Annotated in this window: 57 protein-coding genes; 31 read left to right on the top strand and 26 right to left on the bottom strand. The window is 57.4% G+C overall.

Annotated elements, in window-relative coordinates:
• Window positions 1-43 precede the first annotated feature (43 nt).
• Both KYE_RS08625 and KYE_RS08620 read right to left on the bottom strand, forming a co-directional pair.
• Window positions 44-1,261 carry a polyhydroxyalkanoate depolymerase gene (locus KYE_RS08625; protein ID WP_039881948.1) on the bottom strand — a complete coding sequence of 406 codons (1,218 nt, stop codon included), beginning with the start codon at window positions 1,259-1,261 and terminating at the stop codon, window positions 44-46.
• Complete coding sequence (locus KYE_RS08620; RefSeq protein ID WP_008172419.1) at window positions 1,258-1,587, bottom strand: 2OG-Fe(II) oxygenase; 330 nt, start codon at window positions 1,585-1,587, stop codon at window positions 1,258-1,260. Before KYE_RS08620 ends, KYE_RS08625 begins: the two co-directional genes overlap by 4 nt.
• Before the next feature lie 110 nt (window positions 1,588-1,697).
• On the opposite strand from KYE_RS08620, the gene mtgA reads away from it, so the two are divergent.
• Together mtgA and KYE_RS08610 are read left to right on the top strand one after the other, a co-directional pair.
• Complete coding sequence (gene mtgA / locus KYE_RS08615) at window positions 1,698-2,390, top strand: monofunctional biosynthetic peptidoglycan transglycosylase (protein WP_008172418.1); 693 nt, start codon at window positions 1,698-1,700, stop codon at window positions 2,388-2,390.
• A 96-nt stretch (window positions 2,391-2,486) separates the two neighbouring features.
• The gene (locus tag KYE_RS08610; RefSeq protein WP_008172417.1) at window positions 2,487-2,966 is read left to right on the top strand and encodes an NADAR family protein; all 480 of its coding nucleotides are present in this window, start codon (window positions 2,487-2,489) and stop codon (window positions 2,964-2,966) included.
• Between the two features lie 40 nt (window positions 2,967-3,006).
• Here the strand turns inward: KYE_RS08610 and tenA are convergent, their stop codons facing one another.
• The 3 genes from tenA to KYE_RS08595 all read right to left on the bottom strand — a co-directional run bounded on the left by tenA (window position 3,007) and on the right by KYE_RS08595 (window position 4,925).
• Entirely contained in the window at window positions 3,007-3,675 is a 669-nt protein-coding gene (gene tenA, locus KYE_RS08605) for a thiaminase II (protein ID WP_008172416.1), read from the bottom strand.
• 24 nt (window positions 3,676-3,699) lie between these two features.
• Window positions 3,700-3,912 carry a hypothetical protein gene (locus tag KYE_RS08600; RefSeq protein ID WP_008172415.1) on the bottom strand — a complete coding sequence of 71 codons (213 nt, stop codon included), beginning with the start codon at window positions 3,910-3,912 and terminating at the stop codon, window positions 3,700-3,702.
• A 110-nt stretch (window positions 3,913-4,022) separates the two neighbouring features.
• A complete protein-coding gene (locus tag KYE_RS08595) occupies window positions 4,023-4,925 on the bottom strand; it encodes a DMT family transporter (protein ID WP_008172414.1) in 903 nt (300 codons plus the stop codon).
• 112 nt (window positions 4,926-5,037) lie between these two features.
• Between KYE_RS08595 and KYE_RS08590 the strand changes: the two genes are divergently transcribed.
• The 6 genes from KYE_RS08590 to KYE_RS08565 all read left to right on the top strand — a co-directional run bounded on the left by KYE_RS08590 (window position 5,038) and on the right by KYE_RS08565 (window position 11,274).
• The gene (locus tag KYE_RS08590; protein ID WP_008172413.1) at window positions 5,038-5,901 is read left to right on the top strand and encodes a LysR substrate-binding domain-containing protein; all 864 of its coding nucleotides are present in this window, start codon (window positions 5,038-5,040) and stop codon (window positions 5,899-5,901) included.
• Between the two features lie 57 nt (window positions 5,902-5,958).
• Window positions 5,959-6,606, top strand: a complete 648-nt coding sequence (locus KYE_RS08585; RefSeq protein ID WP_008172412.1) for a DsbA family oxidoreductase — start codon at window positions 5,959-5,961, stop codon at window positions 6,604-6,606.
• A gap of 20 nt (window positions 6,607-6,626) precedes the next feature.
• Window positions 6,627-7,082: a DUF4112 domain-containing protein gene (locus KYE_RS08580; protein ID WP_008172410.1), complete on the top strand. Its 456-nt coding sequence runs from the start codon at window positions 6,627-6,629 to the stop codon at window positions 7,080-7,082.
• A gap of 116 nt (window positions 7,083-7,198) precedes the next feature.
• Window positions 7,199-8,560 carry a glycine cleavage T C-terminal barrel domain-containing protein gene (locus tag KYE_RS08575; RefSeq protein WP_008172408.1) on the top strand — a complete coding sequence of 454 codons (1,362 nt, stop codon included), beginning with the start codon at window positions 7,199-7,201 and terminating at the stop codon, window positions 8,558-8,560.
• A 66-nt stretch (window positions 8,561-8,626) separates the two neighbouring features.
• Entirely contained in the window at window positions 8,627-9,541 is a 915-nt protein-coding gene (locus KYE_RS08570) for a methylenetetrahydrofolate reductase (RefSeq protein WP_008172406.1), read from the top strand.
• Window positions 9,538-11,274: a formate--tetrahydrofolate ligase gene (locus KYE_RS08565; RefSeq protein ID WP_008172404.1), complete on the top strand. Its 1,737-nt coding sequence runs from the start codon at window positions 9,538-9,540 to the stop codon at window positions 11,272-11,274. The genes KYE_RS08570 and KYE_RS08565 overlap by 4 nt, the downstream gene beginning before the upstream one ends.
• 8 nt (window positions 11,275-11,282) lie before the next feature.
• Here the strand turns inward: KYE_RS08565 and KYE_RS08560 are convergent, their stop codons facing one another.
• Window positions 11,283-12,407 carry a GlxA family transcriptional regulator gene (locus tag KYE_RS08560; RefSeq protein WP_008172402.1) on the bottom strand — a complete coding sequence of 375 codons (1,125 nt, stop codon included), beginning with the start codon at window positions 12,405-12,407 and terminating at the stop codon, window positions 11,283-11,285.
• A gap of 310 nt (window positions 12,408-12,717) precedes the next feature.
• Between KYE_RS08560 and KYE_RS08555 the strand changes: the two genes are divergently transcribed.
• On the top strand, window positions 12,718-14,100 hold the full coding sequence (locus tag KYE_RS08555; RefSeq protein ID WP_008172400.1) for an L-serine ammonia-lyase: 1,383 nt from the start codon (window positions 12,718-12,720) through the stop codon (window positions 14,098-14,100).
• A gap of 26 nt (window positions 14,101-14,126) precedes the next feature.
• Here KYE_RS08555 and KYE_RS08550 read toward each other — a convergent pair whose 3' ends face one another.
• From KYE_RS08550 to KYE_RS08545, 3 genes are all read right to left on the bottom strand, one after another.
• Entirely contained in the window at window positions 14,127-16,697 is a 2,571-nt protein-coding gene (locus KYE_RS08550) for a GcvT family protein (RefSeq protein WP_008172398.1), read from the bottom strand.
• 233 nt (window positions 16,698-16,930) lie between these two features.
• Window positions 16,931-17,146 carry a hypothetical protein gene (locus KYE_RS22345; RefSeq protein ID WP_227497799.1) on the bottom strand — a complete coding sequence of 72 codons (216 nt, stop codon included), beginning with the start codon at window positions 17,144-17,146 and terminating at the stop codon, window positions 16,931-16,933.
• A gap of 232 nt (window positions 17,147-17,378) precedes the next feature.
• Window positions 17,379-17,897: a DsrE family protein gene (locus KYE_RS08545; protein WP_008172396.1), complete on the bottom strand. Its 519-nt coding sequence runs from the start codon at window positions 17,895-17,897 to the stop codon at window positions 17,379-17,381.
• A 350-nt stretch (window positions 17,898-18,247) separates the two neighbouring features.
• Between KYE_RS08545 and KYE_RS21110 the strand changes: the two genes are divergently transcribed.
• Window positions 18,248-18,454, top strand: a complete 207-nt coding sequence (locus KYE_RS21110; RefSeq protein ID WP_081467523.1) for a diguanylate cyclase domain-containing protein — start codon at window positions 18,248-18,250, stop codon at window positions 18,452-18,454.
• Here KYE_RS21110 and KYE_RS08540 read toward each other — a convergent pair.
• Window positions 18,451-19,194, bottom strand: coding sequence for a hypothetical protein (locus KYE_RS08540; protein ID WP_008172391.1), 744 nt, complete (start codon window positions 19,192-19,194; stop codon window positions 18,451-18,453). The genes KYE_RS21110 and KYE_RS08540 overlap by 4 nt on opposite strands.
• Before the next feature lie 121 nt (window positions 19,195-19,315).
• Here KYE_RS08540 and KYE_RS08535 point away from each other — a divergent pair, with 121 nt between their 5' ends.
• Window positions 19,316-19,708, top strand: a complete 393-nt coding sequence (locus KYE_RS08535; RefSeq protein WP_008172389.1) for a DUF2784 domain-containing protein — start codon at window positions 19,316-19,318, stop codon at window positions 19,706-19,708.
• Window positions 19,709-19,723: 15 nt separating this feature from the next.
• On the opposite strand, the gene KYE_RS08530 is transcribed toward KYE_RS08535, so the two are convergent.
• Both KYE_RS08530 and KYE_RS08525 read right to left on the bottom strand, forming a co-directional pair.
• Window positions 19,724-19,927: a DUF3185 family protein gene (locus KYE_RS08530; RefSeq protein WP_008172387.1), complete on the bottom strand. Its 204-nt coding sequence runs from the start codon at window positions 19,925-19,927 to the stop codon at window positions 19,724-19,726.
• Between the two features lie 55 nt (window positions 19,928-19,982).
• Window positions 19,983-21,434: a PLP-dependent aminotransferase family protein gene (locus KYE_RS08525; RefSeq protein WP_008172385.1), complete on the bottom strand. Its 1,452-nt coding sequence runs from the start codon at window positions 21,432-21,434 to the stop codon at window positions 19,983-19,985.
• Window positions 21,435-21,541: 107 nt separating this feature from the next.
• Between KYE_RS08525 and KYE_RS08520 the strand changes: the two genes are divergently transcribed.
• Window positions 21,542-22,144, top strand: a complete 603-nt coding sequence (locus tag KYE_RS08520; protein ID WP_008172383.1) for a pyridoxamine 5'-phosphate oxidase family protein — start codon at window positions 21,542-21,544, stop codon at window positions 22,142-22,144.
• A gap of 20 nt (window positions 22,145-22,164) precedes the next feature.
• On the opposite strand, the gene KYE_RS08515 is transcribed toward KYE_RS08520, so the two are convergent.
• Window positions 22,165-22,629 (bottom strand): hypothetical protein, encoded by a 465-nt coding sequence (locus tag KYE_RS08515; RefSeq protein WP_008172381.1) that lies wholly within the window; start codon window positions 22,627-22,629, stop codon window positions 22,165-22,167.
• A gap of 133 nt (window positions 22,630-22,762) precedes the next feature.
• Between KYE_RS08515 and KYE_RS08510 the strand changes: the two genes are divergently transcribed.
• The 3 genes from KYE_RS08510 (at window position 22,763) to KYE_RS08500 (ending at window position 26,107) form a co-directional block, all read left to right on the top strand.
• Window positions 22,763-23,086, top strand: a complete 324-nt coding sequence (locus KYE_RS08510; protein ID WP_008172380.1) for a hypothetical protein — start codon at window positions 22,763-22,765, stop codon at window positions 23,084-23,086.
• A 74-nt stretch (window positions 23,087-23,160) separates the two neighbouring features.
• Window positions 23,161-25,191 (top strand): alkyl/aryl-sulfatase, encoded by a 2,031-nt coding sequence (locus tag KYE_RS08505; protein ID WP_008172378.1) that lies wholly within the window; start codon window positions 23,161-23,163, stop codon window positions 25,189-25,191.
• A 10-nt stretch (window positions 25,192-25,201) separates the two neighbouring features.
• Window positions 25,202-26,107 carry a homocysteine S-methyltransferase family protein gene (locus tag KYE_RS08500; protein ID WP_008172376.1) on the top strand — a complete coding sequence of 302 codons (906 nt, stop codon included), beginning with the start codon at window positions 25,202-25,204 and terminating at the stop codon, window positions 26,105-26,107.
• On the opposite strand, the gene KYE_RS08495 is transcribed toward KYE_RS08500, so the two are convergent.
• Window positions 26,104-26,379 carry a hypothetical protein gene (locus KYE_RS08495; RefSeq protein ID WP_227497794.1) on the bottom strand — a complete coding sequence of 92 codons (276 nt, stop codon included), beginning with the start codon at window positions 26,377-26,379 and terminating at the stop codon, window positions 26,104-26,106. The genes KYE_RS08500 and KYE_RS08495 overlap by 4 nt on opposite strands.
• Before the next feature lie 191 nt (window positions 26,380-26,570).
• Between KYE_RS08495 and KYE_RS08490 the strand changes: the two genes are divergently transcribed.
• From KYE_RS08490 to KYE_RS08480, 3 genes are all read left to right on the top strand, one after another.
• Window positions 26,571-27,431 carry a LysR family transcriptional regulator gene (locus KYE_RS08490; protein ID WP_008172373.1) on the top strand — a complete coding sequence of 287 codons (861 nt, stop codon included), beginning with the start codon at window positions 26,571-26,573 and terminating at the stop codon, window positions 27,429-27,431.
• 68 nt (window positions 27,432-27,499) lie between these two features.
• Complete coding sequence (locus KYE_RS08485; RefSeq protein WP_008172371.1) at window positions 27,500-29,383, top strand: monovalent cation:proton antiporter-2 (CPA2) family protein; 1,884 nt, start codon at window positions 27,500-27,502, stop codon at window positions 29,381-29,383.
• A gap of 52 nt (window positions 29,384-29,435) precedes the next feature.
• Window positions 29,436-31,136: a BamA/TamA family outer membrane protein gene (locus tag KYE_RS08480; protein WP_039881947.1), complete on the top strand. Its 1,701-nt coding sequence runs from the start codon at window positions 29,436-29,438 to the stop codon at window positions 31,134-31,136.
• Window positions 31,137-31,145: 9 nt separating this feature from the next.
• On the opposite strand, the gene KYE_RS08475 is transcribed toward KYE_RS08480, so the two are convergent.
• On the bottom strand, window positions 31,146-34,421 hold the full coding sequence (locus KYE_RS08475) for a carboxyl transferase domain-containing protein (protein ID WP_008172366.1): 3,276 nt from the start codon (window positions 34,419-34,421) through the stop codon (window positions 31,146-31,148).
• 121 nt (window positions 34,422-34,542) lie between these two features.
• The gene (locus KYE_RS08470) at window positions 34,543-35,460 is read right to left on the bottom strand and encodes a DMT family transporter (RefSeq protein ID WP_227497797.1); all 918 of its coding nucleotides are present in this window, start codon (window positions 35,458-35,460) and stop codon (window positions 34,543-34,545) included.
• 122 nt (window positions 35,461-35,582) lie between these two features.
• On the opposite strand from KYE_RS08470, the gene KYE_RS08465 reads away from it, so the two are divergent.
• From KYE_RS08465 to KYE_RS08455, 3 genes are all read left to right on the top strand, one after another.
• On the top strand, window positions 35,583-36,479 hold the full coding sequence (locus KYE_RS08465; RefSeq protein ID WP_008172363.1) for a LysR family transcriptional regulator: 897 nt from the start codon (window positions 35,583-35,585) through the stop codon (window positions 36,477-36,479).
• A gap of 124 nt (window positions 36,480-36,603) precedes the next feature.
• Window positions 36,604-37,230, top strand: a complete 627-nt coding sequence (locus tag KYE_RS08460; protein WP_008172361.1) for an NAD(P)H-dependent oxidoreductase — start codon at window positions 36,604-36,606, stop codon at window positions 37,228-37,230.
• A 115-nt stretch (window positions 37,231-37,345) separates the two neighbouring features.
• Window positions 37,346-38,311 carry a putative zinc-binding metallopeptidase gene (locus KYE_RS08455; RefSeq protein ID WP_008172360.1) on the top strand — a complete coding sequence of 322 codons (966 nt, stop codon included), beginning with the start codon at window positions 37,346-37,348 and terminating at the stop codon, window positions 38,309-38,311.
• A 20-nt stretch (window positions 38,312-38,331) separates the two neighbouring features.
• Here the strand turns inward: KYE_RS08455 and KYE_RS08450 are convergent, their stop codons facing one another.
• Window positions 38,332-38,901 (bottom strand): NnrU family protein, encoded by a 570-nt coding sequence (locus KYE_RS08450; protein ID WP_008172359.1) that lies wholly within the window; start codon window positions 38,899-38,901, stop codon window positions 38,332-38,334.
• Between the two features lie 125 nt (window positions 38,902-39,026).
• Between KYE_RS08450 and KYE_RS08445 the strand changes: the two genes are divergently transcribed.
• On the top strand, window positions 39,027-39,440 hold the full coding sequence (locus KYE_RS08445) for a hypothetical protein (RefSeq protein WP_008172358.1): 414 nt from the start codon (window positions 39,027-39,029) through the stop codon (window positions 39,438-39,440).
• 34 nt (window positions 39,441-39,474) lie between these two features.
• Here KYE_RS08445 and KYE_RS22240 read toward each other — a convergent pair whose 3' ends face one another.
• Window positions 39,475-40,008, bottom strand: coding sequence for a Tfp pilus assembly protein FimT/FimU (locus KYE_RS22240; protein ID WP_008172356.1), 534 nt, complete (start codon window positions 40,006-40,008; stop codon window positions 39,475-39,477).
• A 114-nt stretch (window positions 40,009-40,122) separates the two neighbouring features.
• Window positions 40,123-40,782 carry a hypothetical protein gene (locus KYE_RS08435; RefSeq protein ID WP_008172354.1) on the bottom strand — a complete coding sequence of 220 codons (660 nt, stop codon included), beginning with the start codon at window positions 40,780-40,782 and terminating at the stop codon, window positions 40,123-40,125.
• Between the two features lie 201 nt (window positions 40,783-40,983).
• Here KYE_RS08435 and KYE_RS08430 point away from each other — a divergent pair, with 201 nt between their 5' ends.
• On the top strand, window positions 40,984-41,850 hold the full coding sequence (locus KYE_RS08430) for a DMT family transporter (RefSeq protein ID WP_008172352.1): 867 nt from the start codon (window positions 40,984-40,986) through the stop codon (window positions 41,848-41,850).
• A 72-nt stretch (window positions 41,851-41,922) separates the two neighbouring features.
• On the opposite strand, the gene KYE_RS08425 is transcribed toward KYE_RS08430, so the two are convergent.
• A complete protein-coding gene (locus KYE_RS08425) occupies window positions 41,923-42,639 on the bottom strand; it encodes a DNA-3-methyladenine glycosylase family protein (RefSeq protein WP_008172349.1) in 717 nt (238 codons plus the stop codon).
• Window positions 42,640-42,900: 261 nt separating this feature from the next.
• On the opposite strand from KYE_RS08425, the gene KYE_RS08420 reads away from it, so the two are divergent.
• Both KYE_RS08420 and KYE_RS08415 read left to right on the top strand, forming a co-directional pair.
• The gene (locus KYE_RS08420; RefSeq protein ID WP_008172348.1) at window positions 42,901-43,158 is read left to right on the top strand and encodes a hypothetical protein; all 258 of its coding nucleotides are present in this window, start codon (window positions 42,901-42,903) and stop codon (window positions 43,156-43,158) included.
• A 112-nt stretch (window positions 43,159-43,270) separates the two neighbouring features.
• Window positions 43,271-43,921 (top strand): dimethylsulfonioproprionate lyase family protein, encoded by a 651-nt coding sequence (locus KYE_RS08415; protein ID WP_008172346.1) that lies wholly within the window; start codon window positions 43,271-43,273, stop codon window positions 43,919-43,921.
• A 43-nt stretch (window positions 43,922-43,964) separates the two neighbouring features.
• Here the strand turns inward: KYE_RS08415 and KYE_RS21705 are convergent, their stop codons facing one another.
• From KYE_RS21705 to KYE_RS08405, 3 genes are all read right to left on the bottom strand, one after another.
• On the bottom strand, window positions 43,965-44,720 hold the full coding sequence (locus KYE_RS21705; protein WP_202945858.1) for a putative 4-mercaptohistidine N1-methyltransferase: 756 nt from the start codon (window positions 44,718-44,720) through the stop codon (window positions 43,965-43,967).
• Window positions 44,681-45,745 carry a 5-histidylcysteine sulfoxide synthase gene (gene ovoA, locus KYE_RS21700; RefSeq protein ID WP_199185495.1) on the bottom strand — a complete coding sequence of 355 codons (1,065 nt, stop codon included), beginning with the start codon at window positions 45,743-45,745 and terminating at the stop codon, window positions 44,681-44,683. The genes KYE_RS21705 and ovoA overlap by 40 nt, the downstream gene beginning before the upstream one ends.
• 67 nt (window positions 45,746-45,812) lie before the next feature.
• A complete protein-coding gene (locus KYE_RS08405; protein ID WP_008172345.1) occupies window positions 45,813-46,328 on the bottom strand; it encodes an MFS transporter in 516 nt (171 codons plus the stop codon).
• Window positions 46,329-46,415: 87 nt separating this feature from the next.
• On the opposite strand from KYE_RS08405, the gene KYE_RS08400 reads away from it, so the two are divergent.
• Window positions 46,416-47,972 (top strand): BCCT family transporter, encoded by a 1,557-nt coding sequence (locus KYE_RS08400; RefSeq protein WP_008172343.1) that lies wholly within the window; start codon window positions 46,416-46,418, stop codon window positions 47,970-47,972.
• Between the two features lie 76 nt (window positions 47,973-48,048).
• A complete protein-coding gene (locus KYE_RS08395; protein WP_008172341.1) occupies window positions 48,049-49,098 on the top strand; it encodes a mechanosensitive ion channel family protein in 1,050 nt (349 codons plus the stop codon).
• 32 nt (window positions 49,099-49,130) lie between these two features.
• Here KYE_RS08395 and KYE_RS22340 read toward each other — a convergent pair whose 3' ends face one another.
• Window positions 49,131-49,250: a DUF2860 family protein gene (locus KYE_RS22340; RefSeq protein WP_008172339.1), complete on the bottom strand. Its 120-nt coding sequence runs from the start codon at window positions 49,248-49,250 to the stop codon at window positions 49,131-49,133.
• A 529-nt stretch (window positions 49,251-49,779) separates the two neighbouring features.
• On the opposite strand from KYE_RS22340, the gene KYE_RS08380 reads away from it, so the two are divergent.
• The 4 genes from KYE_RS08380 (at window position 49,780) to KYE_RS08365 (ending at window position 52,753) form a co-directional block, all read left to right on the top strand.
• Complete coding sequence (locus KYE_RS08380) at window positions 49,780-50,163, top strand: DUF2750 domain-containing protein (RefSeq protein ID WP_008172335.1); 384 nt, start codon at window positions 49,780-49,782, stop codon at window positions 50,161-50,163.
• Window positions 50,164-50,277: 114 nt separating this feature from the next.
• Window positions 50,278-50,718 (top strand): thioredoxin TrxC, encoded by a 441-nt coding sequence (trxC, locus tag KYE_RS08375; protein WP_008172333.1) that lies wholly within the window; start codon window positions 50,278-50,280, stop codon window positions 50,716-50,718.
• Between the two features lie 257 nt (window positions 50,719-50,975).
• A complete protein-coding gene (locus tag KYE_RS08370; protein ID WP_008172330.1) occupies window positions 50,976-51,692 on the top strand; it encodes a substrate-binding periplasmic protein in 717 nt (238 codons plus the stop codon).
• Window positions 51,693-52,009: 317 nt separating this feature from the next.
• On the top strand, window positions 52,010-52,753 hold the full coding sequence (locus tag KYE_RS08365) for a GntR family transcriptional regulator (protein WP_008172329.1): 744 nt from the start codon (window positions 52,010-52,012) through the stop codon (window positions 52,751-52,753).
• A gap of 67 nt (window positions 52,754-52,820) precedes the next feature.
• On the opposite strand, the gene KYE_RS08360 is transcribed toward KYE_RS08365, so the two are convergent.
• Together KYE_RS08360 and KYE_RS08355 are read right to left on the bottom strand one after the other, a co-directional pair.
• Window positions 52,821-54,281: an NCS1 family nucleobase:cation symporter-1 gene (locus tag KYE_RS08360; protein WP_008172327.1), complete on the bottom strand. Its 1,461-nt coding sequence runs from the start codon at window positions 54,279-54,281 to the stop codon at window positions 52,821-52,823.
• Between the two features lie 29 nt (window positions 54,282-54,310).
• The coding region (locus KYE_RS08355) for an NCS1 family transporter (protein ID WP_008172325.1) at window positions 54,311-55,608 on the bottom strand (1,298 nt) is incomplete at its 5' end.

Below are 55,608 nucleotides of genomic sequence, written 5' to 3'. Positions count from 1 at the left end.
GCTAGCAGAGCACCCGAGTCGCGACAAGAAAATGTGATACCCGTCACGCTTCGCGGATGAATGTCTTGAGCCGCGGCGCAATGGATTCGCGCCATTGGCTGCCATTGAAGACACCGTAATGGCCAACCCCCTCTTGCAGATGGTGCAGACGCCTGGCGTCCGGGATATTCACGCATAGTTTATGGGCGGCCCGGGTCTGCCCGGGGCTGGAAATGTCGTCTTTCTCGCCTTCAATCGTCATCAGTGCTGTTTTTTCGATAGCCGCCGGATTCACTTTTCGGCCCCGGTGCATGAAGCAGCCCCGGGCAAGGTGAAACTCCTGGAAGACACGCTGGATGGTGTCCAGGTAATAGGTGGCCGGCAGATCCATGACCGCGAGGTATTCGTCATAGAATTCACGATGACGTCTGATCTTTTCGACCTCCTTGTCACGCATGGACTTGAACAGGCCCCGGTAGGCATCAATGTGGCGGTCGAAGTTCATGTTCACGAATCCGGTCAGTTGCAGAAAGCCGGGATAAACCTTCCGCATGGCTCCCGGATAAGGCGCGGGCACAGGGTGAACCAGATTGCGCCGGAACCACGCCAGATTGTGTTTAGTGGCCAGTTCGCAGGGTGCCGTGGGATCAATACGTCCGTCGATGGGGCCGCTCATGAGAGCCAGCGAGCGCGGTGTTGCCGGGTTTTTATCTTCGGCCATGAGAGCGGTGGCTGCGAGCACCGGCACGACGGGCTGGCAAACCGCCAATACATGGGTGTCTGGCCCAAGCTGTTCAATAAAATCGATAACGTAGTCGATATAGTCGTCCAGCCCAAAGTCGCCAGCCGACAAGGGGACACGACAGGCATCACGCCAGTCGGTGATGTAGACGTCGTGGTCTGGCAGCATTTCCTTGACGGTACCCCGCAGCAGAGAGGCAAAGTGTCCGGAAAGCGGCGCAACGATCAGGAGTTTCGGGTCATCAGGCCGCGATACGCTGCGCTGGAAATGCTTGAGCTGGGCAAAGGGTTTGCGCTGGAGGATGACTTCACTGACGTCCACCTTTTCGCCATCGCACACTGTTGAGTGCAGATTGAAGGCCGGTTTCGGGTAGCGCCGGGTCAAATCGCCAAACACGCCATAGGCGGAGGCAATGCTGCGAGCGCCCGGTAAGCGGGATAAGGGGCTCAGGGGATGTCTGAGCAGTTTACTCTGTGCGTCTGTCGCGATACGCAAGGGCATCAGCGCTGCGCGGCTCATTTCATGGGCAAAATACATCATGATACTGTCCTGCTTGAGTTATGGAGTCCGGAAGTCAACGCAAAACTCAACAGCCATCGATTTCCGCGCTCGATCTTTGATACCCGATGCTGATAGAGATCCGGGCGAAACAGATACAATCTTCCAAAAAGGTTGAAAATGTTCTTGTCGCAAATGAATTCGCCACCGGCCTTGGGTTTGGCCAGAACCCAATTGAGTTTGTAGAGCCGGCCCTCGGAGACCATGTCCACGTGCGGGCCTACCTTGTGGCCTTCTGGATATCGGACCAGGTATATATTCAGGCGTCTGGAATGAAAGAGAATCCGGGTTTTTACTTTTGCAGGCATGGTAGTGGCATACGCTCTTGCAGAATCGCTATCAGCAGTTTGCGCGCTGTGCGGCCCGTTGGTCAATTATGGCCGGGAACTCGATCGTACAAAGATGAGGATTTGAACTGATGGCCAGAGCATCAGGTGGTCGCAAGCTTTTGCGATGGTTTTTGCTGCTATGCGCTGGCGCTATCGTGCTGGTCCTGTTGGTGGTTCTGATGTTCCGTTTCGTAAATCCACCCACCTCGGCCTTCATGGTGGGTTATCAGCTTCAGGGCACGAACAAATCCATCGCCCACGAATGGGTGCCCATGCGCGAGATCTCTCACTGGATGCCGCTGGCGGTAGTTGCCAGCGAGGATCAGCGATTCCCGCATCATGTGGGCGTGGATTTTGAGGCGGTTCGTCAGGCGCTCTCGGAGTATCGGGCCGGCGACGGGCTTCGAGGGGCCAGTACCATCACCCAGCAAACGGCCAAGAACCTCTTTCTATGGAGCGGGCGTAGTTTCATTCGCAAGGCCATCGAGGCGGGATTGGCGCTTATTATAGACGGCCTGTGGTCAAAACAGCGGGTACTGGAAGTTTATCTGAACATTGCCGAGTTTGGCCCAGGTATTTACGGGGTTGAAGCCGCAAGCTGGACATACTTCGGGAAGCCGGCGCGCCACCTCACTGAATATCAGGCTGCGCTGCTTGCCGCTGTACTCCCGAATCCGAAGGTTTTGAGTGTAAACGCCCCATCCTCTTATGTGCTGGAACGAGTGGCCTGGATTCGGGGCCAGATTGCACAGCTTGGTGCTGGATATCTGCGAGATCTCTAGTCTTGCAGATGAGCCGGTTTATTGGCGTGACCCCTGGCGCGTACTCGTTGATACTAGGGGTATTGCAGGACCACTTATTTCTAAAGGATCGCAAGAATGTCTCTCTTCCCCGACGACAACGGTGAGAACGACCTGTTCATGTCCCGAACAGATCCGGACAATCCGCTGGGCACCCATGCCCCTTACAGTTTCGAGCTGGAAGGCAAGGTCTGGCCAACCGTGGAACACTATTTCCAGGGCATGAAGTTCACCGACGACAACCGCCAGGAAAAGGTGCGCAACGCCGACACGCCCGGCAAGGCCGGAAAGCTAGGGCGCAAGCGCCACAAGAGCCTGCGGCGGGACTGGAAGCAGGTGCGCGAAACCGTTATGACACGGGGGATCTACGTGCGCTGCCGAACCCATCCCGAGCTGGCGGAGGCTCTGCTGGATACCGGCGACACGAAAATCGTTGAAAACAGCAATTTCGATTATTTCTGGGGCTGCGGCCGGGATCGTCGGGGCGATAACCGTTACGGAAAAGTGTTGATGAATGTGCGGGCCAGGTTGCGGGAGGAGCGGGCAGCGCAGGATTGAACTTCAACCTGCCCGCCACCTGCCGCACCAGTAGTGCAGGTCAATCGCTCTGCTTCAGGCCCATTTCCCAGAAATCGATTTCAAGCCGGGTGGCGTCGCTGAAAATCCGGGTTAGTTCCTTGAAGCGGGCAGGGGAGACATCGGCCAGTCGCTCATTGAGCCAGCTGATCTCAGCTCGCATCGCCTCCTGGAACTCGTCGCTCTCGTACATGGCGATCCAGGCATCGTAGGGGTTGTTCTCACCCCGAATCGTTTCCGCCCGGCTATTTAGCCAGTTGGCGATTTCACCGTAACCCACCATGCACGGTGACAGGGCCACGTGCAGGTCCAGCAGGTCGCCCCGGTTGCCGGTGTCCAGAACGTAGCGGGTGTAGGCCAGCGTGGCCCGGGCTTCCGGCAGGTCGGCCAGCTCTTGTTCGGAAATGCCCCATTCCTTGCAGTAGCTGACGTGCAGATCCAGTTCCACATCCACGATGGCCTGCAAACCCTCCTTGGCCTGGCGCAGGTCCGACAGGGTCCGGCTTTTATAGGCGGCCAGGGCAAAGGCACGGGCAAACTGGATCAGGAACAGGTAGTCCTGCTTGAGGTAATGCTGGAACGCTTCCGGCGCTAATGTCGCATTACCGAGTTGCTGCACAAAGCTGTGCTCGATGTAGGCTTGCCATTCGTTTTGGCAGCTCTTTTTCAGGTCTTCGAACTGATAAGGCATGCTTTCTCCTGGAGGACGATCGACTCAGTAACAGGAATTCGGTGACGAGTCCGGGTTGATTTCGCCGGCGACTTCTTCCGGATCAATGCCGTGACTGACCAGTACTTCCCGCACAAAATTCACCTGCGCGAGAATTCTGTCAGCATCGTCGCCGTATTCGAACCGATTGATTTCGACCGGTTGGGGCATGAAGGTAAAGGCGGTTTTCAGGGCGGTGAGCGTGTCTTCGTCGGCCATTGGCATACTCCTCTGCGGTTTGAGTTACACATGAGGAGTATACGCATGTCTTCCGGCAAAGGCCGATAGGCAGCCTTGGACTGGTCGTCTTGCTCGACGATGTGTCAGGTTCAGGCTCGCCGACGGCTGGCTGCCACCAGCGAACCAAGAACTACGAGCATCGCAGCCAGCGGAAGCCGCCAGTCTGGCGCGGCAATCCCGGCCAGTACCAGGAAAAGAGCGGCCAGCACAGGTACCGCATAGGCCAGGCTGCCCACCAGTGCGGTAGGGCCTTTCCTTAATGCCAGATCCCAGGCCACCATGGCCAGGCCATATGGACCCAGACCCAGGGCGACACCAGCGGCGAGCGCGGTTCCTGAAGGCAGCACATGGGCGGAGCCGGAAACGGTATCTGCGGCTGCGGCTCCGGCGCCAGCCAGAAGGAACAGGCCTGGCATGACAGGAGCGATCGCTACGGGTGTTGCCTGGCAGATCCAGGAGTAAAGAGCCCAGCAACCCCCAGCCAGAAGAGCCAGCCCGTAACCCGTCAGATTGCCCGAGAAACCATTATTCAGGGCCTCCGGGCCCAGCAGCAAAGCCGCGCCGGAAAAGGCAATCAGTGCCCCCGCAATAACCGGGAGGGCGATCCGCCGATGGAAGGCCCACTGGCTGATCAGGATGAACATGACCGGCCAGGTATAGGTGATCAATGACGCCTCTGCGGTGGGTGCCATGCCAAGCCCGGCCAGGTAGGCGCCGACCGCCCCCAGAACCAGCAAAGGCACAAGGCCGAAAATCACCAGTTTCCATTGCCAGGACACTTTCACAGATTTACGCGCTTCGCGGCTCCGGAAACTCATGGGCAGCACGGCCAGTGCGCCACTGATAAGGGCGATGGTCGTAAGCTGGAAGGGCGGGATGGAACGCGCTGCATCGACCAGCAAAGGGGCAACAGCCCAAAGAACGACGGCAACCAGAGCCGCGATGATGCTCAGGATGTTGGGCAGACGTATGGGCGCGTTGACAATCCTCATGGGCAGTCCTCCTTTAGCTGGTGTGTTGTGATCTGACAGCGGGAGGATATACTTGCTTGAGATATCACAAAAACAACGTTTAGTGATTAAAAGCATCACAGGAGTTGATGAATTGCGTCCCCGTATTCTGGATCTGAACGTGCTGCAAACACTGGTGGCCATTGCCGACACCGGAACGGTAACCGCGGCGGCTGACCGGCTTGCCTATACCCAGTCAACTGTCAGCATGCAGTTGCATCGCCTGGAAGCCCTGTTGGAAGTGTCTCTTCACGAGCGAGAGGGCCGGCGTATTCGGTTTACCGCTGAGGGCGAGCAACTGATCGGTTACGCCCGGAAGATGCTGGCCCTTAACAACGAGGCACTGGATTCGCTCAGGCAGCGGCAGGTATCGGGGCAACTGAGCCTGGGTATCCCGGAAGACTATGCGTTTTTGCTGACCTCCGTTCTCTCCCATTTCAGCCAGCTGTTCCAGTCGGTTCAGCTGCAGGTTATCTGCGGATCAAGCGTCAGGCTGCTGGAGCAGGTGCAGGCTGGTGAGCTGGACCTGGCGGTTGTGACCCGTCAGACCCGCTCTCCCGGGGGCGAAGTGATTCGCCGGGAGCCATTGGTGTGGGCGGTTGGCGCCGAGAAACAGCCGTCCCTGACAGATCCCATTCCTCTCGCGCTTTACTCACCGGGCGCTGATGTGTTCAGAGAGGTGGCAGAACAGGCGCTGTTTTCTGCGGGTCGGCAATGGCGCCTGGCTTACTCAAGCCAGTCGATGACAGGATTGATGCCCGTTGTCGTGGCCGGATTGGCGGTGGTGCCCGTAACCCGCGATATGCTCACACCCCAGCTGCGGGTTCTGGACGAACGAAGCGGTATGCCGGCCCTGCAATCCATCGAGATGGCCCTGCATCGGCCGTCGGGCCGTCCGACTGAACCGGCCCGGCAGATGGCAGAGCTGATCCGGGAACATCTGGCGGGAGATGGCTGATCTGTCTCCGTGTTAGGCTGGCAGTATCGTGTCTAAACGCAATTAACGGGATACCCCATGAAAACGATCAACATCGACATTGTTTCCGACATCGCCTGCCCATGGTGCGCGATTGGTTATGCCCGCCTGGAACAGGCTATGAAACAGTTGGCGTCGGAGTATGAATTCGGCCTGCAATGGCACGCGTTTGAGCTGAACCCGGACCACTCTGGCACGGGCGAGCCCATCCTGCCGGCCCTGGCCCGCAAGTACGGTCGAAGTGAGCAGGAAATGCGCGCGACCCAGGATCAGATGATGACGATTGCGAAAGATCTGGGCCTCAACTTTGAGAAAATGCAGGAGCGCTTCACCTGCAATACCTTCGACGCCCATCGGCTGGTGAAGTGGGCGGCTGAGCGGGGCAAGCAGACGGAGATGAAGCAGGCGCTCTTCGAGGCTTACTTTGGAAAGGCGGAAGACGTTTCAGACCAGGACGTGTTGCTGGCCTGTGTCGAGAGCCTGGGGCTGGACCGCGGGAGGGCAAAGCAGATTCTGGATTCCGATGAATTCGCCAACGTGGTACGCGAGGATGAAGCAACCTATCAACAGGCCGGTGTTTCTGCGGTGCCGGCCTTCATCGTGAACGGTAAATACCTGATCTCCGGCGCCCAGGAACCGGATACCCTGGTACAGGCATTCGAGGAAATCGGCGCAAAGCCTGAGTGAGCGCCTGAACTGGAGAGGAAATGCCGAAACCTTCCGAAGCCCGCCAGAAGGCCATTCTGGAGCGGCTGGATAAATTCAGCCGGTTCACCGACAGCAACATTGCTATCCCGTTTACCAATATAAAGATAGGTGCGGAGGCAGTGATTGGCCTGTTGCCCGTGGTGGGGGACGCCGTGGGCCTGGTACTGGGCGGGTACGTATTGGTGGAAGCGCAGAGGGCGGGCGCCAGCAAGGACGTCAAGCTTCGCATGCTGCGCAACATGGGCATTGATTTCCTCGGTGGCCTGCTGCCTGTGATAGGTGATGGCTTTGACGCGGTATACAAAGCCAACACCCGCAACACCCGCTTGCTGAGAAACTACCTGGAAAAAGAGTTGGCGATTGAGCCACCCCCGCCGCCTTTCCCCTGGATGACCGTGATCTGGTTGTCCGTGCTGTTCGCTGTCGTTACGGGCGGTCTGACATTGATTCTCTAGGCCTGCTGCCGTCCCTCTGACGCTTTTAGTCGACTGAGTGTCGTATTGGTTCCTCCCGGTAACCTCAAAGAGGGCCACATTAGGGCTATCGACAACCCGGGAAGGGGGAGATAGCAATGGCTGTTAAATTCGAGCAAGCACTTTTGGATTATCCACAACAACGGGCCGGTGCGGCACGCCAGCCCGACAGCGTCGACCAGTCTGATCGACGCGTTCCCATCAACCTGCGCCAATCTGGCCCCACGCCGGTGGAGATGCTGATTTCCACACGGGTCCGCAAGTCACCGTATTGGCATCTGGCCTATGAGGCGGGCTGCTGGCGGGCGACGGTTTACAATCGCATGTATCACCCCCGGGGTTATGTTCGCCCGGAAGACGGCGGTGCCATGCTGGAGTACGAGTCGCTGATCCACGACGTCACCATGTGGAACGTGGCGGTTGAGCGCCAGATTCAGGTCAAAGGCCCGGATGCCGAGCGGTTCGTGAATTACGTGATCACCCGGGATGCGACCAAGATCAAGCCCATGCGTGGCAAGTACGTCATCCTCTGCAACGAGGAGGGTGGCATCATCAATGATCCTGTTCTGCTGCGGGTCGCCGAAGATGAGTTCTGGTTCTCGCTCTCCGACAGTGATCTTGAGCTCTGGATGCGGGGCGTAAACGTTGGCATGGGATTCAATGTCACCATTGCGGAAATCGATGTGGCACCGGTGCAGATTCAGGGCCCCAAGTCCGAAGCGCTCATGGCGGACCTGTTTGGCGACGCCGTTCGGGACATTCCCTACTATGGCTTGATGGAAGGCCAGGTGGCCGGCCATGACGTGATCGTGTCCCAGACCGGCTTCACCGGAGAGAAGGGGTACGAGATTTACCTCAAGGAAGCGACGAAATACGCCGAGGACCTCTGGTACACCGTGCTTGCCGCGGGCGAGCCCCACAACCTTCGGGTCATCGCGCCCGCCCACCATCGCCGGATTGCCGCGGGTATTCTGTCCTGGGGGCAGGATGTGGATCAGGAAACCCTGCCGTTCCAGTGCAACCTGGCGTACCAGGTGCCGCGCAACAAGGAGGCGGATTACATCGGCAAGCAAAAGCTTGAGCAGGTCCGTGAGCAATTGGACGCCGGTCGCCCGCCTTTCAGCCACATCATGGTGGGCATCCGTTTTGGCGGCGGCAAGGTGACTGACTACTCCAACGATTTCTGGCTGATCAGCGGCCCGGACGGCGGCGAAGCGGAGGGCTATGTTACCTCCCCCTGGTACTCCCCGGAGCTTGAGACCAACATCGCGCTGGCGTATGTGCCGTTTGACCTTCGGGCTGTCGGCACGCGGCTTACTGTGCATCTTCCTGTGGAATATGCCGCCGCGGATGGCTCAACCGCTGTGGAGGCGGAAGTGGTGGAAGTGCCCTTCCGGCCTTCGGTGAATCCCAACGCCCGGGAAAGAGCCCGGGCCAAGGGGATCGACTTCGCCGATTAACCGAACGGGAAGAACCGGCGATAGCAGCTGTCGGGTAAACACCGTTGGCAATGGGGTGCGCGGTTTATGACACTGGTTAGCGAAAGACAGGCGTTCAATCGGCCCGATGAGGAGGCAGCAGCACGGTTTCGTGATCTGGTGCGCTCGGCATCCATCGAGGCCACACCCCGCCAGATCCTGACGACAGAACATTTGCCGGATCTTCTGCCGGCGGGCACCTGCGTTTACGTGCCCTTCCTGCCAAAGGGGCAGTTCAGTGACACGCTGGAAGCCTCCCGCCGTCTGCTGGATCTGGGTATGCAGCCAGTGCCGCATGTGCCCGCCCGAATGGCCCAGAGCCGGGGGCAGTTGCGGGACTGGTTGGCCCAATTAGATGAAAGCGGGGTAGACCGTCTGCTGCTGATCGCGGGTGACAGCGATGCGGTGGCCGGCCCGTTTCCCGACACTTTGGCCGTGCTCGAATCGGGATTGTTGGCGCAGTTCCGGTTCCAAGGTATCGGTGTTGCGGCTCATCCGGACGGCCATCCTATGGCGGATCGGGCAACCCTGGCTAAGGCATTGAGCGTCAAGCGTGAATACGCCCGTACTACCGCTACCAGGCTCTGGGTGGTCACCCAGTTCACCTTCGACGCTGATGTGGTGATCGACTGGCTGCAAGGGCTGGGCAATATTCTGGAAGAAGTGCCTGTCTATATCGGCATGGCGGGCCCCACCCGGGTTAAAACGCTTATCGCTTATGCAGCTATGTGTGGGGTAGGCGCATCCGCACGTATGCTGCTTCGTCGCCCTGGCAGTGCCCGGATGCTGGGTGCCTGGAAACCCGACGATATGGTCCGGGCGCTGGTGCAGTACTGCCTGGAAAATCCGGAGACGTTGCTGCGGGGCATTCATCTGTTTCCGTTCGGGGGGCTGCGCCAGTCAGCGCAATGGATTCTGGATCACAGTGGGTCCTGCGAGAACAACAGGGAGGCAGTGCCATGAGTCTTCAGTACAGTAAACTGACGCCCGACACGCCAGCGCCGTCCGAGTTTCCACCGCCGGGCACTCCGGATATCGAGATTGCCCGTTCGGTTCAGCCCCAGTCTATCCTGCTGTTGGCGCAGCAGCGTTTCGGTTTGCCGGCGGAGAGCCTGGTGCCCTTTGGCCATTACAAGGCAAAGCTGGACATGGCCTACGTGGATACGTCCGACTCGGCACCCAGAGGCAAGCTGGTACTGGTGACGGCCATTACGCCAACCCCTGCGGGGGAAGGTAAGACCACCACCAGTGTAGGGCTGAATGATGGCTTCAACCGGCTGGGTGTGCGTTCCTCCGTGTGTCTGCGGGAACCGTCCCTGGGGCCCTGCTTTGGCATGAAGGGTGGTGCTGCCGGCGGAGGCCGGGCTCAGGTGATCCCGATGGAAGACATCAACCTGCATTTCAACGGCGACTTCCACGCCATTACCAGTGCTCATAACCTGCTGGCGTCACTGATCGATAATCACATTCACTGGGGCAATGAAGCCGGGCTGGATCCGCGTTACATAAGCTGGCGCAGAGTCATGGATATAACCGACCGGTCGCTGCGAAACATGGTCTGTGGCCTGGGCGGAGCGGCACATGGCGTGCCCCGTGAGACCGGGTTCGATATCACGGTGTCATCGGAAATCATGGCCATCCTTTGCCTGGCGGATGGCCGGGCGGATCTGAAGCAGCGCCTGGGAAATATCATCGTTGGACGGCGCTCGGACATGTCGCCGGTAACCGTTCGTGATCTGGGTGTCGAGGGTTCACTCACCGTACTGCTGAAAGAAGCCCTGCAGCCAAACCTGGTGCAGAGCCTGGAGCACAATCCGGTGTTTATTCATGGTGGGCCCTTTGCCAATATCGCCCACGGGTGCAATTCCGTCACCGCAACCCGGGCTGCGCTGGCCCTGAACGACGTGGTGGTTACCGAGGCGGGCTTTGGTGCCGATCTGGGCGCGGAAAAGTTCATTGATATCAAGTGCCGGCACACGGGATTGCGCCCGGATGCCGCCGTAGTGGTCTGCACCATTCGGGCTCTCAAAATGCAGGGCGGTATTCCCCGCAGCCAACTGGGGATTCCCGACCTGGCGGCGCTGCGAAAAGGGGCGGCCAACCTTGAGCGGCATATCCGCAATCTGCAGCAGTTTGGCCTGACCCCGGTGGTGTGCATCAACCGTTTCCCGGATGACACTGAGGAGGAGATGGCGCTGGTCCAGTCCATCAGCGAGGAGCTGGGCGTGCGGGCAGTGCCCGCGGATCACTGGGCAACCGGTGGTGAAGGCGCCACTGAGCTGGCCCAGGCGGTGCTGGACCAGATGGATGAGGGCAAACCGGAGGTGAAATTCCTCTATGAAGACAGCCTGCCCCTGGCGGAAAAGATTCGCACCATTGCTACCCGTATCTACCATGCCGGAAGCGTGGAGTTCACAACGATCGCCAAACGACAGCTGGAGGAATACGAGAGCCTGGGGTTTGGCCACCTGCCGGTGTGCATTGCCAAGACCCAGTACAGCTTCTCGGTGGACTCGTCGGTGAAGGGCGCGCCGTCCGGGCATATGTTGCCGGTGAGGGAAGTGCGCCTGGCGGCCGGAGCCGGGTTCGTGGTGGCGGTCTGTGGTGACATTATGACCATGCCGGGGCTGCCACGGCGCCCCGCTGCCCTGGACATTGCGCTGGATGAAAATGGCCTGGTGGTGGGGTTAACCTGAGACTGGGTTTAACTTGGGACAGTGTGCCCCGGGGAATCCTCAAAGGTTCCGTAAGTGGGCTCGGTCCTGGCCCGCTTCAGGGCCTGCAGGGATGAAGACGGTAAACTGGCCATGGTGTCGGTCAGGAGGCCGTCCGCCCTGGCCGGAGTAAAGACTTCCATCCGTTCATACTTGGGCGCGCGCCCCATGGTCTTGCGATAACAACGGCTGAAGTGGGTGGCGGAAACGAAACCGCACATGGAGGCAATTTCCACGATCGAACAGGAAGTCTGCTTGAGCAGACGGCGCGCCCGGTTCAGCCGCACTCTCAGGTAATAGCGCGACGGCGTGCACCCCATGTGCTTCAGGAACAGCCGCTCCAGTTGCCGGCGTGAAATGCCTGCCAGAGTCGCCAGTTCCTGCAGTTCGATCGGCTCTTCGATATTGGATTCCATCAGCTGGGCAGCTTCCGCCAGCTTGGGTTGCGCCCGGGCCAGGCCCGGATGCATGGGCATGGGCTGTTGCTCACTCTCCTCCCGGACCCGGTCGCAGACAAACATGTGGGATATGGCATTGCTGAGCTCCTGGCCATGCCGCCGTGCCAGGAAGCTGAGCATCATGTGCATTGGCACCGTGCCTCCGGTGCAGGTCATGCGTTCACGCTCGACCGTAAACAGGCGGTTGTTGGTCTGAACCCGGGGAAAGTCTTCCTGCATGGCTTCCAGGCATTCCCAGTGGGCACTGCAGGCGTAGCCGTCGAGCAGACCGGCACTGGCCAGCACATAGGGGCCGGTACAGACCGCTCCCAGCAGGACATGCTGCCGGGCCATCTGTTTCAGCCAGTGCGCTTCCTTGCGTGAGAAACTGCGGGTGACATCAATCCCGGCGACCACGATGACCAGATCAAAGCTGTGCGCTTCCTGAATGGAGGCATCCGGGACCATGGTGATGCCGTCACTGGCGCGGGCGTAATCGCCCTCGGCCGTAAGCAGTTGCCAGGAATAGAGTTCGGTGCCTGCCAGCTGGTTGGCCATTCGCAGAGGTTCAACCGCCGTGGCAAGGGCAATCAGGGTAAAGTTGTCGATCAGCAGGAAGCCGACCCGATAGGGCTGCTGGACGGGCTTGTCTGTTTGCGAACCGGTATCAGTGGTCATAAACAACCCCCTTTGCCCTGCCTGGGCCAGTTGCGCCGGCCAATACCCGGAATGTCCGTACCGACCACCCCAACCTGAACACTAGCTGTTGCATCCGAGTCGTGCAATAAGTGATCAATTCCATACTCCTTTTATTCTATGACGGGGGCAATAATGCGGATGGTCCACATGCGACACGGTGCATGCCAGGATGGACTCAACGCGACGTGTCCTGCTGTCGGAAATCATCGTTTCCATGTCGCCAAAAAGCATGCGATTGGCCTCGATTGGCGCTAGTGTTGAATTACGTTCCTCAACAGGAGGCCACACATTGGCAGTCAGTCTGTTTGAGCTGTTCAAGGTTGGTATTGGCCCCTCCAGTTCCCACACAGTGGGACCCATGGAGGCGGCCAGAAGATTTGCCGGGTCTCTTGTGAGTGAGGGTCTGCTTTCTTCTGTCGGTCGGCTCAAGGTGTCCCTTTACGGGTCTCTCGGTGCCACCGGCAAGGGGCATGGCACCGGCCCTGCGGTAATGATGGGACTGGAAGGTGAACGACCAGACAAGATCGACCCGGCGGTAATGCCGGCTCGTCTTGAGCAGATCCGCGACCGTGGAAACCTCTTGCTTGCAGGGCAGCAGGCCATTGAATTCCGTGAGAATACCGACCTGGTCTATTACCGCCGCAAATCCCTTCCCGAGCACCCCAACGGCATGACCTGTCAGGCTTTCGACCGCGACGGGCAGTGCCTGTTCGAGAAAAGCTATTATTCGGTCGGCGGTGGGTTCGTGGTGGATGCAACCGTTGAGGGCACCCTGAAGGTGCGCGAGGATGACACCCCACAGCCATACCCATTCAGCAGTGCCAGGGTGTTGCTGGAGCTGTGTCGGGAACACAACCTGGCCATTGCCGACATTATGTCTGCCAACGAACAGGCGTGGCGCACGCAAGAGGAGGTTCGTAGCAGCATTCTGGCGCTATGGCAGGTGATGCGGGAGTGCGTACAGAGCGGCATTCAGCACGAGGGCGAGTTGCCCGGTGGCCTCAAGGTCCGGCGCAGGGCCGCGTCGCTGTATCGGTCGCTGATGGACAAGCAGCGGGTGGACCTGATTTCACCTTCCCTGAGTGCACTGGACTGGGTAAACCTCTATGCCCTGGCCGTCAATGAGGAAAATGCCGCCGGCGGGCGGATTGTGACGGCGCCCACCAACGGCGCAGCAGGGATTATCCCCGCCGTGCTTCACTATTACTGGGAATTCTGTCCCCGGGCGGACGAGGACGGCATTGTGCGTTTCATGCTCACCGCCGGTGCCATTGGTGTGCTGTTCAAGGAAAATGCGTCCATTTCCGGGGCCGAGGTGGGCTGCCAGGGCGAAGTGGGTTCGGCCTGTGCCATGGCCGCGGCCGGGCTTGCTGCGGCAACGGGCGGTTCACCGGAACAGGTAGAAAATGCCGCGGAAATCGGTATGGAGCATCATCTGGGCATGACCTGCGACCCCATCGGTGGGCTGGTGCAGATTCCCTGCATCGAGCGCAACGCCATGGCCTCGGTTAAGGCTATCGATGCCGCCATCATGGCCCTGAGGGGTGACGGCAAGCATTACGTTTCGCTCGACAAGGTTCTACACACCATGCGGGAAACCGGTCGCGATATGCTGGATAAATACAAGGAAACCGCCAGGGGAGGGCTGGCGGTCAACATCATTGAGTGTTGACCACCGCGCCTCTTCTCTGAACCCGGTCAGGATTTGACTCGCTCGTTGTCCGGATCAAACAGTGCCCGGTAACCCACCGCTTCGATTCGGATAGGGTAGTGCTCCTGGAAGTATTCCAGGGTGAGCTCACGCCCTTCCTGGGCGTACTCGACGGGGATGTAACCCAGCAGAATGATCTTCCTCACCGAAGGCCCCCACGCCACACTGGTGTTGTAAGAGCGGCGGCCGTGGCTATCCACCAGCACTTCACCGGTTTGTGGGTCCAGAATCGGCCATTGGCCAACCGGGTAGCGCAGAATGCCGTTGGCATCCCGGTGCTCGGTCATGGTCATCGTGCACAGGTAGGCCGATTGCCGTGGCCACTCCCGTTGCTCCAGATACGCGGCCTTGCCGTGAAAATCGGCTTCTTTGACCTTGGGTCGTTGCAAACCGGCTTCGTAGAGATTGTATTCCGTTTCCAGGTCCACGTTCTGCAGTCGCAGGCTCTTCTCCAGGCGACGGGTATTGGCGTAGGTTTCAATGCCCACCGGCGTAACGCCCGCATCGTAGAGCAGGTCCCAGATTCTCAGGCCATAGCTGAAGGGGAAATAGAGCTCCCAGCCCTGCTCGCCCACGTAGGATATTCGGAAGGCCCAGACCGGGACCCCTCGAATGTTCAGTTCCCGGACGGTGGCAAACGGGAAATTGTCCGCGGACAACTGGTTCGGGTCGGTAACGAACTGGGCCAATGTCTCCCGGGCCTTTGGTCCCCAGAGGCCAAGGGTCGCCAGTTCGTCCGTGCGGTCATGCACCTGGATGTTGTCCAGCCCCTTCTCCCGGGCCATACGGGTGATCCAGCAATAGTCCCGATGGCCGGTGTCGCCGCCGCAGACGACCCGATAGTCTTGCGCGCCCCGCCGAATGATGGTCAGGTCGGAACGCACGCCCCCGCGCTCGTCGAGGAAATGGGTGTAGACACCTTTGCCGTTGGGCGTGGTACCGCCGACTTTGGCAACCGACAGATATTCCAGCAGCGCTTCGGCGTTATCACCGGAAATGTCGAAGATGGCGAAGTGCGAGAGATTGATCATGCCCACGGATTCGCTCATCTCAAGCTGTTCGGCGTTGGATACCTCCCAGAAGTGCCGGGCGTCCCATTCGTGTTCCCGCACCGGGATCCGGTCGCGGTATTTCGCCAGCAGGGTGGACTCGTTGGCTGCATAACCGTGAGCACGCTCCCAGCCTGCGGCCTCCATGAAGTAAGCACCCAGACCCACTTCCCTCAGGTAGAAAGGGCTGGTTCGCATCTTGCGACCGGTAAGGTACGGCTCACGGGGGTGAACCGCCGGGGTGTAGATCTTTTTGGCCGTCTCGTAGCAGCGGTTGTACACGTAGTCCGGGGTTTTCTGCAGCGGGTAATGACGCGCAATATCGATACTGTGGGGATCCATCTGCGGGGAGCCGTGGGTCATCCAGTCGGCCAGGACCTTGCCCGCTCCCGGGCCGTCCTTGACCCAGACCGCCTCGCAGAACCACAGGTTACGGACTTCCGGGGATTCGCCCATGAGTGAACCGCCATCCGGTGTGACCGACAGCAGGCCGTTGAAAGAGTGTTTCTCTTCCCAGCCCAGTTCGCCGAGGATCGGCGTCATCTCAATGGCTTTTTCGTAGGCGTCCATGACCTGGTCCAGTGAAAGATCCCGCATTGAGGGGGACATCCGCGCATCACCGGGCTCCGCAATGGCGCCGGGGTAGACCAGCCGCGGGTTTTCCGCTTCGTAATAGCCCCACTCGATACGGCCGCCTTCGGTGGTGGTCGGGTCGCCGGTGTCCCGCACATAGGCGGAATTACCCTGGTCGCGGAACAGGGGATAGACAATCTGCTTGCCGGTGCCATTGAGCTCTTCGTAGGGCCCGAAAAACAGCAACGGATGCTCCAGTGGCATCAGTGGCAGGGGCGCGTTCGCGGTGTTGGCCATCAGGGGCCCCCATATGCCCATGGAGAGAACGACGTATTCGGTCTCAATGTAGCCCTTGTGGGTTTCCACGCCACGTACCTGGCCGTCCTGGACATCAATGCGGATGGCCGGCGTGTAGGCAAAGGCCTGCAGTTTGCCGGTGGCCACGGCTTCTTCCACCAGGTCGCCGGCAACACTCTGGGAGCGGGGCACTACCAGCCCGGCATCCGGATCCCACATCGCGCCCTGGATCTGACTTTCGTCCAGCAATGGAAACAGCTCCTTTACCTGTTTGGGCGAGATCATGCTGACATTGGTGCCGAACGCTTTTCCGGAACCCACCTTGCGACGAAGCTCGTCCATCCGCTCGTCGTCGTCAGACCGGGCCACTTCCATGCCGCCGCATTTCACGTAATTGCCGCGTTTTTCGTAAAACGCCTGGCTGTACTTGGTGGTGTAAATGTTCAGCTTGTCGTGGGAAGTGGTGAAGCAGAAATCCGAGGCGTGGGAGGTGGAGCCGATGTCGGAGGGAATGGCGGATTTTTCCAGCCCTACGATGTCATCCCAGCCCTGTTCGATCAGGTGGTGTGCTACCGAGGAGCCAACGATACCGCCCTGGCCAATGATTACGACTCTTGCACGTTTCGGTAGTTGTGCCATTTTGGTTCCCCTTTGCCTGCAATGAACGCCCTCGCGCTGCCGCATATCGGCCAGGGCCCTGATTCAATGTGGCTCTAATTGCTCAGTGCAGGTGAATCCAATACGACACCGAGTTGTCCAAAAACGGCAGAGGCAGCCCCGAAGAATCCGGGCCACCGGCTGGCCCAATGTGTCAGTTTTTGTTGGAACGACCGGTATTGTGGAGAGATTCTTCGTGGTAATGCAGGGCTGCTTCAGCGCGGGCGACGGCACCAATTAATCAACCCGGAGATGACTAACAGTAAAATAGCAAGTGCTGATAAGTCAGATATCCAAGGTCCAATGCGCATAATGCGCCCAGAATGGAGATCCAGTAACAACTGCTGCAAAGAGATGCCTTCGCCATGATAAGTATCGAGAAGCTGCTTCCTGACTGCCGCAGGTGTGGCGCGTGGACTTGACCACGCCACCTGCTTATTTGCGGGTGGGACCGAAGTCCAGATCAATAATACTGATTCCGCCGCTCATGGGATGAGTGGAAACGGCTTAGCGACCGTCCGACCTCACCAGAACGTGGTGCACTGGCCCCGGAACCTCCAGTTTGCGAGCAATCGCATTCGTGTTCCACCTTTTATGTGATCAATCTTGACCAGCGGACCTCAAGGTGAACTTCAGCTCGCAGAGCAACAACCGATTTTTTGCTTAGGGGATTCGGACAACCGCGTACCCCTGCATCTGATAGCCGATGACCGAGACGAAACCATTATCTACCGGGTCGACCTCCGGAATGATCGTCGCCTCATCTACACCCATCCCTTTCAACGCGTAACGGCAAACTTCCAGTGTCACCCCGTCCTTCTTCATTTGTTTAAGAGTCGTCTGGAATTTCTGTACCTCGGCCAGCTCTGCCTCATTAAATGATGCGCTGTCAGTCGAAAGCAGTTTCACCACCGGCCCGTGAAAAACGATGGCGATGTTGGGATCTTTCGCAAGTGCCTTCACTTCAGGTGCTTTGTAGGAGTTCTTTATTACCAAGAAAACGGGGTTAACGACCTTGGGATCTCCTTGGCTCACCTCGTAGACAGCGTCATAGTTTTTAACGCCCTTCAGAGCATTGTCGTACCCGGCTGCACCTGCAGGTAAAGACATCAGGACCATATAGATGGCCGCAAAGAAGATGGGGGGAATTCGGCGAAGTATGCTTTTATAATTCACGCTCATGACAAATCTCCTTGAGGGATAGGAACTTGTTTTTTTGTCAGCCAACCCATAAAAATGCTCCAGAATCTAAAATATTCTCCCTAAGCTAATACAGGTACGATATATCATAAATGTACCAATTTGGAGCAAGTTGGGGTTCTAGCAGTCGAACACACGAAGCTGAAATAGACCTGAAAACAGTTGCCAGGCATGCAGTTGAAACCGGACAGTTGAAACCGGGACTGAAACCGGGGACTGAAACCGGGACAGATCTATTTAGTTGAAACCGGGACAGATCTATTTGGGGTGAAAATAGGTCTGTGGGATGAAAATAGGTCTGTCCTGAGGGCGAGCATGCCGACCGGTTTGAGCTGCTGGCTGCGGAGGTTCTGAAACAATGGCAGGAGAGTGCGGTGCCAAACGAGCACAGCCCCGATAGCAAGGTGCTCAGCTGCTCCATCGGGATTTGTCAGGGCCTGGCCAACGAGTTTGATTCAATCGACGACATGATCCGAAGGGCCGACGAAGCCCTGTATTGCGCGAAAAAACAGGGCCGCGCCAGATACGTAGTGGCCTAATCCTCGGGCATGTGTTCGAACAGACTGCCCAGCCCCGACTGGGGACTGAGCTTGCCGCACAGTCGCAAAGCCTCCCAGAAACTGACCTGATTAGCGGTCAGTATCGGCTGCCCGATTGCCTGCTCCAGATCGGTGAGCCAAGCTGAAGAGTGGAGAGCTGTGTCTGGCATCAGCAGGGCGTCGGCCTCTTCCCTGACGTTGGCCAGAGCGAATTCGATAACCGCGTCTTTCTCAAGCAGACCGACTTCCGCGGCTGTGATGATGCCTCGGCTGGCCAGGTGCACGACCTCGATATCGAAATGATTCAGGAATGCCCGGAATCGCTGCGCGACCTCCTCCGGGTAGGTGGCAGCGATGGCCACCCGTTTGGCGTCAATGGCTTTTACCGCTCTGGCGAATGCCATTGCTGTCGTCGAAGCCGGTACACCGAGCAGTTTCTCGAGCGTATCGATCTGCTGGCGAATGCCATCTAGGCCGAGCACAAAACTGGCGCTGGTGGAGGTCCACATCACCGACTCAATCCCTGAGCCAGCCAGCGCTTCTGCACCCTTGGAAAGCCGGCTGACGCTGCCCATCTCACTGAGGGCTTCAACGGTGTGGGCGTCCTCCAGGAATTCAGTGTGGATGAGGGTTATTTGCGCCGGGGGCTCTATCATGGAACCCATCAGGGGATAATCATCTTCGGCCGCATGGCCCGGGTAGAGGAACCCGAGTCTGGCTGGAGGCGGGGTGTGGCTCATAGAACGCTCCCTCACTGGCAGAGATTGACGTGCCTGTACAATAGACCAAAACTGGCAACTCAGCAGTCTTTGGAGAGTAGCGATGGAGAATAGCTATGGAGAGTAGCTATGGAGAGTAGCGATGGACAGCCAATGGTTACTGATCTTTGCTGATGCGCTCCTGATCCTGCACACGATACTGGTGGCCTTCGTCATCCTGGGACTGGTGGCCACATTCGCTGGCTATTTCCTGAATTGGCGGTGGGTGCGCAATTTCTGGTTCCGTCTGAGCCACCTGGCGGTTATTGCTATTGTGGTTCTGCAATCATGGCTGGGTGTGTTATGCCCGCTTACGAGCTGGGAAATGGCGCTTAGGGCTAAGGCCGGGGAGGCGGGCTATGAGGGATCGTTTATCCAGCACTGGCTGCAGTCCATTCTGTATTACAGTGCTCCGGACTGGGTGTTTATTCTGGCTTACACGGTGTTCGGCGCGCTGGTCCTGGCCAGTTGGTTTGTGGTCAGGCCCAGGCGGTGAAAAAAACGGGCTGGCTTATTTCCTGAAAAATAGAAGGAAAGCGCCCGCTGCGGCCGAGGCTGCCCCGCCAATCAGATACCACATGGTGTCGTCGGTAAATCGGCCTGTGACCGTTTCGGTCAGCTGGTTTCCCAGGGACTGAGTTGATTGGTAGCCGAAGTAGAGCAGCCCAATGCCAACCACGAGTAAAACAATACCGACCAGCTTTGAACTTCCCATTGAATTCTCCTTTTGAATGCCTCTGATTTGCAGCTTGCCACGGGATCAGGAACGCTTAAAGGTAATTTGAGAGAGTCTGGTTCGTCAGTTTGTCCCGAAGCTCGGTGACGCACCTGGCAATTTCGAGCTCGTTGGCGCTGGCAAACCCCATAACCAGGCCGGTTCTGGCCGCATCTCCCAGAAAGTGCGCGCTCAGCGGTGTACTGCCAAATCCCCTGGTTTTCAGCCATTGGCTGAGCGCCAAGTCGTCAAAATCTCCTTCAAGTACCAGATGCATCCCGGCGCTTTCCGCCACCGGTTGAGCAAGACCGCCGAGCTTTTCCGTAACCTCGCTCTGGAAGAGTTGCCACTTGTCCCGATATAGCTGGCGCATGCGCCGCAGATGGCGTGTGAACTGACCACTCTCAATGAATTCGGCGATGGTTGCCTGGACAAGAAGAGGGGTCTCTCCACCACTGATCTGCTTGGCCCAGAGCAAGGGGTCGACAACCGCTTCCGGGACCACCAGATAGCCGATGCGCAATGCTGGTAGTAACGTTTTGCTGAAACTGCCCATGTAGAGCACGGGCGAATTCTCGTACAGGCCTTGAATGGCAGCGAAAGGCTTTTTGTAGAAGTGGAACTCGCTGTCGTAGTCGTCCTCGATGATCCAGCATCCGTTTTGCTGGGCCCATTGCACCAGAGCCATTCGCTGGGAAAGGTCGAGGATGCCGCCCATGGGGTATTGGTGAGTGGGCGTGCAGAACAGGAGCTTGGCCCCGGCAGGTTCAAGGCCCGGCAACGCTTCCACATCCAGGACGTGGTTCCTGAGGGGGATTGGAATCACGGGATTGCCCAACCGGCCCAGCGCGTTCCGGGCGCCGCGGTATCCCGGATTTTCACACAGGATACTGTCGTCCCGTTGCAGGAAAACGTCGGCAATAAGCGAGAGCGCTTGCTGCGCGCCATTGGTGATTATGACTTGGTGTTCTTCGCAGCGAACCCCTCGGGACGTTCTGACGTAAGCGGCGATGGCGCGTCGCAGGGGCTGGAATCCCTGGATGCTGTCATACCCTCTCAGTGTTCGCCGGCTTTCCTGGTGGTGCAGGATCCGGTTCCAGCTGCGGATGGGGAATGCATCCAGGTCTGGCAAGCCCGGCTGGAATGGCAAACTGGCGTCTTCAACAGGCTTCGGTATTCCCGCTGGAAGTGGCGGCAGCGGTGGCAAGTTCATGGAAACGCCACCGGATTTCTCCAGGCCCGGCCCTGAGGGGGTTATCGCTGATTTGATGTCTTCATGGACAAAGATACCCTTGCCCGCTCTGCTTTGAAGAAAGCCCTCCGCCTTGAGCTGCTCATAAACGGCGTTCACCGTGTTGCGGCTGATGCCGAGGTCCTTTGCCATCTGGCGGCTGGGCGGCAGCTGGCGCCCGGGTGGGTAGCGCTGGTCGAGTATCCGTTCGGACAATCGTTGATACAGCTGATGCTGCAGCGGATGCGCGCTGTCCAGGCGAATATCATCGATCACATCAACTGGTCCTATCAAAAGTCACAATCTGGATCTTTCGATGGTATCAGAAGTGCCTTTCAATAGAAGTACATTTTGTGAAGTGCAAGACCGGAAAGGAGCTTTTGATGACAACGACTGATCTGGCAGGGGCCACAGCGTCCCCTCTGACTGCCTGTCCACGCAGCAGGGTGCAGAGGGCAGTAAAGCGAGCAAGCTATGACAGGGAAACAGCTTACAGGTTGATTGATCGTCTCAAAACGGCGCATGTCGGATTTGTGGAAGATGGCGAGCCTCGCATCATCCCGATCACTGCCTGGCGGCTTGGTGATGATCTTTATCTACACACATTGAACGGCGGACGCTTGTCCCGGCGTCTCGGGTCTGGAGCGTTGCTTTGTATCTCATTCGCAGTGACGAATGAATGGGTGATGACCAAGTCGGCGTTCCATCACAGCGCTAACTACGAGTCACTGGTGTTGTATGGACGGGCTGTGCCGGTCACGGACCACGCCGCCTTTGATGCCGCGTTCCGTGCCATCATCAACCAGATCGAGCCGGGGCGGTGGGAGCAGGTAAGGGCGCCGAATGACAAGGAACGAAAGGCAACGGCGTTATTCCGGATACCGATTGAAGAAGGAGCCTTCAAAAGCCGGACTGGTGGCCCGAATGATGATCCCGAAGATATGAGTCTGCCCGTGTGGCACGGATTGATACCTACCGGTGTTTAACGTGCCGATGTAAAGATACCTCAAGGGCCAGCCTGGTCTTTGGGAGCCATCTTCAAAAACAGGCCCAGGGATGCCAGCAGCAGGGCGGTACTGACGATGATGGCAACGGGATAATAGAGGTTGCCGGCGAGTTCCAACTGACTGTACTTGATGATCATGATCAGCCCTTCAAGCGACATGGCAACGCACACTGTTCCAATAAAACGCGGCAGTGTGCGTCTCATCATGGTTATAACGTCGTGGGATTCCGAGCGCCCGCTGTACTCGGAGCGTATCACCATGGCCAGTTCGTAAACTGCGAGAGCGATAATGCTGCCATTAACGCCCTTGATCAGGGCCTGCATAAGTTGCTGGCCAGACTGGAGGGCGGCGATCACTTCCAAAACGGTGGCACTGACCAGAGTGAAAGCGAGCACGAAGAAAACCAGCGAAAATAATCGGGCGAATAGTGCCCTGACAGGAATTGCGGCCAGCATGTTGACCATAGTGTATAACCCCTAGCGTTGATCAAGTCAGACGCAGGCTACTGACAAGAGCCGTTGATTTCGCTTAAGGATTGCTCATTCTCTGGTAATCTGATTGATCAAACATGACAACACTCGGAGCGACTCGAGCCCAATGTCTGAAGATTCCTTGAAAACCTTGTCCGACCTTGCCAGCGATGCCCATGCCCGCATTCAGGCCACCCACCAGCACATTAACCCGGTGGTGGAGGTTCGCCGGGGTATGCGTGATGCGGGTATACCGGCGGATGTGATGACTATTGACTGTCTGCGGACCCGCCGAAGGATTACGCTCATACTGCATGATGAACAGCCCGGCACTCTTCTTTACCAGTTCGTGACCATTGAGGATGAGGTAGGGAATGACTTTCAGCAGATGGCGCTCGGCGACATGACGGCGACCAAACTGTTTGGGTGGATTCAGGAGTATTTTGGCTAATTTGCACAGATCCAGGCCCACCCTGAAGTAAACTTGGGGTAACCAATAACAATAGACCGAAAAGGTTTCCCCATATGCCACTATCCCGAAAGTTTCTTTTCGCTCCTTTGCTGGGCATTGCCCTGGTCATGACGGGTTGCGATTCCGGTGCTGATTCTTCCGCAGCCAACAGCGCCGGACACACTGCGCCGACCGCCACGACCGAGCAGGCCAATCGGGATGTGTTGGACCAGCGACCCTTCGATAACCGTGACGATTTCGAGAACGCGCGCCGCGGACTGATTGCCCAGGACCCTGAACTGGTCATTGATCATCTGGAAGGCGGTGAAGTCTGGAACATGCCGGCCTACGGATTTATTGACGAGGATGGAGAAAATGCCCCGGCCTCGGTCAATCCAAGCCTCTGGCGCCAGGCTGCCCTCAACAACATTCACGGGTTGTTCAAGGTCACCGACGGGCTCTACCAGATCCGGGGTTACGACTTGGCGAACATGTCGATCATCGAAGGCGAATCCGGATGGATCCTGGTGGATCCTCTGACCGCCCGGGAGACTGCCAGCAAAGCCTTCCTGTTCGCCCGTGAACATCTGGGCGAAAAGCCGGTGCGGGCGATTCTCTTTACCCACAGCCACATTGATCACTTCGGCGGCGTGCAGGGCATTCTCCAGCACCTTTCGGACGAGGAAAAAGCCAACCTGCGGATTATCGCGCCAGAGGGCTTTGAGGAGGAGGCAACCAGCGAGAACATTATCGCTGGCCCCGCCATGACCCGCCGGGCCATGTTCATGTATGGCAAGCGTCTGGATCGGGACGAACGCGGCCATGTTGGCACTGGTCTGGGCAAAGGCCCGGCTTTTGGCACCTTTGGCTTTGCCCCGGCGACGGATCTGATCAGCGAAACCGGTACGGAGCTGGAGGTGGACGGCGTGCCGATGATTTTCCAGATTGTCTCCGGTTCCGAAGCGCCTGCAGAGTTCACCTTCTATCTCCCCGAACAAAAGGCCTTTTGCGGTGCCGAGCTGGTCAGCCGCAATATGCACAACATCTACACCCTGAGGGGCGCGAAGGTTCGGGATGCCCGTCTATGGAGCAGCTTTATCGACGAAGCAAAGACTCTGTTTGCCGACGCCGATATCTACTTCGGCAGCCATCACTGGCCGCTGTGGGGGCAAGAGAATATCCAGGACTTCCTGGCTGTTCAGCGGGATACCTACAAGTTCATTCACGATCAGACGGTGCGTTTGATGAACCAGGGTGCGACGCCCAGGGAGATCGCCGATCAGCTCAAGCTGCCGCCGGAGCTGAATCGGGCGTTCCATAACCAGGGGTACTACGGCACCGTGTCTCACAACGCCAAAGCGGTGTATCAGCACTACCTGGGGTGGTTTACAGCGAACCCGGCTCAGCTAGACCCACTTCCGGAAAGTGACTCGGCCCAGCGTTATGTCCAGATGATGGGTGGCGCTGAAAAGGTTCTGGAAAGAGCCCGCGAGGATTTCGAGGCGGCCTCTGCCATGGGGGCTAGCGAAGGGCGCGACACCTACCGGTGGCTGGCGGAATTGCTCAATCAGGTGGTCTTTGCCGAGCCTGGGAATGACGATGCAAAACAGCTTCTGGCCAACGTCTATGACCAGCTTGGCTATCAGGCGGAATCCGCACCCTGGCGGGACTTCTACCTGACGGGGGCATACGAGCTGCGCCATGGTTCGCCGGAAGAGGGCATCAAACCGGCGATGATGAGAGAAGTGCTGCTGAATACGCCGGTATCCCTGTTCTTCGACAGCATGGCGGTGCGGCTGAAGGCCGAAGACGCAGAAGGGGAGAGCGCCGTCATCAAGATTACCTTCACGGATCTCAAGGAAAGTTATCTGCTGACTCTGAAACATTCCGTGCTCCACAACCGTCTGGTTAATGAGGACACTCCCGCTGACGCCACATTGCATCTGACGCGGTCTTTGTTTGTGGATCTTTTGATCGGCCGTGCGGGGCTGAAGGAACTTCTGTTCAGCGACGAGATCAGCTTTGAGGGAAGCCGGCTCGACCTGATAGGCTTTTTCAGTATGCTGGACAAGCCTCAGGGCCGGTTCAATATCGTTACACCCTGATGAGTACTTTATGAAATCTGTTGCACTTCTCGATGGCGGCCTGGGCCAGGAAATCTACCGCAGGGCCATGAATGTTACGTCACTGCTCTGGTCAGTGGCGGTAATGCGGGAGCAGCCGGACGTGGTTACCGATGTCCATGCTGACTTTATCAGGGCCGGCGCCCGTACCCTGACACTGAACACCTATGCTGCAACGCCCACGCGACTGGCCAGAGAAGGCCTTGGTGACGAGATTGGTGCAATCCATCAACGGGCTTTCGAGGTGTTGGAGCGCGCCATCGCCTTAACGGGTGCCGACGTTGATATCGCCGGCTGCCTGCCGCCCTTGGTCGGAAGCTATCGGAGCCAGCCTGACCGTACGTTCGAGGATCTGAAATCGGAATTCGACATCCTTGTTAAACTGCAGAGTGGGGCGGACGTCTTCCTCATCGAAACCATGACCAACTCGCTGGAGGCGAAAGCCGCCTGTGCTGCCGCCAATGAATCAGGCAAACCCTTCGGAGTGGCATTCAGACTGGAAGCCGATGGCAAGCTCCGGTCAGGGGAGACCCTTGCCGAGGCTGTTGAAGCGGTGAGGGCGTCAGGGCCAACGGCGATTATGCTCAATTGCTGCGACCCGGAAGTGATTTCGCAGGCAATGCCTGAACTGGCCGGTCTTTACCCCTGCACGGGTGGCTACGCAAACGCGTTCAAAACAGTTGAACCAATGGCCGGCGGAGCGTTGGTGGATGAACTGGAAGCCAGGCAGGACGTGTCACCCGGGGTGTATGGGCTTCAGGTGAAACAGTGGTTGGATGACGGCGCAGGTGTTGTTGGCGGCTGCTGTGAAATCACGCCCGAGCACATCAGCCATCTGGCCGATGTGCTGACAGGCGAGTATAACCTGATACGGTTCTCGGAATTGGCGCGCGGTTAGCCGGCGAGCCGAGGAGCTTTGGCTCTGCGCGCTTCCACAGCACGTCTGGAACGACGTGCCTCGATGTATTGCATTGCATCGTTCCGGATGGGAAGGTGCAAGGCGCCTTCCAGATCATGGCGGTCGTAGCCAAGATCTGAAAGCGTATCATCTTTTTCTTTCAGCAATGACTCAGCCATACGGCGGAATTGCTGGCGTCTGGAATATCCCTCAATCCAGGAGGTGATCGGCTGCATTGCGGAGTGTGCCTGATGCTCTGTGCTCTTCAACATGTCTACGGCCCCGACTGTTGGTGAATGACTTGCAGCAGCTCGTTTGGAGACGTCTTGTAACTCGCTTACGGGTGCCTACAGCCGCTATTCTGGTATTCTCTCTGCCTTCAATCAAACGAAAAGAATTTAAGATCTTGTTCAGTTATGCTTAAGGCAGTTGCCGGCCATAAATCGATCCGTAGGGTCCGCCTATGAACATGCCTCTGCTTGATAACGATGTGCTCCGGAGTTTCGTTGCCATTGCGGAACATGGCACGTTTACCAGTGCCGCCAAAGCCGTTCACCGAACACCTTCCGCCCTGAGCATGCAAATCAAACAGCTTGAGCGGAACCTCGGGAAAACCCTGTTTGTTCGCGAACCCAGGCGTGTCACGTTGACCGCAGAAGGGGAGGTTCTTCTTGATTATGGGCGCCGATTGCTGCGCCTGAATGAAGAGGCCGTGCAGTATTTCGTTTCGCCAACCCTTGAGGGGAAAGTGGGTATTGGCACGTCTGACGATGTGGGTACCAGGATTCTGCCGGAAGTTCTGGCAGAATTTGCCAGATCCTATCCCGCCGTGCTGGTGGATGTCGTGGTTGGTTCGAGCAAACAGAATCTCGCTCGCCTGGACGCCGGGGAACTGGATATGACCCTGGTAACTGTGGCCGATGAGGGGCGTATTCCCCGCGGTGAGGTGGTGCACGAGGAACCGCTGGTCTGGGCCGGGCGAGAGGGCTCATCGGCCTATCAGCGCTCCCCGCTGCCGATTGCCATGGCCCATGAGGGATGTGCCTGGCGGCGTATGACCCTTCGGACACTGGACAAAGCGGGTATACCTTACAGGATTGCCTACACCTGTGAGCATTGTTCCGGTCAGGAGGCCGCTATGCTGGCGGATCTCGCCGTGGCCCCGTTTCCGCAAAGCCTGATTCGTCCGCCTCTGAAAGAGGTTGCCGGTGATAGCCTGCCGGAAATCGGCTTCTATCAGCTGGCGTTGGTACGCCGGGGTTCAAATCCCCTTAATGACGCGCTTGCCTCGCATGTCAAAGAGGCGTTCCTCGGTCTACGCTAAACGGTGCTGCAGGTAATAGTATTGCGCATATCCTCTAGCCGCCCGACTTTGAATCAAGGAAATCATTGATGACAGTTTATTTTGTCCAGGGTTTTATCTACCTGGTGGCAGCAGTCATCGCTGTGCCCCTGGCAAAACGCCTGGGGCTGGGCTCTGTTCTCGGGTATCTCGTGGCCGGTGTGGTTATTGGACCGGTCACGGGGCTGGTAGGGCAGGAAGCCAATACCATTCAGCATTTTGCCGAGTTCGGTGTGGTCATGATGCTCTTCCTGGTGGGTATGGAACTCGACCCCAGGGCGCTCTGGGCCATGCGTGTGCGCCTGGTCGGACTGGGTGGGCTTCAGGTGGTGCTGACGGCGGCTGCAGGCATGGCAGTGGCCGCATGGTTGGGACTGCAGTGGCAGACAGCCATTGCAGTCGGTCTGATCTTTGCCCTGTCGTCCACGGCGATTGTTCTTCAAACCCTCAACGAAAAGGGATTGGTCAAAACCGAAGGCGGTCGCAGTGCGTTCTCCGTCCTGCTGTTTCAGGACATCGCTGTTATTCCGATGCTCGCCCTCATCCCCTTGCTGGCACTGCCGGAGCTCATGGACGCCACGGCAGGTTCCGACGCCAAGCAAGGTCACCTCAGCCTGGTGGATAGTCTCTCGGGATGGGCTCATGGGCTGGTTGTGGTGGCGGCCGTTGGTGCCGTGATTGTTGGCGGCCATTATCTGAGCCGGCCCCTGTTTCGTTATGTGGTGCAGTCGGGCTTGCGTGAAGTATTCACCGCCACGGCGCTGATGCTGGTCATCGGGATTGCGGCCCTGATGAGTCTGGTAAATCTGTCCCCGGCTCTTGGGGCCTTCCTGGCTGGTGTCGTTCTGGCTAACAGTGAATTCCGGCATGAGCTGGAAGCGAACATCGAACCGTTCAAGGGACTGTTGCTGGGCCTGTTCTTCATCACCGTTGGCGCGGGCATCAACTTCGATGTGTTGTCCGAGCAATGGAGTACGGTGGTGTCACTTGCGGTTGCGGTGATCGCAGTCAAGGCCGCGATTTTGCTCGGCCTGGCGTTGCTGTTCCGGGTTCATGGCAGTAATGGCTGGCTGTTTACGTTGTCCCTGGCACAGGCCGGTGAGTTTGGCTTTGTGCTTCTGACCTACAGTGTCCAGAACAACGTGATTCCCATGGAAACGTCACAGGTCCTCTCACTGGTGGTGGCGCTGTCGATGTTCCTGACGCCGTTGCTGTTTATCGTGTATGACCGGATTGTGTTGCCCCGTTATCGTCGTTCACAAAACGACGAGCGCGAGGCGGATACCATCGATGAACAGGCGCCGGTTATCGTCGCTGGTGTTGGTCGCTTTGGCCAGATTGTCTGCCGGCTATTGCGGGCCAATAATGTTCCCATCGTTGCATTGGACCATGAGATCGAACAGATCGAGAACCTCCGGCAGATCAATATCAAAAGTTTTTTCGGGGATGCGAGTCGCCCGGATTTGCTGGAAACCGCAGGCATCGAACAGGCCCGGCTGCTGGTCGTGGCGATCGACGACCGTGATCGTTCGGTGCAGATGGTGGAGCATGTGAAGCAGTTCTTCCCCGGTGTCTGGGTGCTGGCCCGCGCTTTCGACAGAGGCCACGGATACCGACTGCGCGAGGCCGGGGCCGATGATGTGGTGAGTGAAACCTATCATTCGGCACTCGAGCTTGGGGGTCATGCCCTGACCGCCATGGGTGTGCACCCGATGCGTGCCCGTCAGATGACCTGGGCCTTCCTCGACAATGAAAAAGCCCACGAGGATGAGCTGTTCGACGCCTGGAAGGAAATCGAGGAGGGCATCCGGTTCAGCCCCCGCTACGGTGAGTTATTCATGAAGCTGGAAGAAGCACTCAGCAGTGCCATGCAGAGTGATTGGGATGAGCCGAAGCAGGAGGATGTCCCTGTCTGGAGACCGCCTGAACGCTGACTTGGAGGCATCGCTGGGCTAAATTATTGTCTGGGCGCCTCGTGAGGTCAGTATGGTTTCCAGGAAAACGCTTGTTGTCTCGGGAATGGTTTTTGCCGGATCCTGCCTGGCCGCCGAATCGGACCAGGGCGATTGTATTGCCAGCAGTATCCAGCCGGAAGCCATTGATCTGGACAAGCCGAGAGATCAGCTCGCCCGCCAGAGCGATCTGGTGATTCCCGAGGATGCACGCATCGCCAGCATCCGCGTTCTTCGCCGTCCCATCTTTGATACCACCGATCCTGAGCAGGACAACGCGCTCTATCGAACTCTTATCGCGCTCAACACGCCTACCTGGGAGTCCGCCCTGCGTGCCCAGTTGGTGTTTGAAGAAGGAGATGTCTACGAGCCCGAGCTTATCTCCGAATCCGAGCGGGTGCTGCGCCAGCGTGAGTATTTGACCGCTGCCTGGGTAGGCGTAACCCGGGTTTGTGGCAACGAGGTTGAGGTAAGCGTGCTTACAAGGGATACCTGGACACTGTTCCCGAGCGTGGGGGTATCCCGATCCGGGGGCGAAAATACCACCAACTTCGGGTTGTCTGACCCCAACTTTGCCGGATCAGGCAAGAGCCTCGGCATTGGCTATGCGAAGGACCCGGACCGCACCGAAACCAGTCTCTATTTTGATGACCCGAACGTACTGGGTTCGCATTGGCAGGCGGGGTTCTCGTTCGACGAGAGAAGCGACGGCCGGGGCCGAGGCGCCTACCTTGAGAGGCCTTTCTTCAGCGAGACCACCAACTGGCGTTTTGGGTTGAGCGGCATCGATGACGTAAGGGAAGAATCCCGCTATGTCGGCGCGGAGGCTATTGCCGATTATCGGCGCAGCCAGGAGTTCTTCAGTATCGATGGAGGCTGGCGCCTGGCCGAGAGGAACGATCGGCAACTGAGGTTGCTCGCCGGCTACCGCTACAATGCACTCATGTTCGACCGTTTGCCCAACGAACCCGATCTCGACATCTTTCCAGACGACAGGACCCTGAGTTACCCCTGGATTGGCTTTGATTACCGCCAGAACCGTTTCCGTGAAATGACCAACCTGACCCGGCTCCAGCGGGTGGAAGATGTGCGGGACGGTTTCGTTTGGCGGGCCGAGCTGGGCTACTCGGGCAGCGGGTTGGGTGCCACGGAAGACCGGGTGGTTCTGAATATGGATTTCCAGGATGCGCTGCATGCCTCGGAGACCAACTACGCCAGCTATTCCCTCAGCCAGAGCGGCACCTACCGTCTCGACGAGGATCGGGTGGAAAACCTGCTGGGCACAGTGAGCGTTCAGTACTTCCATGGCGGCTCGGAGCGCTGGAACAGCTGGTACACCAATCTCGCGTTCACCGCAGCGCACAATCTGACAGCCGATCAGCAACTGCTGATTGGCGGGGAGAACGGCCTGCGTGGCTATCCCAGCGAATACCAGCAGGGTAACCGCAGGCTGCTATGGACCCTGGAGCGGCGCTATTTTCCGGACTGGCATCCGTTCAAGCTGTTTCGGGTTGGTGGTGTAATCTTCACTGACGTCGGCCGGGCCTGGTTCACTGACGAACGGAACAGTGGGCCGGACGAAGGTGTTCTGAAGGATGTTGGCTTCGGCATGCGGCTGGCGTCCAGCCGCATTGAGGTGCAGCGTATGCTGCACCTCGACTTCGCCTTTCCCCTGGATGGCGACGACAGTATTGATGATTTTCAGGTTCTGTTGCGGGGCAGAAGCCAATTCTAGAGCCCCCGCTCACCAGGTATCGACGAATTTCCCGCCTTCCCCAGACTGAATGCCGGAAGTGGAACTGAGCCCGCGTATCAACCACGCCCGCGTTTCCTGCGGGTCGATCACCGCATCAATCTCCAGATAACTGGCCACGTTGAGCGCCTTACCTTGCTCATAGGCTTTGGCGACCAGAGTATCGAACATCTTCTGCCTTGATTCCTCATCAGGCTGGGCGGCCAGTTCTTTGGCAAAGCCCAGGCGCACGGCGCCTTCCCAGCCCATGGGCCCGAACTCACCGCTGGGCCAGGCGGCCGTGAAGAAGGGGGTGAGCATGCTGCCCGCTGCCATGGCCTGGGCGCCAAGACCGTACGCCTTACGCAGAATCACGGTGAAGAAAGGCACACTGAGCTTGGCTGCCGCCACGAACATACGCGAGATGTGGCGAATGGTGGCCTGTTTTTCGGCGTCAGGCCCCACCATGAAGCCCGGTGTGTCACACAGTGACAGGATCGGAAGGCTGTGGGCATTACAGAGCTGCATGAAGCGGGCAGCCTTGTCACCTGCGCTGGCATCGACCGCTCCGCCCAGGTGGGCCGGGTTGTTGGCGATCAGGCCCATGGGACGACCTTCAATACGGACCAGAGCCGTGATCAGGCCTGGCGCAAATTGGCTGCGGAGTTCCAGGACACTGTCCTGATCGGCCAGGGTTTCGATAACCTGACGGATATCGTAGACCCGCATGCGGTTTTCCGGAATCAGGTGGCGTAGCCGTCGTTGATCGTCGCACTGCCAGCCTTCCAACGTGCCCTGAAAGTAAGACAAATATTTCTTCGCCACACTGACCGCTTCAGTTTCGTCCTCGACCAGGACATCAATCACACCGTTGGGCCCCATGACGGACACCGGCCCCACTTGTTCCGGGCTGAACCGCCCAAGCCCGCCGCCTTCGATCATGGCAGGTCCCGCCATCCCCAGATTGGCGTCTCTGGTGGCAATGATGGTGTCGCAGCAGCCAAGCAGTGCCGCGTTGCCCGCATAGCAACGGCCGGACACAATACCGAGCGTGGGCACGACGCCGGAGAGCCGTGCCATGCCGACAAAGGTATGACAGTCCAGAAACGAAACGCCGTTGGCGTCGGTGTCGGATGGGCGACCCCCACCGCCTTCTGCGAATAGAACCAGGGGGATTCGCCATTGCTCGGCCAGAGCGAGAATTCGGTCTGCCTTGCGGTGATTCGTCAGCCCCTGTGTGGCTGCGAACACCGTGTAATCGTAGGCCATGGTGGCGCAACGCCCGGCTTCGGGGCCAAATGCCGGCGCGTTCACGGTGCCAATGGCGGTAATCAGGCCATCCGCCGGGCTCATTTCAGCCAGCTTGTCCGCCGAACGTCGGCGTCGCTGTGCCGCCAGTGCAAGAGCTCCGTATTCATTGAAGCTGTCGGGGTCGAGCAGGTCTTCAACGTTCTCACGAGCGGTTCGCTGAGCAGTTTTACGCCGCTTTGCGACCGCCTCCGGTCGGCGCTGGTCAGTCAGCAGGTCATGACGCTCCAGAACCTCGGCGAGATCGGCCCGGATGTACTCCAAATCAACCGTCTCTTCATTCTGAATGCCGCCGGCCTCGACGTCGGCTGGTTCCAGGTAGACCAGTGCCTGCCCGTCGTTCACCGTTGTCCCTGGTTCTGCGGCAATAGCGTGGATGATGCCGGAGTTGGTTGCCTTGACCACAAACTCCATTTTCATGGCTTCAAGCACCGCCACCGGGTCGCCGATGGCGACGGAATCTCCTGGTGTCACATCGATACTGACAACCGTGCCTGAACTGGGCGCCTCAATGCCGATGGTGCCCGCCGGTGCGGCGATGGCGCCCGGGCTTTCGTCGACCGCCGAGGCAGATGCGTTGCCAAAGTGCAGGTGCGGGTGAGCGGTTTTGGTCGCTTCCGGGATCAGGTGTTTCAGGTTGTCTTCGACAAAGCGGGTGGTAACAGCCCAGGTTTCCACGCCGGAATGGCGGACCAGATTTTGCAGCAGACCAATATTGCTGCTGACACCGGTTAGCCGGAATTCGCACAGGGCGCGATAAAGCCGCCGAAGTGTTGAAGGGTAATCGCCGCCATGGGCAACCAGCTTGGCGAGCAGGGAGTCAAACGAAGGACTGATGGTGTAACCGGCGTAACCGTAGCCATCGACCCGTAAACCCGGGCCAGACGGTGGCTCGTAGGTGCTCAATGTGCCGGTAGCGGCGGTGGCATGACCATCGGCGTAGAGTGTTTCGCTGTTGATTCGCGCCTGAATCGCGAAGCCCCGCTTGGTGGGTGGCGACTCAAGAGCCAGATCAGTGAGGCTTTGGCCGCCAAACAATTGCAGCTGGGTTTGAACGAGATCAACGCCGGTAATCTCCTCGGTGATGGTGTGCTCTACCTGGATGCGGGGATTGGCTTCCATGAAATAGAAACGGCCGGGGTGGTCCTCGTCCACCAGAAACTCAAAGGTGCCGAGACCACGGTAGTTAACGGCGCCGGCCAGTTTCAGGGCGCTGTCGATCATGTCATCCCGGATCGAGGCGTCCAGTAAAGGACTCGGTGCAATCTCGATCAGCTTCTGATTTCGCCGTTGCAGGCTGCAGTCGCGCTCCCAGAGGTGACTGACGGCTCCGGTACCGTCGCCGACTATCTGGATTTCGATGTGCCTTGCCCGAGCGATCAACTGCTCAACGTAAAGTGAGCCGTTGCCGAACGCTGCCTGAGCCTCGGACTGGCAGCGCTGGAAGGCCTGCTCGAGTTCTGTTTCGGCGTGAACCGCCCGCATGCCGCGGCCGCCGCCACCGGCAATCGCTTTGATCATCAGAGGACCGTGCTCGTCCAGGAAGGCGCGGGCCTCGGTGAGGCTCACCGATCTGTTGATTCCCTTTATCAGGGGAACCTCGCAGCGTTCTGCCAGGGCCCTGGCAGCCGACTTGTCACCAAACCCCTCCAACACGTCGGGCGAAGGGCCAATAAAGATCAGCCCGGCCTGTTCGCATGCGCGGGCAAAACCGGCGTTTTCCGCCAGGAATCCGTAGCCAGGATGGATCGCCTCGCAGCCATGGGCCTTTGCGACCTCTATCAGTTGCGCTCCATCCAGGTAAGCCTTTACGCCATGGCCCGTTAAAGCCACCGCCTCATCGGCCATACGGGTATGCAGGCTGGCGTCGTCGTCTTCAGAGAATACGGCCACAGACCGCAATCCCAGTTCGCTGCAGGCTCGGGCAATGCGGATCGCGATTTCGCCGCGATTGGCAATCAGTACGGAGCGAAAAGTCATGGTGCCTTGTTCCCCGGGGTGTGATTTTTATTTTGGGCGACAGAAGCCACCATCCTAGAAACGGCATCCGGATCAGGCAAATGAATTTGTTTGAGGGTTGGTTATGAATGCGCTTGATGACTCAGGTTTCAGGGCTCGTTGGTTTCGTTCTGTTGCTTATCCGGAGCCCCAGGATAACCACGAGGGCGCCAAGCCAGATGCCAACTGAGTAGCGCTCGTTGAACCAGATTACGCCAATCAGTAACCCGAACATGGCGGCGACTGCGCCGAGCTGACTGTAGAAAACCGGATTGGAGCGACGCTGTAGTTCAAAGGCGCAGAGGTAGGTCAGCGCAGTTAAAAGGCCCTGCAGAATGACAATACCAAGAAGGTAAGATCCTGTGCCTACGGGAAAAATGGGCGTCCCAGCCAGACCTGCAAACAGACCAAGTGTCATAGCTGAAGCCAGCAATGTGCCTGCTGCGAGGACCATGGGCTTTACTGCATCAGGCCATGCCACTGAACGGTAGACGTTACCGATAGACAGCATGGCTGGGATGATCAGGCCCATGGCGAACCAGAGAAGGTTCGGGCTGCTGATCTCAGAATGACGTTGCAGCACGATCCAGGCGCAGGCAATGACCGCAATCGATAGCCCGGCCAGTTTGATCCAGCTGCGTTTTTCGAGCCCCATGCCAGTGGCGATCAGAAACGTAAATATTGGTGGCAGGGCATACATGATGCCCGTGAATCCTGCCCCCAGTTTTGTCACCAGATAAAACCCGATGACATTCGGGACCGCGATGCCGGTCAGACCGCTGATAAGAAAATAGCGGCTCAGGCGACGTTCCAACAGAGAGCGGCGTTTCTGGGAGAATACCAGCAGAACGGATCCTGCAATAAGCGTTTGCCAGAAAGCATAAGTGACGGCCGGCATACCCTGGGATGTTGCGGCTTTTGCCAGCGCCAGCATCAAGGCGATCAGGAATCCATTGGCCAGCAGGAGGCCCCAAACTGCGGCCTGGGGCGGGAAAAGCGAACGCTGCATAGAGGCTATCATCACTAAGTGCTCCGGGTTGTGAGGGGCATTACCGTGAGCCAGTTTGCCGTAATTGATTAAGTTGATAACTGGGCGCATTCGAACAATACTTCTTCCAAATCGGAAATAATCAGGAGCGTTCAGTGGCCACCGACAAGCTGGTAGCGATGAACATCTTCAGGCGAGTGGCGGAGCTGGGCAGTTTTACCCGGGCTGCGGATGACCTGGAGATCACTGCGGCGACGGTCAGCAAACACATCGCTTTTCTGGAACGGGACCTCGATACGAGGCTGATCAACCGAACCACTCGCCGAATGAACCTGACCGATGCGGGGTTTGCCTTTCTCAAGCGTACCCAAGCCCTTTTGGATGAACTGGAAGACGCAGAACTGGAGGCAAGAGGGTTTCAGGCGGAGCCAAAGGGGACAATAAGGCTGAATGTGCCAATGTCTTTCGGGCTGACCCACATCTCAGAGGCTATCGACAGTTTTCTGAACCGCTTTCCCGAGATCGATATCGATTTGCAGCTCAGCGATCGGATGGTCGATCTGGTGGAGCAGGGCGTAGACATCGCTATTCGGATTCGAAGCTCCCTGGCCGATTCGAGCCTCATGGCCAGGCCACTGAGAACGTCCAGAAACATTGTTTGCGCATCGCCGAGGTATCTGGAAAGTGCCCCGGAGATTCACGGTCCGGAAGACCTGACACAGCACAACTGCCTGACGTTTTCACTGCATGACAGACCGAGAGTCTGGGAGCTGGGCGATCGGGAGGTAAGGGTCAGCGGCAACTATCGAACGGACAGCAGCCTGGCGATTCGCCAGAGTTTGTTGAGGGGGGCCGGCGTTGGTTTCTTGCCGCGGTTTCTGGTTCAGGGCGATATTGAAAAAGGCGCACTGATTCCCCTGCTGCCTGACTTCCCGCCCAAACCCTACACTGTATTTGCCCTGTTTCCGCCGGGGCGCAAGCAACCCACCAAGGTTCGCCTGCTGCTTGACCATCTGGACCAACATCTGGGCAAGAAACCCTATTGGGAATAGCGCTGATCCCGTGGATCTTCTGCTGGCTATTTCCATTCTGGAAAATATGTAGTTCTATTCTGTCCGTTTTGCAGGGTCTCGTAGTTCCATAGAGTTGCTACCTCAACGCGAAGGAGACAACTTTATGAACATTCACGAAGCCCTGGACTGGCGTTACGCCGTCCGTGAATTTTCGCCCGAAAAGCTTGATGCCCATACGGTGGAAACGCTGGTTGATGCGGCTCGCAAGAGCGCCTCTTCCTATGGACTGCAGCCATATAAGATCCTGATTATAGGAAACAAGTCGGTTCGGAAGGATCTGTTGGCTTACTCCTTTGGCCAGCAAAAGGTCTTGGACTGCTCGCACCTGATTGTTTTTGCGGCGCAGACAGACATTGGTGATCATACCGTCGACAGGTATGTCGCACAGCTTGTGAAAACCCGAGGTGTGCCTGCAGACGATATTTCTAGCTATGTTAAGCACATGAAACAGGCGCTTGCAGCCAAATCCCGAGAAGAAAAACGGGTGTGGGCGCACCAGCAGGCCTATATTGCCCTGGGGACCCTGCTCACTGCTGCAGCTTCAATGCGAGTAGATAGCTGCCCGATGACCGGTTTCGATCACCAAGCCTACGATGACGTACTTGGACTGGCAAAACTGGGCCTTGAGACTACTGCCATCGTTGCTTTGGGTTACCGTAGTGCCCGTGACCGAACCTCCGGCTTACCGAAAGTGCGCTTTGATTACGGCGATATGGTGATCAGCGTGTAAGTGATACCCGGTCGATTTGGTGGTCTGGCTGGTGTTCCTTGTCTATAGGGTATAGGTTCGGAAGAACGGCAACACATTTTCGAGCTTACTGCCGTTCAAGAGGAGCACCAGCTCTATGAAGGTTTTTTCCAACCCGGTTGGTTCCGGAAATCTGTGGTTTGACAATCTCACCACGGCACAGGGCACACCGGTCGCGTACGATCCACAGGCCAGGTCTTTCGTTCCGATGCCGCCCTTTTGCGCGAACCGGGACATCATCGGCTGCAACTGGATTGCGCCTGAACAGGGGGCCTTCTGTCGTTCCTGCGCGATGACTGCTCTGGCGCCCGACCCCAATATTCCTAACGCCATGCCCAATTGGGCCGAGACAGAAGCCTCCAAGCGCTGGGTGCTGGACAACCTCGGCCGTTGGCACTGGTTTCGCCCTGAGGATCCGGGCACGCGCCCGGTTTTCCACATGTTGGCGGAAGGCCTGACCCCGGTTGCCATGGGGCACGCCAATGGTGTGGTAACGATCAGTGTTGCAGAAGCGGATCCAGTGGTTCGTGCCACCCGGAGGCAGGCCCTGGACGAACCCTATCGAACCATGGTCGGCCACATGCGCCATGAAATCGCTCATATGCTCTGGTGGCGCCTGAGTTTGCGTGAGGACTTTCTGGATGCGTTCCGGGAGATGTTTGGTGATGAACGCGCTGATTATCCGACAGCGCTTGAGCATCATTACCATAACGGTCCGCCGGAAGACTGGAGGCTTTTCTACCTGACCAGCTACGCCTCGGCACACCCTCACGAAGACTGGGCCGAGACGGCTGCACACCTGCTGCACCTGACAGACATCACTGACAGTCTTGTATCAGCCGGACTGACATCGCCCGAGGTGCCGAGGCAGGGTTGGGACCCTTACTCAGAGCCAGACACGGCAATGCTGATAAATGTCGCAGCGTCGCTGGCCATTCGGGTTAACCACGTGAACCGTTCCATGGGGCTGTCTGACCTTTATCCGTTTGTGCTCTCGGAAACGGCGCAACGCAAGCTTGCGTTCGTGCATGACTGGTTGCGCCGCGGAGCCCAGGGCCTTTAATCCGTTTGAGCGCCGGTCGTTCAGACCGGCGCTACGCCAAATAGCCACTGGTGGGCCCAGACCACCATGATCACGTACACCGCAAGGCCACCAATGACGGCGATGATGTCATTGGCTTTGGTGGCTGGCAGCGTTGGAATGGCCCGTTGGGTTCTGCGCTTCATGGAGATCCGGTCGGCCACGGCCCAGGCCAGGAAGGCGCCGAACAGCAGAATATCGTGGAGCATCCCGTTTGCGAGAAGGTGCGCAAGAGCCCAGAGTTTGACGGCAGCCAGCATGGGGTGCCCCAGTTTTTCCTTGATTTTCCCCGGGAAGTAAGTGGCGAAGAGCAACGGGAATACAGGTACCAGAAGCAGGAAGGACACATGCTTGAGCCAGCCGGGAGGCACGTAGATCACGGTGGGATCCATCCGGGCGGCGCCGTATCCCCAGACGATCAGAACCAGGCCTACAAGGGACACCACGGAATAGAGTCCTTTGAAGGCTCCCTCGCCCATGGACGCGTTCAGCCGGTTACGCAGCGGCTCGTTAATTATGGAAAGCGAGTGCACGCCGAGAAACAGTACCAGACCGACAATCAGTGTGGTCATTTGCAAAACTCCTTTTGGCTTAAGTGACAGGGTTGCCTGATTGGCAGGGCGCTTTGCGTCGAAAGCCCTTTTGTGTGAAATCCTGATTAGTATAGGAAACCGGGACAGCAGATGCCTGAGCGTTTATGATCGGCGATCTGATTCACCGGATTGAAAAGGCGCCCATGAAGTTTCCCAAGGTTACTGTTGTACTGGTATCTGCTGCCCTGCTGTTTGTTCTCTGGGAGCAGACCCGCGACCAACCCGATCCCATCGATGCAAGCCGCCTGACCAATTTGCGGGCCAATCCGGTTGAATTGAGTGCTGCAGTTGACTGGATTTTTACCCAGATTCCGGACTTCTGCTCAGACGCCACTGGCGAGGGCAGTGAAACCAGAGCCCATGCTGATTGCGTCAAAAAAGCCGAGGCACGAACCTCCACGTGTCGGCGGATGCTTTACGATCGATTCCCGAGCGTTGTTGCCTCAGAGGCGGTATTCCGGGACGTTTCGCTCACGGCCATGGAGTGTCTGGTGCCCCGGTCCGTTTTGGTAAAGTAGGCCATATCACAACGACCTTCCGCCAGGATAGGTGTCAGCATTCCGAAGTTATCTGGGTCACCGTGCATTCCGGGTCGCCGAAGGAATCGTACTCGACATAGCAACCCGGAAGACCTGGGGCCGATCCTGAAGGCACGGAGAATCCTGCGCGGGTGTACTGGTTGTTGACGAAAGTTTCGAGCGAGGAATCGTTGGCGTCCACCGAGATGTAATCCAGCATTGTTAGCGAATCCGCAGCCTCGGCTCGGCTTTCAGGGCAAAGGTTGCGCCAGTCCACCTCTGAACGGCCCGCTTCAGTTTCTATTACGTAGCCAGTCTGCTGATTTCCGCCAGGATTGGTTGCTGCAGGTGACAGACCCTGAGCATAGGCCTTGCTTCTTACAATTCCGATGGTGCTTTGCATCGTGCCTGCCAATGAGTCCAATGCGGCCAGGCGGGCATCGGTGGAGAGGTCCGAGAAGCGGGGGAGCGCAAACGCAGCCAATACCGCAAGTATCAGAATGACGAGAACCAGCTCTATCAGGGTGAATCCGTGTGAATCTGGGATGCTCTTATACGATAGAAACATGAATGACTTCGTTCGGCGGATTTGAAATTGCAGGCATTATCCCATTTGGCAGGGCATGAAGCCATGCCTTCTCTGACGGGGCCATCAGACCTGCATGTAGCTTCCTTCGAATCATTAGCGTTTGAAAAACCTCGGATTTCGTTCAATAAAAGAATCAATCCAGCGCTCCAGAAAGGAGCGTTTGTCAGGGTTCTTAAGATAGCGCCAGCCTAATACGGAAATGACCAGTGCCCCGGTCGCATCGACGATCAGGTCCCACATGGTATCCGTCAGCCCGGAAGGATCACCAAGCATGGGCTTTTGCATGTTCATGCCAAACAGGGAATCCATGGTGAACTCGAAAATTTCCCATAGTGCGCCCACGCCAAGTGCAAACATGAATGCGAAAAATGCAACAAAGCCGGGTTTCATGTGCACGTGAATCTTTTCAGTCTCGTTCATTATGTGCACCAGGAGAAAGCCGAGAATACCCAGCAGGAACCCCGACATGGTATGGAGCGCCATATCCCACCACCAGAACCGCGTGTAGTAATCACGGATCTCTCCGAGAAACAGGGAAGCAAACACAAACCCTATGGCGGCCAGTTGCAACTCCGGCGGAATGTGGATTCTGAAGCGGCGCTCAAACAGCAACGGGAAGAAGGTGATGGCGATAATCATGGCCGTCAGAAATGCGGTGAACCATCGTTGGCCCCATACTGCAAAGAGCGCTTCACCAAGCAGTATCAATTGCAGAGCAATGGTAAACCTTTGGTGCGTTACGCGAATGCGCATAGGTCTCCCAAGTGAGTGGTTAAACGGCACTTTTGCATGAGTTGTACGGCGTTGGTATAGGGATGTAGGATCAGTCTGGACGAGAGGCCGCCTCAAGAATCATCCATGGTTCAGCAGGATCTGACAAGTTTTGGTGCTGTCCTGGTTCTACTCTGACCCCCGATCAACCATTGTTCCCGATAGCTACAGGACCCCACTGGCATGCCCATCTCTGTTCACTATGGTTTGACGGTACTGATCTGGGGTCTCACCTGGACAGCGATTCGTCTGCAGGTTGAAGCGGCGCCGGTCGACATATCCGTGTTTTACCGATTCTTTATGGCTTCTGTCGTGACACTGGTGGTTCTTGCCATGGTGCGCAGGCTGGAGAAGTTGACCCTGAAACAGCACGGTTGGCTGGTGCTGCAGGGGGCAACCCTGTACAGCCTGAACTTTCTGCTGATTTATCGTGCTGCAGAATCGATGACAAGCGGTCTGCTGGCGGTGGTGTTTTCGCTGGCCGCTCTGTTTAACGCTTTGAATGGCTGGCTCTGGTTACGGCTCCGGCCTACCGCCCGGCTTTATCCGGCGATCTCTCTGGGGATCACAGGTGTGGCACTGCTGTTCTGGCACGATCTGCAACTGGGGAATGCCACAGCCACCAGCATTCTTTTCGCCATTGGCGGCACCTTCTGGTTTTCCATGGGTAACCTGGTAAGCATCAAGGTGCGGATGTCTCAGGTGCCGCTGTTACTGGCCAATGCCTGGGCCATGGTTTACGGCGCGGTGATTCTTGGCATCTGGTGCCTGTTGCTTGGTGTTGAGTGGGTAGTCCCGACCTCAGCGACTTTCTGGGGCGCAACCGTCTTTCTGGCCGTTCCCGGCTCAATCATCGCGTTCTATTGCTACATCACGGTGATTCAGACGCTCGGCGCCGACAAAGCAGGCTACGCGACGGTACTTTTCCCCGTGGTTGCCCTGAGCGTTTCGACCTGGCTCGAGGGCTTTGAATGGACAACAACGGCGGTACTGGGCGCTTCGCTGGCGCTGCTGGGCAATTATGTTTTGTTCCGATCGGCCAAAGCGTAGCGCTCGTGAAGCTCTCTCAGGGCGTCAGCAAGAGCGGGGAAGGGACCCTCAGTGGGAACGCCCGGAACAACCTCATTGATCGGAAGGGTTGCCACGGGTGGTGGCGCCACGTGCAGTTCGTCCAGCCAGGCTGAAAGCTGCTCTGACGAGCTTGCATAGACGATTCGCCCAAGGCCAACCCAGCCGTGTGCAGCCGCGCACATCGGGCAGTGCTCGCCAGGGCGCCCACTGTTCGGCAAAGGCCAGTTGCTCTTCTTTTGTCGGTCGGGCATCCAGATTTTTGATGTCCTGTATTGCGGATGCCAGTGCCAGGTCGCCTTGGGGCCAGACATCCGGCCGTCGTAGCGCCATCATGTAATAGATGTCGACGGTCCAGGGCCCCAAACCGGGTACTTCTAAAAGGTGGCTTCGGCCCTGCACATCGTCAAGCTTTTCGACTTGCGCGAGGTCGAGTTTGCCGTCGGTTATGCGGTTGGCCAGCTCGACACAATACCTGGATTTCTGTCGGGTAAGCCCGACTCGTCTTAGCTCAGGCTCGCCAGCCCTCTGGACCAGTTCCGGGGTTACCGATCCAAGGTGGGACGCTAGCCGCTGGAACATCGTAGCTGCGGCTTTGAGCGAGACCTGTTGTTCAAGGATGATGTGGATCAATGATGCAAACCCCGGTTCGCGAGTCCAGATTGGAGGGTATCCCAGTCGGGCTCGCACCTCGTAAAGATCGGGATCTTTCTCAGCGAGGACGTCAACGCCCATTTTCAAGGTTTCGTCAGTGATCGTCTTTTGTTGCATAAAACCCTGTTCGGCTCTATGGGGATTATCAGATCAGTCGAGCAAACTGGACTGCTGCTTTGGAGACGACGCCTACGAGGTCTGTAAACATCATAAAAGTGTGTACGACACAGACCGTCTTTGGTTCTCAGGCCTGTCAGTCGGCGAAACACGACCGTCATTCCCATAGGGATATGCCCGTAGCTCCGAAAACAATCCTGATGTGAGTGGGGTGCGTAATTCCTAGTGCTTTTAAGGTCCGACCAATGAGGTGAAGTTACTATGAAATTAACTTTCAAGAATGGTTTAGCCGCAGTTGCACTGACCCTTGCGTCCGGCGTGGTTATGGCAGCAGAGCATGTCGTTGAAATGAAAAACTCTGGCGCTGACGGCGCAATGGTCTTTGAGCCAGGATTTGTGAAGGCTGAGCCCGGCGACCCGGTCAACTACGACGCTGCCAAAGCCGCGGTGGACAAGCTGACCGCTGCTGCCGCCACGAATAAGGATCGGCTGAAGGGTTACTTCGAGCAGGTTCAGTAATCTGGTTGAAGCCGTTTTTGCCGCGGCCTCCGGGGCGCGGCATTGTTTGTGAAACACAAAATCACCTATCCTGAATCCCGAACTTCCGGATACGCGCAGGAGAAGAGCGGATATGGCCAGACTCTCAGATCATGTGGATTGGCAATATGTGTTTCGGGAGTACTGGCACCTCTATAGATTTGGTTCTGCGGGTGGAAACCCGGTCATTCGTTCGCATCTCAAAGATGTCCGAAATCGACTTAACGCTGAACTTGAGTCCAATCCTGTTGTTGAGTTTGACCAACCTGTGCAGCTTCCAGTATGCGCATGGCTCGGGCGGGCTCTGGACCAGGGATTGAGTGAGCGGACCGCACCAGTTGTTAGAGTCCTGACGCGAGTCTCTGGCCAGCTTACGTGGCGCTATGGCTATGAAAGGATGCATAAAAGCCTGGCCCGTAAATACGCGTACGCTGAGCTGATGGGCCCGAACGGACCTGTGCTCAGCAAAAACGTCATACTGGGCCTGGTGCTATTCGGCCCAAAATGTACCTACCCGGAACACAGTCACGACGGCATCAGCGAGTCGTACATCTGTTTGAGTGGTTCGGTCTCTGACAGCAACTACAGCGTATTTACGCCGGGCTCCCTGTTCTTCAACCCGCCGGAAAAAGCCCACCGTATGACCACCGGGGACTTTGAGCCTACGCTCCTGGCCTACGCCTGGACGGGGACACCTGAAAAGCTCGCGAACCAGAGAATGAGCTTTGCGGGACGCAAGAGTTAAACGACCTGGTTCAGCCCTTTCAGAGGAGAGATTACCGCGCTGATCAGCGCGGCAACCGCTCCCAGATAGTTACTTCCGACAGGGTATGCTGGAACTTGTGCTGGGTTTCGCGGATAACGAAAGGCACCTTTCTCGGCTGACTGACTAGCCTGAAATGCTGTGAGAGGTGCTCTTTCAGGCCATCCAGCGTGGTGTGGTTCTCACCATCCTTTTTGAAACCGCCAATCCACTCTTCCTTCGGCGTGTGTTCCTCCAGCCAGGTGTAGGGTGAAGCAATAACCAACAGCCCACCGTCGTTGATTCGCTCGTGAATGCTGTCCAGAAAACGCCTTGGGCGGTAGAGGCGATCAATAAGGTTGGCCGCCAGAACAAGGTCGTAGCCCGAGTACTGCGGTTTCAGGTTACAGGCATCCCCCTGGTAGAAGCTCACGTTCTCAGAACATTCCTCGAGGCCAAGTTCTTTGAGCGTTCGGGTGTGATAGCTGACCAGTTCGCCTTCCTCTGCAAGTGCATAGCGAATGGAGCCTTGCTCGGCCATTTCCACGCCCAGCCTGATAAAGTTGGCTGAGAAATCGACGCCTTCCACCTGGTCAAAGCGCCTTGCCAGCTCGAAACTGGACCGGCCACAGGCGCAGCCCAGATCCACTGCTTTGCCGGTGGGCTTGCCATTCATGGCACCCAGGGCCAGATCCGCCAGGGCCTTCGGAAAGTTTTCCACGCCAAACCAGGTGTCACCGAAGTGGAGCTCCGCGTATTCAGTCAGCAACCGGTCGCTTTCGTAGTAGGCATTGGGTTGCACCGCTTCGCTTTCCGAGTCGATGTAGCGGAAGCCGGGCAGGAAGATGCTCCATGGTCCAGGTGCAGGTTGGCGTTGGCAGGGTCGTTGTCCACCTCTTTGATACCGGTTTCCTCCCGTTTCCACTCGCAAAAGGCTTTTGCTTCGTGGTAATTGACTTCCACCGGCCAGTCCCACGGCATCTCCACTTCCTCGGTCATCAGTCGCAGGTGCCACCCATTCTGCCAGCGCCAGAACGTTGGATGCCTGGCCTTGGCGAATTGGCGCCAGGCGCAACCTTCTTCACTCCAGAACCGGTCTTCCTGGTAACCGCCAGCTTCAACAAACGCCAGGAATTCCTGATTGCTGACCAGATACTGACTGGCCCTGAACTCATCGACCTCGGCTTCATGCTCGCCGTATTCATTGTCACAGCCGTAGTAGGCGTCATCGTAGGGTTTGCCGATTGAAACTGTGCCGGCTGGCACGGTGATCAGCTCGTTTTCCGGCGCTTCACCGGTTTCACGAATCGGGGCCCCTTCCGGCTGCGGGCGGACCATTGCCAGATCATGCTGGCGGATCAGTACAGACGAGGTCTCCAGATGGATACGCTCGTGCTCGACGCCCATGACGATGGGCCACCAGGGGCTCTCCCAATTGATTGGCAGGCTGAGCGGCAGTGTTTCGATCAACTCGAGAACGGTGGCCCGGACTTTGGCCCGGTAATCCATGACTTCGGCGACGGTAGGCCAGTCGTAATGGTCCTCGTCCAGATCGTCCCAACTCATCTCATCGACACCCACTGCAAAAATCGACTCCATGCGCGGATCGATGCGCTCGGGTAGCAGCTTGGCCAGAACCAGCTTGTTAACGAAGAATGGTGCGGTGTGGCCAAGGTAGAAAATGAGGGGGTGTCTCAGAGGGATCGACTTCTGGAAGTATCCGGCGTCCTCAGCAAACCTGTCGTGCGGCACGCCGCTCTGGATGAGAAGGCGGTTTCCGGTATTGGCACTGTCATTGTCGAACACGTCCTTTGTTTTTTTACCCACATGCATACGTTTCGATGGTCAGGGATGGTTCAATTCTCCCTGCAAACCGTTTAGAGCTTCCCTGTGGTCAAAGTGTTACACGCCAGCTTCTTTTTTCGCCAGGGCGACTGTCCGGGGCGCGCACCAGCTGCACCGAGGAGAATCGCCGTAGTAACGGACGGTTGATCAGGTTCAGGGCAGCCATGAACGCAATGTTGGCGGCGAATAGAATGGCAAACGTGCTGTTGGAGAGGCCAGACCATTCCTGGTAGATGAACGAGGAATGGGTGATGAGCAACAGCATGGTGCTGAAACACAGAACCTGAATGCCGATAAAACGCATGGTGGTTTTATGTCTGAGCACCAGCAGGTAGTTGGTCACCAGGGACCGAATCGGTGTGGTGGTCGGGATTCGAGGCTGGAGCTTCGGGAAAAGCGCAACCTGCAGCGTCAGGACAAGAAACGCGGCATAGCCCGCCAGCATGAGAAGTATCCACTGCCACTCGCCAAGCGCCAACATGAGTGACCCCAGCGAGGGTGCTGCAGCGGGCGCTATGAACATGATCAGCCCAATGAGGCCGAACAGCCGGGCGGCGGTTTTCATCGGAGCATGCGTATTTTCAGAAATCCCCGTGCATGAACCGCTCACTTCCTGCAGCCTGCGCGGCTTTTTCTTCCAGAGGCAGACCTTATGACCGTGCAATCCGAATCTCTCCCGCGAGCCAGAAGTGGGCCGCTGACAGACAGCGATCCCGTTGTTCTGGTGCTCACTATCGGCTTCATACTTCTGTTCGTAGGGGCCTCAATATTCGACAGTAGCTACGTGGCGGAACTCATCGGTAGCGGGTTTGCGTGGACCGCCACCTATCTGGGCTCCTTTTTCCAGTTACTGCTGCTACTCACATTCTTCATCGCCATTGGAACAGCCCTGAGCCGGGCCGGCGCCGCTCGGATAGGCGGACTGGATCGACCAGAAATCGGCCGTTTCCGGTGGCTGTCGATGATCATGTGTACCTTGTTGGCCGGAGGCGGGGTGTTTTTTGCCGCTGGTGAACCGGTTTACCACTTTGTTGTTACGCCTCCGGCTTTTAATACCGAAGCTGGCTCCGCCGCAGCGGTCGCTCCCGCCATGGCCCAGTCGTTCACGCACTGGGGATTCCTGGCATGGGCCGTGCTCGGCTCCCTGACAGCCCTGGTCCTGACGCGGGCCCACTACGGACAGGGCAAACCTTTGCAACCAAGAACGCTGTTGTACCCGGTATTCGGTGAGAAAGTCATTCAGGGGCGCCTCGGTGGTGTCATCGATGCCTTCTGTGTGATTGCCGTGGTGGCCGGCACCGTCGGGCCCATCGGTTTTCTCGCCACCCAGATGAGCTTTGGGTTGCATGAGCTGTTCGGAGTGCCAGACGGCTACGGTACCCAGCTGAGCGTTCTGGTGGTTCTGGCCGGGGTGTACATGACTTCTGCCATGACCGGTCTGCATAAGGGCATTCAGTTGCTGAGCCGTTTCAACGTGATATTGGCGTTGGTTATTGCCGGGGTTATCTTTGTCTTCGGCCCCACGCTGTTCCTGGCGAATACCTACACCCAGTCGATGGGTGAATACGTCACCTCGTTCTTTGCCATGGCAACCATGACCGCAGAAACGGCACCGGCCTGGTGGATGAAATGGTGGACGGTGTTTTTCTTTGCCTGGTTCATTGGTTATACGCCGTTGATGGCAGTGTTTGTTGCCAGAATCTCCCGGGGCCGGACAGTTCGTGAAATGGTTCTGGCGGTGGCCGTATTGGCCCCCATCGCGACCACCATCTGGTTCACCCTGCTCGGTGGCTCCGGTATCTATCACCAGCTAGCCGGTACTTTCGACCTGACTGAAGCTCTGAACAACTTTCGCTTTGATGTCGCCACACTGACCGTGGCTCAGGCTTTGCCCGGCGGCACCTGGATGGCGGCGGCGATTCTGTTGCTGACAACCATTTTCGTTGCCACCACCGGCGACTCCATGAGCTATTCGATTGCTATGGTCGGAGCTGGCCACGACGAACCAAGCCCTTGGATCCGTGTGTTCTGGGGCGGTGCCATGGCATTGATGGCGGCCATTCTTCTGTATATGGGCGCCGGCCAGATTGGCGTACTCCAGCAGTTCATCGTGCTGACAGCGATTCCGGTTTCACTGGTTATCCTCCCCTCGCTCTGGACCGGACCGAAAGCTGCCATGGCGATGGCACGGGAGCAAGGGCTGGTCTAGGCTTTTACGGGGCTGAGCGGAATACAGGGATGTGTTCGCCTGCCCACTTTTCTGATTGAAAGCTCGGGGAGGGCAGATGCTGGAATCGTTTGAAGCCGGTTTCAAGGCATGGTTGTGGCCGGGTTTTACGGCGATTCTCGCAGTTGCTGCGACCTATGTCGTGTACCGACTGGCTCTGGCAGTCTTTCGGCATTTTTCAGGGTCCAGGACGGTCATTCGCCTGTTCCTCGATGCGGCTGCCCGGGCGCTCGGTGTTGTTTTCTGTCTGCTCACCCTTGCAGGTTCGCTGGCGGCCGCACCACCGGATCTCCCGTTGATGGCGGCGATTCAGCAAATCACCACCCTTCTACTCATCCTTGCCATCACCTGGGCGGCCGTTCGACTGACATCGGCCATTGGCGAGGTCATTGTCGCGCTCAATCCAGTGCTGGAAGGGCATTGGAAGCGGGCGCGCAAGGTCGAGACCCAGACCCGATTCCTGGTCCGCGCACTTAATATTCTCATCGTGATCATCGGCCTGGGCGCTGCCCTGATGACCTTTGAATCGGTTCAGCACATGGGCGCCAGCCTTCTTGCCTCCGCGGGTGTCGGCGGCCTTATTCTCGGGTTCGCGGCCCGTCCTGTGTTGAGCAACCTGCTGGCCGGTATGCAGATCGCTCTGACCCAACCTTTCCGTATAGACGACGTGCTGTATGTGCAGGGCGAGTGGTGCTGGGTAGAGGAAGTGACAGCCACCTATGTGGTTTTGCGGGTCTGGGATCTGCGTCGCCTTGTAGTGCCACTGCAATGGTTTATCGAGAACCCGTTCCAGAACTGGTCCAGGAATACCGCAGAGTTGCTGGGAACAGTTTTTATCTGGGTGGACTACACCATGCCGGTTGAACCGCTCAGGCAGGAGTTCACTCGTTTGCTCAATGAATCGGGGCTCTGGGATGGCGAATTTTCCTCGGTGCAGGTGACCGATTCCAGTGATCAGGCCATTCAGGTGCGTTTTTTGATGAGCGCCGCCAATTCCAGCAAGAACTGGGACCTCAGATGTGCGATCCGGGAGGGCATGGTAACCTTCATTCAGGAACACTACCCGGCTCAGCTACCCAGGCTTCGAGCCCGAGTGGTTGAAAACTGAGCCTTGGTTGAGCGCTTGAAGGCCAGGCGAGATCAGAACTTATAATTTAGCCCCACCGCAAACAGGTACGAGGATTCATCGTAGAAGGTCAGGTTGGATTGGGTGTCGCCAAAGCCGGCAAAAGAAATAAACGACCAGTCCTTCCAGCCCATGAATTGCGGGTACTCGTAAGCTGCAAGCAGGCTGAGCTCATCATCAGAACGCTTTTATTGAACAACGTGCTGGCGCTGCCATCGACGTTAAAGTTGGACGTTGAAGAGATGATCCCCGCATTTAGCGAGACTTCACCACTGAATCCCTTTTGCGGAGGCGCCGGTTGGGCGAATACAGGCAACGCGATGCACAGGATCGGGAGGGCGAGGTACTTTTTCATTCGGATGCTCCGATTATTCTGAATTAGACGCCGTTTCGAGGTCTGACCTCAGTGATGCTCCTTTTACGCGTGAATAGTGTCTTGCGGTTCAGCATGGTTCTAGCGGTGCTGATTTTCCACGCCAAGATGAACTTTACTGGTGAATGGTTGCGAATCTCCCCGGAAATGTATCCCTTTATGCTCTTAGGCAACCTGGCCCTTGCAGCGTTGCTGATAATGTTTTGGATAAGCGGCCGCCAGTCTCCGCCAAATACGTGTTAGGCTCCGCCGAATACCGAAAAGCAAACGACTGGAGTGGCGTACCTGACATGAGCAGTGAAGACCTCAATCAAGTAATGGAAATGGATGGTGAAGAGCGGTACGACTACTTCCTGAGCCAAGTGGCCGAGGAACGGGAAATCTGGATCCTGGTTAACGGCCAGAGCCAATTCCTCAAGATCGCCTCGGACGATGGCGATGTGGAATACCTGCCCGTGTGGCCGGCTTCGGCGTTTGCCGCCGAGTACGCCAACGGCGGCGATGAGCTGACGCCCCGCAGTATTTCACTGCCGGACTTCTTCCGGAAATGGGTCCCCGGTTTAACGAAGGATGGCCTCGATGTGGGTGTATTTCCCGGCCCTGATAAAACGGTATGGATCACCGAACCGGCAGAGCTCAAGCAGGATCTTCAGGACGTAATGTCTGATTTCTAGTACAGTTTTCATCGCCTGGCCGCTTTGGCGAGACGAGTAATATGAAGCGCTGCTTGATTTCGTCTGGTCTGCCCTGATCATTTATCTCAGTACACAATCTGAGGGCAATCAATCATGACTGATATCCGACACCTGGTCTGTCCCCACTGCCACAAGGTAAATCGCGTGCCTGCGGATAAATTGTCATCTGGCGGCAATTGCGGCGCCTGCAAACAGCCGTTGTGGCCGGATCAGGTTCTGGAACTTACAGACCAGAGCTTTGCTAATCATACCGGGCGCAGTGATCTGCCGGTGCTGGTGGACTTCTGGGCGAGCTGGTGTGGCCCCTGCAAAATGATGGCGCCTCAGTTCGAACAGGCCGCGAGAGACTGGCGGGGCAAGGTACGTTTTGCCAAGCTAAATACGGAACAGGCCCAAGGCCCGGCCAGCCAGTTTGGCATTCGCAGCATCCCTACCATGATCCTGTTCCAGAATGGCCGGGAAGTGGCCCGCCAGAGCGGCGCCATGAATCAGGCGCAGATCAGCCAATGGCTGCAGTCGAAGGGTATTCGCTAGCCTGATAAGGCTGTTTATTCGCTGGCCGGTCATTAAAACGCCACAATGGCTGAGGCCCTGCCATTGCAGGGCTGAAGACACCTATCCGAGCTGTTCCCACAAAGTTATCCACAGTTTTTGTGGGTAAAGCTGACTTTGCAGCGACATCGACTTTCTTATGGTATGTAGCCAGAATTCGAGCCAAACTGTCTGTAACTCGAAAGGCAGAGTCGGGCAAGCGACGGCCTTACCCGGTTGATCACTCCAACGAGGACCGAATGAGAGCAGTCCTGTTTATCATCATGGCATTCTGGTTCCTTCCAGTTTCGTCCCAAACGCTCAAGATTATGGGTTCGGACGAGAGCTTTCTCCCGTTTTATTACGGCAATGATCTCAGCGAGGGCATTCTGGTCGAGGTGATCAATGAATTCACCAAACAGACCGGTATCGCAGCCGATTTCGTCCCGATGGCGCGTAAACGCCAGGCCTGGGCGATGGAACGAGGACTGGCCAACGCGGTTTTCGCCAACCCGCTATGGATGCCTTTGCCGGACCAAATGCACGCCGTAGGGCCGTTGTTAACCTGGCGTGACCGCGTGTTCGCGCAACCTGGCCGGCGCCCGGACTCCTTCGATGACCTCAAGGGAGGTATCTGTCTTCGCAGATGGTTTGTCTACAGTGATGGGCTTGAGGGGCGGATCGGGAGCCATCTGGTGCGCCATGACGGCTACAATGCCCAGCAGATGCTGCAAATGTTTTTGCGCAAACGGTGCGATTACATCGTCATGAACGAAACGGAGTTCCGGTTTCTTGCACAGCTGGGGGACGTAGATCCGGAACCTTATAGCACGGAACTGATAGACGCCGAGTGGCCGGTCTATCTTGGGATACTTGAAAACGAGACAGCTTTAATTGAAGCGGCGGAAGCTTTTTTCTCTACCTACACGATTGACGTGGAGGCCATGCTACCCAGACTGCCACGGCCGGACCGTTGAAGAGATTGATGGTCGGTTTGTCGATACGCCAGGCATGCGAGCGGCTTTCCAGGCGTCGTACCAGAATGTCCGCTTTGCAATCTAGCCGCATCCAGGGCACTACTAAACAGAAGCGAACATTGGGACGAGGAGCTCTTTAACTGCTTTTGCTTGAAGGTGTCGGCCAGCCGTTATCTCTCCAACAAATGCCCTGATTGAGGGACGGGCCGGGAAAGCTCATTACAGGGAGGCCATAAAGGCCTTATCAATTCGTCTGTGTGCACAAAGAGCGTATACAATGGTGGCCGAGATTGGTTCATTAATCATGTGAGGGTACAATGAGCGATAGTCGGCAAACAGCCAAAACGACCTCAAGTGGCAGGGGCCAAGTATCAGGCTCCGGGCCCGGAGATAACGGGCTGGATGCTATCTATCGGTCAATATCGGAAGCCATTATTGAGCATCGGCTCAAGCCGGGTGCACGTCTGCGCGAGGACGCGTTGGCTGATGTTTTCGGTGTCAGCCGTACCGGCATCCGGAAGGTGCTCCAGCGTCTTGCCCTTGAACAATTGGTCACTCTCACGCCACGGCGAGGGGCCAGTGTGACCAGGCCATCGGTCGATGAAGCCAGAGACGTGTTTGAGGCCCGTCTTTTGGTTGAGTGCGCTATGATGGATGCAGCGGCAAAGCGTATCACCGAGGAAGACATTCAGGAGCTGCAGGAGATGGCAAAGCAGGAGCGGGAAGCGCTCCGCAATCGTGAACAGCGAATCGCTATCAAGCTCTCAGCGATCTTCCATGCCCGTCTTGCCGAAATTTCCGGTAACCGTACGTTGGCCGGATTTGTTGGCCAACTGGCCTCCCGCTCCTCGCTAATCCTGGCCGTGTATGGCAATGCCGGTCATCTGGGTTGCGAGTCCCACGACCACGATAACCTGATTGATTTCCTTGCCGCAGGCGATGGGGCGAAGGCCAGTGATTTCATGGAACGACACCTGAAGTCGATCGAAGCGTCGTTATCGATTTTTGAAGAGCCCGAGGAAACCCCGGACTTGTGGGATATCTTTGCGGTTGATGCTTGAGGCTCAAACCAGAACGCCCCGCTTGTGAGGGCGGGGCGTTCTGGCAAGGCCTTGGCAGGCTGTTGGATCAGCTATGGGTCTGAAGCGCCGCCAGGCTCTGTTTTCCGGGCATGATCACCCAGTAGAACAGGCCGCCGAGGGCGGCACCAATCAACCATCCGTAACCGCCCAGGCTGCTCAGGGCCGGTACCAGAACCGTCGAGATGGAGAACAGGGCCGCTAGGGCGAAGGCCGCAATAGCACGGGTGTTCCATCCCTTGGCGTAGTGATAGGCGCCGTCGGGGCTGGAGGAGAACAGCTGCTCCATGTTCAGGTCCTGTTTTTTGATCAGGTAGTAGTCCACCACCAGGATGCCGTAGAAGGGTGCGAGTATGGCACCGAGCGCATTCACGAAGCCGGGTACCCCGATCTGGCTGATCACCGACACCCACAGTGCTCCAACAAAGAACGCAATGGTTGCGGTAATCAGCCCGCCGATCCGGAAGCTGATTTTACTGGGGAACAGGTTGGCCAAGTCGTAAGCTGGCGGAATGAAGTTGGCTACCAAATTGATGCCCACCGTTGCGGCGAAGAAGGTCAGCGCCGCGATAATGGTCAGAGCCACGGAATCGACGCGTTCCACGATTTCAGTGGGGTTGGTCAACGGCTCGCCAAACAGCACGAGGGTGCCCGCGGTGATGATCAGGGCGATGAATGAAAAGAACGCCACGTTCAGGGGCAGGCCTAGCAGGTTGCCTAGTTTCATTTCTTTCTCACTGCGGACAAACCGGGTGAAGTCGCCGAAGTTGATAACCACGGCTGCGAAGTAGGCCACCATGGTGCCGACGATTGCAAAGAAGGCACCAATCGGGTTCACCGATTCCCCACTACTGGAGCTGAAGATGGAGCCTACGGCGGGCAGGAGTTGATCGCCCGCCTTAGTCCAGACCACGATCATCAGGCCAATCATCACCAGGTAAACTAGAGGGCCGGCGCAGTTCAGGAAGCGCTGAATGTGCCGTAGGCCACTGCAGAAGATGGCGATCTGAAAAACCCATACGATCACGAAGGAAAGCCAGGCCACGCCCGACAGCCCGAGGAACGTGGTGCCGTCGCCCGGGCCGTAGAAGGCCGTAATCAGCAATGTCACGGCGGTGGAGGCGAAGTAGGTTTGCACGCCGTACCAGAAGATGCCAACGATCCCCCGCAGCATGGCCGGAAAGTTGGCACCCCGAACCCCCATGCTGGCGCGGCTCAGCACGGGAAAGGGAATACCGTATTTGACGCTGGGCCGTCCCGACAGGTTGACCAGTACCATCACAATAAAGCCGGCGAGGATAATTGCGGCCATAACGGCCCATCCATTCAGCCCATAGGTCAGGAACAGGGAGGCTGCCAGAGTGTAGCCAAACAGGCTTTGGATATCGTTGGACCACACGTTGAAGATTTCAAACCAGCCCCAGGTTCGCTTGGTGTGTGGGATCGGCGCCAGATCCTCGTTATAGAGCGTGGGATCGATCTGGCGGATGTTCAGTTCACTGTCTTTCATGATTGTCACCGTTTTGTCTGAGGGCGTATTCAGTCGCGGAAGCGCTGACAGGCCGGCCAGTGTTTCATGAGCAGGTAATAGCTCAGCCCGGCGGGAATCAGGCTGGCGTACCAGGACACGGCCGAGAAACTCAGGGCAACGATGACGCCCAGGACGGTTGCAATCAGAGCCGCATAGTTCACGCCCTTATAGGGGCCATCGGGGTTGTAGAGGTGATCCAGATTCAGTGTACGACCACGGATCAGGTAGTAGTCCACCACCAGGATGGCGAAGATCGGTCCGAGGAACGCGGAGTAGGTCTGTACAAAGATCTGCAGGCCAGCCGCAGAGCCGTCTTTCACCAGTTCCCAGGGGAAGGTGGCGAATGCCAGCAGGCCAACAATGATAGTGGCCTTGCGGAAGGTCAGCTTGAATACGTCCATCAGAACATAGGTGGGCGGTACCACATTATTCAGCACGTTGGTGGTGACCTGCGCAAAAGCAATGAACATCAGGGTGGTCATCAGAAGCGGCTGGTTATCTACAGCGTTGGCGAACACTTGAATCGGGTCGGCAATGCCGGTGGCTTCTGAAACCATGTAGCCGATCAGGCCCATGAACAGGGTGCAAGGCAGGATCGACATGGAGTAGATGGTGGTCAGCAGTCCGGGGCCGGTGCCGTATTCATGCTCCCGTGCGTAGTCACTCACATTGAGGATCATGGTGCTGTAGATGCCAAGGAACAGCATGGTGGCACCCCAGAATGGCAGGCCCCAGGAGCCTTCCATGGTCAGCAGGTTCGCCGAGAGGGTGTCGCCGTAGCGCTGGACGGTGCTGTAGAACATGTAGACGAGGGAGGCCAGGATGAAAGCGCTGCCCACGTTCTCCAGCCATTTGATGCCCTGGAAGCCGGTGACGGAGAGGGCGATCTGCAGCAGCTGGAAGGCGATGAAGAAAAAGACCAGGTTATCGAAGCCAAAGAGGGTGGTAGAGACCATGTTCAGCGCCCCGGCACCAATCCAGCTTTGGAAGCCGTACCAGACGATGGCAGGGACCGCCCGAACCAGCCCCGGCAGGCGGGTACCGCCGAAACCGAAGGCGCTGCGGGCCTGTACCATAAAAGGAATGCCGTATTTGTAGCCGGCTGCGCCATTCAGGGCCAGTGCTGCGCCAATAATGAAACAACCAATGGCGATGGCCAGCGAGGCCTGCAGCAGGTTCAGTGTGCCAACCACGCTGGATCCCATGGTAAAGGTGCCGATGGAAACGCAGCCACCGAACCACGCCAGCAGATAAGAAGTGCGCCCCATGATGCGGGTTTTCTGGGGGGCAAGGGATTCTATCCCCT

It is taken from the genome of Marinobacter manganoxydans MnI7-9, from assembly GCF_000235625.1.
GTDB classification, from domain to species: domain Bacteria; phylum Pseudomonadota; class Gammaproteobacteria; order Pseudomonadales; family Oleiphilaceae; genus Marinobacter; species Marinobacter manganoxydans.
Note: the sequence above shows the minus strand (reverse complement) of the source record. Positions and strands in the feature narration are given on the sequence as shown.

Bases quoted from the DNA above. Each gene is read 5' to 3' on its own strand.
- KYE_RS08575 (WP_008172408.1), top strand. From the start codon at position 7,199: ATGGCTGTTAAATTCGAGCAAGCACTTTTGGATTATCCACAACAACGG.
- KYE_RS08365 (WP_008172329.1), top strand. From the start codon at position 52,010: ATGAGCGATAGTCGGCAAACAGCCAAAACGACCTCAAGTGGCAGGGGC.
- KYE_RS08400 (WP_008172343.1), top strand. From the start codon at position 46,416: ATGACCGTGCAATCCGAATCTCTCCCGCGAGCCAGAAGTGGGCCGCTG.
- KYE_RS08535 (WP_008172389.1), top strand. From the start codon at position 19,316: ATGGACAGCCAATGGTTACTGATCTTTGCTGATGCGCTCCTGATCCTG.
- KYE_RS08450 (WP_008172359.1), bottom strand. From the start codon at position 38,901: ATGACCACACTGATTGTCGGTCTGGTACTGTTTCTCGGCGTGCACTCG.
- KYE_RS08550 (WP_008172398.1), bottom strand. From the start codon at position 16,697: ATGGCACAACTACCGAAACGTGCAAGAGTCGTAATCATTGGCCAGGGC.
- KYE_RS08475 (WP_008172366.1), bottom strand. From the start codon at position 34,421: ATGACTTTTCGCTCCGTACTGATTGCCAATCGCGGCGAAATCGCGATC.
- KYE_RS08530 (WP_008172387.1), bottom strand. From the start codon at position 19,927: ATGGGAAGTTCAAAGCTGGTCGGTATTGTTTTACTCGTGGTTGGCATT.
- KYE_RS08520 (WP_008172383.1), top strand. From the start codon at position 21,542: ATGACAACGACTGATCTGGCAGGGGCCACAGCGTCCCCTCTGACTGCC.
- KYE_RS08495 (WP_227497794.1), bottom strand. From the start codon at position 26,379: ATGTTGAAGAGCACAGAGCATCAGGCACACTCCGCAATGCAGCCGATC.
- KYE_RS08540 (WP_008172391.1), bottom strand. From the start codon at position 19,194: ATGAGCCACACCCCGCCTCCAGCCAGACTCGGGTTCCTCTACCCGGGC.
- KYE_RS08480 (WP_039881947.1), top strand. From the start codon at position 29,436: ATGGTTTCCAGGAAAACGCTTGTTGTCTCGGGAATGGTTTTTGCCGGA.
- KYE_RS08620 (WP_008172419.1), bottom strand. From the start codon at position 1,587: ATGCCTGCAAAAGTAAAAACCCGGATTCTCTTTCATTCCAGACGCCTG.
- KYE_RS08625 (WP_039881948.1), bottom strand. From the start codon at position 1,261: ATGATGTATTTTGCCCATGAAATGAGCCGCGCAGCGCTGATGCCCTTG.
- KYE_RS08565 (WP_008172404.1), top strand. From the start codon at position 9,538: ATGAGTCTTCAGTACAGTAAACTGACGCCCGACACGCCAGCGCCGTCC.
- KYE_RS08505 (WP_008172378.1), top strand. From the start codon at position 23,161: ATGCCACTATCCCGAAAGTTTCTTTTCGCTCCTTTGCTGGGCATTGCC.
- KYE_RS08595 (WP_008172414.1), bottom strand. From the start codon at position 4,925: ATGAGGATTGTCAACGCGCCCATACGTCTGCCCAACATCCTGAGCATC.
- KYE_RS22240 (WP_008172356.1), bottom strand. From the start codon at position 40,008: ATGTTTCTATCGTATAAGAGCATCCCAGATTCACACGGATTCACCCTG.
- KYE_RS22340 (WP_008172339.1), bottom strand. From the start codon at position 49,250: ATGGGCTGGAAGGACTGGTCGTTTATTTCTTTTGCCGGCTTTGGCGAC.
- KYE_RS08600 (WP_008172415.1), bottom strand. From the start codon at position 3,912: ATGGCCGACGAAGACACGCTCACCGCCCTGAAAACCGCCTTTACCTTC.
- KYE_RS08425 (WP_008172349.1), bottom strand. From the start codon at position 42,639: ATGCAACAAAAGACGATCACTGACGAAACCTTGAAAATGGGCGTTGAC.
- KYE_RS08415 (WP_008172346.1), top strand. From the start codon at position 43,271: ATGGCCAGACTCTCAGATCATGTGGATTGGCAATATGTGTTTCGGGAG.
- KYE_RS08360 (WP_008172327.1), bottom strand. From the start codon at position 54,281: ATGAAAGACAGTGAACTGAACATCCGCCAGATCGATCCCACGCTCTAT.
- KYE_RS08380 (WP_008172335.1), top strand. From the start codon at position 49,780: ATGAGCAGTGAAGACCTCAATCAAGTAATGGAAATGGATGGTGAAGAG.
- tenA (WP_008172416.1), bottom strand. From the start codon at position 3,675: ATGCCTTATCAGTTCGAAGACCTGAAAAAGAGCTGCCAAAACGAATGG.
- KYE_RS08435 (WP_008172354.1), bottom strand. From the start codon at position 40,782: ATGCGCATTCGCGTAACGCACCAAAGGTTTACCATTGCTCTGCAATTG.
- KYE_RS08500 (WP_008172376.1), top strand. From the start codon at position 25,202: ATGAAATCTGTTGCACTTCTCGATGGCGGCCTGGGCCAGGAAATCTAC.
- KYE_RS08515 (WP_008172381.1), bottom strand. From the start codon at position 22,629: ATGGTCAACATGCTGGCCGCAATTCCTGTCAGGGCACTATTCGCCCGA.
- trxC (WP_008172333.1), top strand. From the start codon at position 50,278: ATGACTGATATCCGACACCTGGTCTGTCCCCACTGCCACAAGGTAAAT.
- KYE_RS08485 (WP_008172371.1), top strand. From the start codon at position 27,500: ATGACAGTTTATTTTGTCCAGGGTTTTATCTACCTGGTGGCAGCAGTC.
- KYE_RS08570 (WP_008172406.1), top strand. From the start codon at position 8,627: ATGACACTGGTTAGCGAAAGACAGGCGTTCAATCGGCCCGATGAGGAG.
- KYE_RS08610 (WP_008172417.1), top strand. From the start codon at position 2,487: ATGTCTCTCTTCCCCGACGACAACGGTGAGAACGACCTGTTCATGTCC.
- mtgA (WP_008172418.1), top strand. From the start codon at position 1,698: ATGGCCAGAGCATCAGGTGGTCGCAAGCTTTTGCGATGGTTTTTGCTG.
- KYE_RS08395 (WP_008172341.1), top strand. From the start codon at position 48,049: ATGCTGGAATCGTTTGAAGCCGGTTTCAAGGCATGGTTGTGGCCGGGT.
- KYE_RS08510 (WP_008172380.1), top strand. From the start codon at position 22,763: ATGTCTGAAGATTCCTTGAAAACCTTGTCCGACCTTGCCAGCGATGCC.
- KYE_RS08420 (WP_008172348.1), top strand. From the start codon at position 42,901: ATGAAATTAACTTTCAAGAATGGTTTAGCCGCAGTTGCACTGACCCTT.
- KYE_RS08580 (WP_008172410.1), top strand. From the start codon at position 6,627: ATGCCGAAACCTTCCGAAGCCCGCCAGAAGGCCATTCTGGAGCGGCTG.
- KYE_RS08370 (WP_008172330.1), top strand. From the start codon at position 50,976: ATGAGAGCAGTCCTGTTTATCATCATGGCATTCTGGTTCCTTCCAGTT.
- KYE_RS08585 (WP_008172412.1), top strand. From the start codon at position 5,959: ATGAAAACGATCAACATCGACATTGTTTCCGACATCGCCTGCCCATGG.
- KYE_RS08460 (WP_008172361.1), top strand. From the start codon at position 36,604: ATGAACATTCACGAAGCCCTGGACTGGCGTTACGCCGTCCGTGAATTT.
- KYE_RS08430 (WP_008172352.1), top strand. From the start codon at position 40,984: ATGCCCATCTCTGTTCACTATGGTTTGACGGTACTGATCTGGGGTCTC.
- KYE_RS08560 (WP_008172402.1), bottom strand. From the start codon at position 12,407: ATGACCACTGATACCGGTTCGCAAACAGACAAGCCCGTCCAGCAGCCC.
- KYE_RS08455 (WP_008172360.1), top strand. From the start codon at position 37,346: ATGAAGGTTTTTTCCAACCCGGTTGGTTCCGGAAATCTGTGGTTTGAC.
- KYE_RS08545 (WP_008172396.1), bottom strand. From the start codon at position 17,897: ATGAGCGTGAATTATAAAAGCATACTTCGCCGAATTCCCCCCATCTTC.
- KYE_RS08470 (WP_227497797.1), bottom strand. From the start codon at position 35,460: ATGATAGCCTCTATGCAGCGTTCGCTTTTCCCGCCCCAGGCCGCAGTT.
- KYE_RS08445 (WP_008172358.1), top strand. From the start codon at position 39,027: ATGATCGGCGATCTGATTCACCGGATTGAAAAGGCGCCCATGAAGTTT.
- KYE_RS08490 (WP_008172373.1), top strand. From the start codon at position 26,571: ATGAACATGCCTCTGCTTGATAACGATGTGCTCCGGAGTTTCGTTGCC.
- KYE_RS08405 (WP_008172345.1), bottom strand. From the start codon at position 46,328: ATGAAAACCGCCGCCCGGCTGTTCGGCCTCATTGGGCTGATCATGTTC.